This window comes from Burkholderia sp. Bp8998 (genome assembly GCF_003854235.1).
GTDB lineage: Bacteria > Pseudomonadota > Gammaproteobacteria > Burkholderiales > Burkholderiaceae > Burkholderia.
The window spans coordinates 1-57,671 of sequence record NZ_QTQF01000022.1 but is presented as its reverse complement, the minus strand read 5'-3'; the positions used below and the strand labels follow the sequence as shown (position 1 = coordinate 57,671).

47 protein-coding genes and 2 pseudogenes (1 of these 49 running past the window's edge) are annotated in these 57,671 nt (G+C 65.9%); 14 read left to right on the top strand and 35 right to left on the bottom strand.

The annotated features are described in order from the left end of the window. From DIE06_RS21750 to DIE06_RS21735, 4 genes are all read right to left on the bottom strand, one after another. On the bottom strand, positions 1–364 hold the 5' portion of the coding sequence (locus DIE06_RS21750) for an RNA polymerase sigma factor (RefSeq protein WP_124663113.1). 185 nt of this gene lie to the left of the window's left edge; only the first 364 of its 549 coding nucleotides appear in the window; it begins with the start codon at positions 362–364; the stop codon falls past the left edge of the window. Positions 365–566: 202 nt separating this feature from the next. Continuing rightward, the gene (locus DIE06_RS21745) at positions 567–1,412 is read right to left on the bottom strand and encodes a CPBP family intramembrane glutamic endopeptidase (RefSeq protein ID WP_124663112.1); all 846 of its coding nucleotides are present in this window, start codon (positions 1,410–1,412) and stop codon (positions 567–569) included. 57 nt (positions 1,413–1,469) lie between these two features. Next, complete coding sequence (locus DIE06_RS21740) at positions 1,470–1,886, bottom strand: organic hydroperoxide resistance protein (protein WP_124663111.1); 417 nt, start codon at positions 1,884–1,886, stop codon at positions 1,470–1,472. A 46-nt stretch (positions 1,887–1,932) separates the two neighbouring features. Then, a complete protein-coding gene (locus DIE06_RS21735; RefSeq protein WP_124663110.1) occupies positions 1,933–2,178 on the bottom strand; it encodes a DUF4148 domain-containing protein in 246 nt (81 codons plus the stop codon). Between the two features lie 325 nt (positions 2,179–2,503). Here DIE06_RS21735 and DIE06_RS21730 point away from each other — a divergent pair, with 325 nt between their 5' ends. Continuing rightward, entirely contained in the window at positions 2,504–2,950 is a 447-nt protein-coding gene (locus DIE06_RS21730) for a cupin domain-containing protein (protein WP_124663109.1), read from the top strand. Here DIE06_RS21730 and DIE06_RS39070 read toward each other — a convergent pair. Beyond that, a complete protein-coding gene (locus DIE06_RS39070; protein WP_260433719.1) occupies positions 2,923–3,228 on the bottom strand; it encodes a hypothetical protein in 306 nt (101 codons plus the stop codon). The two genes, DIE06_RS21730 and DIE06_RS39070, sit on opposite strands and share 28 nt — an antisense overlap. Between DIE06_RS39070 and DIE06_RS39065 the strand changes: the two are divergent. Both DIE06_RS39065 and DIE06_RS21725 read left to right on the top strand, forming a co-directional pair. Continuing rightward, positions 3,154–3,456: pseudogene (locus tag DIE06_RS39065) on the top strand (condensation protein); the annotation flags it as partial. The gene DIE06_RS39070 and the pseudogene DIE06_RS39065 sit on opposite strands and share 75 nt — an antisense overlap. Positions 3,457–3,459: 3 nt before the next feature. Further along, the gene (locus DIE06_RS21725) at positions 3,460–4,296 is read left to right on the top strand and encodes a phthiocerol/phthiodiolone dimycocerosyl transferase family protein (RefSeq protein WP_260433718.1); all 837 of its coding nucleotides are present in this window, start codon (positions 3,460–3,462) and stop codon (positions 4,294–4,296) included. A 92-nt stretch (positions 4,297–4,388) separates the two neighbouring features. On the opposite strand, the gene DIE06_RS21720 is transcribed toward DIE06_RS21725, so the two are convergent. The 4 genes from DIE06_RS21720 to DIE06_RS21705 form a co-directional block, all read right to left on the bottom strand. Continuing rightward, positions 4,389–5,582, bottom strand: coding sequence for an MFS transporter (locus tag DIE06_RS21720; protein WP_124663107.1), 1,194 nt, complete (start codon positions 5,580–5,582; stop codon positions 4,389–4,391). Between the two features lie 184 nt (positions 5,583–5,766). Continuing rightward, positions 5,767–6,189 (bottom strand): DUF3331 domain-containing protein, encoded by a 423-nt coding sequence (locus DIE06_RS21715; RefSeq protein WP_124663106.1) that lies wholly within the window; start codon positions 6,187–6,189, stop codon positions 5,767–5,769. Between the two features lie 22 nt (positions 6,190–6,211). Next, positions 6,212–7,060, bottom strand: coding sequence for an SDR family NAD(P)-dependent oxidoreductase (locus DIE06_RS21710; RefSeq protein WP_124663105.1), 849 nt, complete (start codon positions 7,058–7,060; stop codon positions 6,212–6,214). 253 nt (positions 7,061–7,313) lie between these two features. After that, positions 7,314–10,151, bottom strand: coding sequence for a hypothetical protein (locus tag DIE06_RS21705; protein WP_124663104.1), 2,838 nt, complete (start codon positions 10,149–10,151; stop codon positions 7,314–7,316). Positions 10,152–10,709: 558 nt separating this feature from the next. Between DIE06_RS21705 and DIE06_RS21700 the strand changes: the two genes are divergently transcribed. Beyond that, complete coding sequence (locus DIE06_RS21700) at positions 10,710–12,575, top strand: hypothetical protein (RefSeq protein WP_124663103.1); 1,866 nt, start codon at positions 10,710–10,712, stop codon at positions 12,573–12,575. A 206-nt stretch (positions 12,576–12,781) separates the two neighbouring features. Here DIE06_RS21700 and DIE06_RS21695 read toward each other — a convergent pair. Beyond that, a pseudogene (locus DIE06_RS21695) lies at positions 12,782–13,252 on the bottom strand (lytic transglycosylase domain-containing protein); the annotation flags it as partial. A gap of 332 nt (positions 13,253–13,584) precedes the next feature. On the opposite strand from DIE06_RS21695, the gene DIE06_RS21690 reads away from it, so the two are divergent. Both DIE06_RS21690 and DIE06_RS21685 read left to right on the top strand, forming a co-directional pair. Then, on the top strand, positions 13,585–14,373 hold the full coding sequence (locus tag DIE06_RS21690) for a DUF3455 domain-containing protein (protein WP_185733440.1): 789 nt from the start codon (positions 13,585–13,587) through the stop codon (positions 14,371–14,373). 659 nt (positions 14,374–15,032) lie between these two features. Beyond that, positions 15,033–15,770, top strand: a complete 738-nt coding sequence (locus tag DIE06_RS21685) for a response regulator transcription factor (RefSeq protein WP_124663179.1) — start codon at positions 15,033–15,035, stop codon at positions 15,768–15,770. A 97-nt stretch (positions 15,771–15,867) separates the two neighbouring features. Here the strand turns inward: DIE06_RS21685 and DIE06_RS21680 are convergent, their stop codons facing one another. From DIE06_RS21680 to DIE06_RS21665, 4 genes are all read right to left on the bottom strand, one after another. Further along, a complete protein-coding gene (locus DIE06_RS21680; protein ID WP_124663100.1) occupies positions 15,868–16,938 on the bottom strand; it encodes a sensor histidine kinase KdpD in 1,071 nt (356 codons plus the stop codon). A gap of 135 nt (positions 16,939–17,073) precedes the next feature. Then, positions 17,074–17,457, bottom strand: a complete 384-nt coding sequence (locus tag DIE06_RS21675) for a response regulator transcription factor (RefSeq protein WP_124663099.1) — start codon at positions 17,455–17,457, stop codon at positions 17,074–17,076. Between the two features lie 229 nt (positions 17,458–17,686). Beyond that, positions 17,687–18,331 carry a response regulator transcription factor gene (locus tag DIE06_RS21670; protein WP_012372787.1) on the bottom strand — a complete coding sequence of 215 codons (645 nt, stop codon included), beginning with the start codon at positions 18,329–18,331 and terminating at the stop codon, positions 17,687–17,689. A gap of 132 nt (positions 18,332–18,463) precedes the next feature. After that, positions 18,464–23,521 (bottom strand): trifunctional serine/threonine-protein kinase/ATP-binding protein/sensor histidine kinase, encoded by a 5,058-nt coding sequence (locus DIE06_RS21665; protein WP_124663098.1) that lies wholly within the window; start codon positions 23,519–23,521, stop codon positions 18,464–18,466. 546 nt (positions 23,522–24,067) lie between these two features. On the opposite strand from DIE06_RS21665, the gene DIE06_RS39575 reads away from it, so the two are divergent. The 3 genes from DIE06_RS39575 to DIE06_RS21655 all read left to right on the top strand — a co-directional run bounded on the left by DIE06_RS39575 (position 24,068) and on the right by DIE06_RS21655 (position 25,115). Beyond that, positions 24,068–24,304, top strand: a complete 237-nt coding sequence (locus DIE06_RS39575; RefSeq protein WP_124663097.1) for a DUF4148 domain-containing protein — start codon at positions 24,068–24,070, stop codon at positions 24,302–24,304. 108 nt (positions 24,305–24,412) lie between these two features. Then, positions 24,413–24,700, top strand: coding sequence for a hypothetical protein (locus tag DIE06_RS39570; RefSeq protein WP_409364509.1), 288 nt, complete (start codon positions 24,413–24,415; stop codon positions 24,698–24,700). Further along, on the top strand, positions 24,684–25,115 hold the full coding sequence (locus tag DIE06_RS21655) for a universal stress protein (RefSeq protein ID WP_124663096.1): 432 nt from the start codon (positions 24,684–24,686) through the stop codon (positions 25,113–25,115). Before DIE06_RS39570 ends, DIE06_RS21655 begins: the two co-directional genes overlap by 17 nt. Positions 25,116–25,180: 65 nt before the next feature. Here the strand turns inward: DIE06_RS21655 and DIE06_RS21650 are convergent, their stop codons facing one another. From DIE06_RS21650 to DIE06_RS21640, 3 genes are all read right to left on the bottom strand, one after another. Next, positions 25,181–25,621, bottom strand: coding sequence for a DUF3331 domain-containing protein (locus DIE06_RS21650; RefSeq protein WP_124663095.1), 441 nt, complete (start codon positions 25,619–25,621; stop codon positions 25,181–25,183). A 96-nt stretch (positions 25,622–25,717) separates the two neighbouring features. Then, positions 25,718–26,107 carry a BON domain-containing protein gene (locus DIE06_RS21645; protein WP_124663094.1) on the bottom strand — a complete coding sequence of 130 codons (390 nt, stop codon included), beginning with the start codon at positions 26,105–26,107 and terminating at the stop codon, positions 25,718–25,720. A gap of 238 nt (positions 26,108–26,345) precedes the next feature. Continuing rightward, a complete protein-coding gene (locus DIE06_RS21640) occupies positions 26,346–27,650 on the bottom strand; it encodes an ATP-binding protein (protein ID WP_260433674.1) in 1,305 nt (434 codons plus the stop codon). Between the two features lie 441 nt (positions 27,651–28,091). Between DIE06_RS21640 and DIE06_RS21635 the strand changes: the two genes are divergently transcribed. From DIE06_RS21635 to deoC, 5 genes are all read left to right on the top strand, one after another. Then, complete coding sequence (locus tag DIE06_RS21635; RefSeq protein ID WP_124613121.1) at positions 28,092–28,769, top strand: TetR family transcriptional regulator; 678 nt, start codon at positions 28,092–28,094, stop codon at positions 28,767–28,769. Positions 28,770–28,826: 57 nt separating this feature from the next. Then, complete coding sequence (locus DIE06_RS21630; protein WP_124663092.1) at positions 28,827–29,681, top strand: xanthine dehydrogenase family protein subunit M; 855 nt, start codon at positions 28,827–28,829, stop codon at positions 29,679–29,681. Further along, positions 29,662–32,484: a molybdopterin cofactor-binding domain-containing protein gene (locus DIE06_RS21625; RefSeq protein ID WP_124663091.1), complete on the top strand. Its 2,823-nt coding sequence runs from the start codon at positions 29,662–29,664 to the stop codon at positions 32,482–32,484. Before DIE06_RS21630 ends, DIE06_RS21625 begins: the two co-directional genes overlap by 20 nt. Positions 32,485–32,511: 27 nt before the next feature. Further along, the gene (locus tag DIE06_RS21620) at positions 32,512–33,789 is read left to right on the top strand and encodes an MFS transporter (RefSeq protein WP_124663090.1); all 1,278 of its coding nucleotides are present in this window, start codon (positions 32,512–32,514) and stop codon (positions 33,787–33,789) included. 107 nt (positions 33,790–33,896) lie between these two features. Next, entirely contained in the window at positions 33,897–34,577 is a 681-nt protein-coding gene (gene deoC, locus DIE06_RS21615) for a deoxyribose-phosphate aldolase (protein ID WP_124663089.1), read from the top strand. A gap of 146 nt (positions 34,578–34,723) precedes the next feature. Here the strand turns inward: deoC and DIE06_RS21610 are convergent, their stop codons facing one another. From DIE06_RS21610 to DIE06_RS21525, 18 genes are all read right to left on the bottom strand, one after another. Further along, entirely contained in the window at positions 34,724–38,245 is a 3,522-nt protein-coding gene (locus DIE06_RS21610; protein WP_124663088.1) for a pyruvate carboxylase, read from the bottom strand. A gap of 420 nt (positions 38,246–38,665) precedes the next feature. After that, positions 38,666–39,664, bottom strand: a complete 999-nt coding sequence (locus DIE06_RS21605; protein WP_124663087.1) for a LysR substrate-binding domain-containing protein — start codon at positions 39,662–39,664, stop codon at positions 38,666–38,668. Positions 39,665–39,952: 288 nt separating this feature from the next. Beyond that, entirely contained in the window at positions 39,953–41,446 is a 1,494-nt protein-coding gene (locus tag DIE06_RS21600; RefSeq protein ID WP_124663086.1) for an aldehyde dehydrogenase, read from the bottom strand. 16 nt (positions 41,447–41,462) lie between these two features. Beyond that, entirely contained in the window at positions 41,463–42,794 is a 1,332-nt protein-coding gene (locus tag DIE06_RS21595; protein WP_124663085.1) for an FAD-binding oxidoreductase, read from the bottom strand. A gap of 6 nt (positions 42,795–42,800) precedes the next feature. Then, on the bottom strand, positions 42,801–43,688 hold the full coding sequence (locus DIE06_RS21590) for a dihydrodipicolinate synthase family protein (RefSeq protein ID WP_124663084.1): 888 nt from the start codon (positions 43,686–43,688) through the stop codon (positions 42,801–42,803). A 160-nt stretch (positions 43,689–43,848) separates the two neighbouring features. Beyond that, the gene (glyA, locus tag DIE06_RS21585) at positions 43,849–45,144 is read right to left on the bottom strand and encodes a serine hydroxymethyltransferase (protein ID WP_124663083.1); all 1,296 of its coding nucleotides are present in this window, start codon (positions 45,142–45,144) and stop codon (positions 43,849–43,851) included. 165 nt (positions 45,145–45,309) lie between these two features. Next, on the bottom strand, positions 45,310–46,191 hold the full coding sequence (locus DIE06_RS21580) for a glycine betaine ABC transporter substrate-binding protein (RefSeq protein ID WP_124663082.1): 882 nt from the start codon (positions 46,189–46,191) through the stop codon (positions 45,310–45,312). Between the two features lie 154 nt (positions 46,192–46,345). Further along, entirely contained in the window at positions 46,346–47,233 is an 888-nt protein-coding gene (locus DIE06_RS21575) for a proline/glycine betaine ABC transporter permease (protein ID WP_124663081.1), read from the bottom strand. Continuing rightward, a complete protein-coding gene (locus tag DIE06_RS21570) occupies positions 47,230–48,519 on the bottom strand; it encodes a glycine betaine/L-proline ABC transporter ATP-binding protein (RefSeq protein ID WP_124663080.1) in 1,290 nt (429 codons plus the stop codon). Before DIE06_RS21570 ends, DIE06_RS21575 begins: the two co-directional genes overlap by 4 nt. 441 nt (positions 48,520–48,960) lie before the next feature. Then, positions 48,961–49,446, bottom strand: a complete 486-nt coding sequence (locus tag DIE06_RS21565) for a DUF1772 domain-containing protein (RefSeq protein WP_124663079.1) — start codon at positions 49,444–49,446, stop codon at positions 48,961–48,963. Continuing rightward, a complete protein-coding gene (locus DIE06_RS21560; RefSeq protein ID WP_124663078.1) occupies positions 49,443–49,631 on the bottom strand; it encodes a hypothetical protein in 189 nt (62 codons plus the stop codon). Before DIE06_RS21560 ends, DIE06_RS21565 begins: the two co-directional genes overlap by 4 nt. A 61-nt stretch (positions 49,632–49,692) precedes the next feature. After that, positions 49,693–52,479 (bottom strand): tetratricopeptide repeat protein, encoded by a 2,787-nt coding sequence (locus DIE06_RS21555; protein WP_185733439.1) that lies wholly within the window; start codon positions 52,477–52,479, stop codon positions 49,693–49,695. Positions 52,480–52,574: 95 nt separating this feature from the next. Next, positions 52,575–53,894 (bottom strand): hypothetical protein, encoded by a 1,320-nt coding sequence (locus DIE06_RS21550; RefSeq protein WP_124663076.1) that lies wholly within the window; start codon positions 53,892–53,894, stop codon positions 52,575–52,577. 324 nt (positions 53,895–54,218) lie between these two features. Further along, positions 54,219–54,683 carry a hypothetical protein gene (locus DIE06_RS21545; protein WP_124663075.1) on the bottom strand — a complete coding sequence of 155 codons (465 nt, stop codon included), beginning with the start codon at positions 54,681–54,683 and terminating at the stop codon, positions 54,219–54,221. A 39-nt stretch (positions 54,684–54,722) separates the two neighbouring features. Further along, positions 54,723–55,268 (bottom strand): hypothetical protein, encoded by a 546-nt coding sequence (locus DIE06_RS21540; RefSeq protein WP_124663074.1) that lies wholly within the window; start codon positions 55,266–55,268, stop codon positions 54,723–54,725. A gap of 156 nt (positions 55,269–55,424) precedes the next feature. After that, positions 55,425–56,276 (bottom strand): 3-hydroxybutyryl-CoA dehydrogenase, encoded by an 852-nt coding sequence (locus DIE06_RS21535; RefSeq protein ID WP_124663073.1) that lies wholly within the window; start codon positions 56,274–56,276, stop codon positions 55,425–55,427. Positions 56,277–56,314: 38 nt separating this feature from the next. Then, on the bottom strand, positions 56,315–57,508 hold the full coding sequence (bktB, locus tag DIE06_RS21530) for a beta-ketothiolase BktB (RefSeq protein WP_124663072.1): 1,194 nt from the start codon (positions 57,506–57,508) through the stop codon (positions 56,315–56,317). 49 nt (positions 57,509–57,557) lie between these two features. Further along, a partial coding sequence (locus DIE06_RS21525) for a 4Fe-4S dicluster domain-containing protein (protein WP_148092860.1) occupies positions 57,558–57,671 on the bottom strand: 114 nt, incomplete at its 5' end.

Below are 57,671 nucleotides of genomic sequence, written 5' to 3'. Positions count from 1 at the left end.
CGCGCTGCGCTTCGGGCAGCTGCTGCACCGCCCTGACGATCTGCGCATCCAGCGCCTGCTGCTCCAGGGTCGGCGCGGTGGGATCGGCGATGGTTTCGAGCAGGTCGTCGTCCCAGTCCATGCCCGAGCGCCGACGCACGCTGCGTGCGCGGAGTTCATTGAGCCAGGTGGATTGCACGATCGAGAACATCCAGCTGAGCGGCGCGGTTCCCGCTCGTAGCTGATGCGCTCGTTCGAGCGCACGGACGCACGCGCCCTGCACGAGATCCTCGGCGTCGTGCCGGTCGCCGGAGATTCGCAGCGCGAAGGCCCAGAGGCGCGGCAGCATCGCGGGGAGCATGGCGGACAGTTCGGCTGCGGTCATCTACGTCGATCCTCCCGCGGTGCAACCAAGCCGACGTTGACGAACTGCAGTATCTGACGTGTATCCATGGGTTTAGGCGAAATTAGGCGGGCAACACCCCTGCAGTCCACGTAAACAGCTGGACGGCGCAGATATTCCATCCGCCGTCGCGTATTACCCGAACTGCCGGATCACAGGTCCTCGTGCCAGAGCGCGCGTTCGCTCACGCACGGGCGATGAATGGATAGGTCAGCAACCCGAACTGCACCAGATTGACGCCGAAGTGCGCGAGCACGGCCGATTGCAGGCCGCCGGCGCTACTGGCGAGCCCGTAACCGATGCCGGACAGGCCGGCCAGCAGAACCAGCAGCGCACCGCCCTGGTAATGCGCAAGGCCGAACAGCACGGTGCCTGCGACAAGCGCCAGCCAGCCGGCATTCGGTTGCGCACGCATCAACCGCGTCGCGCCGGCCTGGACATAGCCGCGGAAAAACGCTTCTTCCGCGAACGCGACCAACAGCAGGTTGTCGAGCACCCACAGCCATGCGAAATGCGGCCACTTCGGCGCCCACGCAATCAACCCGGCCCACCAGGCAATCGAGAAGCAGACCGCCGATGTCGCCGCGCACGCGGCGATCGCCGCGATCACACGTGTCGACAGCGGCTTCTCCGGCAGAACCCATGGGTAGACCAGCACCAGCCAGAACGCGATCAGCGGCTTGTCGAAGTTCAGATACATCGTGTACGGCGCCGCATCCGGCGTCAGGCGTGCCGCATGAATCACCCTGAGATTGTCGAAACCCGGCAGCCAGTGCTGAAACAGTCCGACCGCAACGACGCAGAAGACGACGTTGCACACGACCTCGCCGGCGAACGGCAGATTCCGCTGCAACAGCACGCCGGTGCCGACCAGCAGTGCAATCGGCACGAGCGCGATCGGCTGCAACTGCCGCGACGCGAACGCGATCGCATAGCCGATGGCGAGCAGGCTCAGCGTGAGCCCGCGCGGCATCCTCGAGATCGCCGTCAGTGCGGCAAGAAAAATCGCACACCACGTCAATGCGGTCATTGCACCTTCCGGAGAGTTGCCAACGGCGCGTCGATCGCGTCGAGCGCCGCACGCGTATCAGACCACCGTGACGACCACGTCGATGTTGCCGCGCGTCGCCTTCGAATACGGACACGTCTGGTGCGCCGCATCGACCAGCGCCTGCGCGACATCGGCGTCGACGCCCGGCACGCTGACGTTCAGCCGTGCCTGCAGGAAGTACGCGCCGTCGTTCGTGGCCAGATCGATCTGCGCATCGACATGCGTGTCGCGCGGCAGCGAAACCTTCAGCTTTTGCGCGGCCAGGCCCATCGCGCCGATGAAGCAGGCCGACCAGCCCGCGGCCAGCAGCTGCTCGGGATTCGTGCCGGGCGCGGCCGAGCCGGGAGCGGAGAGCCTCACATCCAGGCGGCCGTCCGCGCTGTGCGCGGCGCCGTCGCGGCCGCCGGTGGTGCGAACTTCGCCGGTGTACAGAATTTTCGTTTCGTGGTTCATGGTCGGTACCGAGTTGAACAGGATGGATGAATGGCGAGGCCGGCGATCAACTGCCGCGGTAGAGCTGTTCGAGCGCCGCGAGCTGGCCGTCTTTCTCCGCCTGCACCAGTTCCGCGCGAACCTGGGCGCGCGTCTTGCCCTTCGGCGCCTTGCCGCCCGTCGCCCATTGGCTCGCCTGCCCGACGGTCTGGTCGTTGATGCTCGTGTCGACGGCGCTGCTTGCAAAAGCGGAAGTGGTGGCTGCAACGGCGGCGCACGCCGCGAAAACCAAAGCGATCGTCTTTACTTTCATGTCGTTCTCCTGGATAAATTCGGCTGTTGCGAATCTGTCGAGGCGCTCGGCGGTCGCTGATCTCGCGAAGCCGTCTCGAGCACCCTGATCGGACTCGATCGGTGAGATCCATTAAATCCAGACGACGTATCTGACGTGTGTCCCGACAAATGGCTTTTGCAAGGCCATGTATCCAGACCGGTTTCATACACATTGAGAAACAAAACTGCCGTCTCGTTTTCGGTCGATCGCCAAACAAAGCCGGGTTTTTCCGACAAAATGGCGCCGCGACAGCGCGTTCACCCTTGACGTCGCTGCCACGAAAAAACCAAAGGAGAGATAGCCGATGTCCCGATACGCCCTCGCAGCGCTGCTGCTGTTCAGCGTGATGACCTCCGTCGACGCGCACGCCGAAACGATCAAGCCGATCAAGGCGTCGAAGTCCGACCTTGCCGGTGCGATATTCAATCGCGCCGACGCCGTGAAAAAAGACGAAGCCGGCGAAACAAGCGCGGACGTCGCGACGTTCACGTCGACCGACAACGCTTACCAGACCGGCGTCTATCGATCCGGGCCGTCGCATGAGGAAATCAAGGGGCCGCGCGGGCTGCCGTACAACGAGTTCCTGTACTTCCTTTCAGGCAGCGTGAAGCTGACGTCGTCGGACGGTTCGGTGATGCTCGTGAAGACCGGCGAGGCCGTCACGCTTCCGAAGGGATGGACGGGGCATTTCGACACGCCGGGCTATACGAAGCTCTATGTGACCTACAACCCCGACGACAGAAAAAAATAATCCGGCACATGTCGATCAATCCGGCCATGGCGGAATAGCGCACCCTCCTCGATTGTTCTGTTGAGGCAGACCATCACTTCGGGAGTCAGACGGTGCGGAATCAATCGCAGGAAATCGAGAACAATCAGCGGCTCATGCGGGCGCTCGGGAGCACGGAACATCTGTTCTGGCTGCTCGACCAGAATCGGCCGACGCATTTCGCGATGGTCGCGGAGATCGACCGGCGCTTTGCGCCGGACGCATGGCACGCGGCGTTTCAGGCGCTGCAGCACAGGCATCCGCTGCTATCGACCTGCATCGCCGTCGACGCGCAACAGCGTTCAGGCTTCTATCGCGTGACTGACGCCGCGGTGCCGTTGCGCGTGCTCGATCAAGACCCGACTGCGTGGCAGGCGGAAGCGGCCCGCGAAATCGCCACGCGCTTCGTCGGGTCCGCGGCGCCGCTGCTGCGCGCGACCTTGCTGCAAGGCGAATGCAGCTCGACGCTGATTCTGGTCGCACATCATTCCGTGGTCGACGGCATGGGCAGTGCATCGCTGATCGACGATCTGTTGCGCATCCTGTCGGGCGAGCGACCGGCACCGTTGCCGTTGGTGCCGTCGCTGGAGACCGTGCTCGAGACCGATCTGAACCACGCCGCCGTCTTGCCGGCCCCCTCGCCGGCACCCGCGCCCAAGCCATTTCGCCCGGATGCCGCGCAAGCGCCGCACGTCGACGCCCTTGCGCTTTCTGCCGACGTCACCCGCCGGCTCGTGGTCCGCGCGCGTGCCGAGCACACCACCGTGCACGGCGCGATTGCCGCGGCCGTTCACGAAGCCGGCCGGCGTCTGTCCAGCGCGTGGACCGAACGCGCGTTGAGGACCGTCACGCCGATCGACCTGCGCGATCTTTCCGACGACGCGCGTGCCGCCGCCGGCGTCTACATCACGCAGACCATCACGGTCGACGATCACCCGCGCGGTACGGATATATGGACCGCCGCCCGCAAGATCAAACAGGATCTTGCACCGTCGCAAGCGCGCGCGAGCGTGGCGGCGGAACTGAAGTCGCTTGATGCCGTGATGTCCGCGCGGCCGAGCGTCGAGCATGCGGCCGGGTTTCTATCGGCCGTGCTCGCCTTCGACGTCATGGTGTCGAATCTGGGCAATCAGCCGATTGCTTCCCAGTACGAAGGCGTGTCGCTCAAGGCGCTGTGGGGTCCCATCGTGACGTCGGGCTTCGCCGACGACCAGATCATCGGCGCGTGCACGATCGATGGCGTGCTACGTCTCACGCATACGAGCCATGGCGCGATACGCGGACTGCTCGAAGAGGTCCGCGCGATTCTCCAGGAAGCCGTGAGCTGACCGTCGGGAGCTGCTCGCCTCGTGTTCGCTCGACGCCGACCATCGTCGCGCGTCGCAGCGGCAGACGGATTCCGGAACGCCGGCGCGTGCGTTCAGCACGCCACCGGCAATACCCGCTTGCGGTGCTCGACGATCGACAGAAGCAGTGCCGCCAGCCCGCATGCGGCGATCAGGATCAACAGCATCGTCTTGCCCATGCTGACCAGCACCATGCTGCCTAGCGCGGGGAATCCGAATGCGCCGACGAAGTACGACGCCACGAACCACGTCAGCACGGCGTGCCGGTGCCGCGCATCGGCACTGTTGACGGCCTGCGCCTGCACGATCGGATAGACGAGGCCATACCCGGTGCCGAGCAGCACGGCGCTGGCCGAATGAAGCAGCGCGTTGTGCGGCACGGCGAACGTCACGGCGACGCTCAGGATCATGAAGCCGAGCAGGATCTGCGTCGTCGCGCTGACGCGGATCTGAATCACGACCGCACCGAGCAGCCCCCGGATGACGACCACCGTGGCGGAATACAGACCGAAAAACGTTCCGGCCTTCACGCCGGGGCCCTGCGCCATCGACATCTGGAACGTCATCAGGCCCGAGAAGACGCTCGAGCCGAGTGCGATGATCGCGATCGGATAGATCGCAGGCGTGCGGACGATCGCGCCCATCTCGCGTACCCACCGATCCCGCGCCGGCGGCGCAACGGCGTGCGACGCCGGCGAGAGGCGGCCGAAACATTCCAGCATCACCGCAGCCGTCGCGCACAGCGCGCCGACCGTGCAGAACACCGCACCGGTCGTCCAGTGCCAATTGCGTATCGCGAGTGCCGCAACGGCCGGACCGCCGCCGACGCCGGCCATCTGAAACGACCCGAACCGCAGGAACCAGCGCTCACGTTCGATATCCGCCGTGCGCTCCGCGATCATCATCGGCGCCGCGAGGCAGAACCCGCCCCAACCGATGCCGACCAGCAATCCGGGCACGACGCTCAGCGAGCCGGTGCGCGCGATCAACGCGAAGCCGACGACGCCCGCGCCGACGACCAGCGCCGCCAGAGCGGTCGCCCGCGCGGCGCCGATCCGGTGCGCGCACCACGCGACCAGCGGCAGGCCGAGCAGCGCACCGATCATCGCTTCGGCCAGTGCGGCCCCCGTGTCGATGTCGCTTCCGCCCGCCACACGGAAATGCATCGACAGCAGAAATGTCGCGCCGTAGCCGCATGCCGTCAGCAGCGCGCCGAGCAGCACGAACGCGGCGACGCGCGGCGACATCGTGCGTGGATCGGCCATCATGCTTCCCCTTGTTTCAAGATTCCGGTCGATTCGGGCGGCGGCGCGACAAGCTCGCCGCCCCAGGCCATCGCAACATGATCCGCACAATCCGCAATCGAAGAAATGAACTGTTCCGATGATGCGCCGCATACGTTCGTATAGGCGCAGACGACAGCCCACATCCCCACGCGTGCGCGCGACGCGCTCAAGTATCGGCGAGCGACAGATCGGGACGCTGCGCGACGGTTGCGGCGAGGATCGTGAGCTCCCGACTGACCGGAACGCGCGTCTCGCCGGCATGAGGGCGAAACACCGGGTCGCCGCGGCCGATGCAACGACCGGTCAGCGCACAGACCGCCGCGCCGTCGGCAAACCCTCTGCTCCAGATCTGCTCAGTAGACTTGCCCAGGCACGCGTCACTCCACGAGACGCTGATCGCGCTGGCCGAAATCCGCCTGACGATCACGACGTTGACGGGCCGCCGCGCCATGCGCGAACCCGCGCTCGCGCGGCGCGGCCGGTGCCCGACGGGCCACTTCTTCGTGCACGCGTGGAGCTGCTCGGCGGACGGATCGAGCACGTTCAGCAGCACCCGCGCGACGATATTGTCTTCGGACGGCGTGGTCATCGGCGGTCTCCGGCAGCCGGCTTCATTCGGCCTGCGCCGGCGGAAACGAAACCGATTCGCTCAATTCGCGCCATTGTGCGTCCTCCTCCGCACGGAACCTTGCCGCCGCGCCGGCTACCGCGACCGCGTCGCTGCCCATCAGCAATCGCAAAGGCGCTGTCGGCGATCCGGCGATGCCGAGCAGCGCCCGGGCAATCCGCGCGGGATCGCCGGGTTGCGCGCCGTCGATGCTGCGCAAGCGTGCCGCTACCGGTTCGATGATCGGCTTGTACGCGTCGCTGATCGGCGGAATGGTCATCGATGAACCGGCCCACCGGGTCCGCATCGATCCCGGCTCGACGATCGTGACCCGGATGCCGAAATCGCGGACCTCCTTCGCCAATACTTCGGAGAACCCGCCCACCGCCCACTTGGCTGCCTGATAGGCGGCGAGCCCGGGGCCGCCGACTCTTCCGCCCACCGACGAGATCTGAATGATGTGGCCGGCCCGTTGCCGACGCATGAACGGCAGTGCCGCACGCGTGACGTTGCACACGCCGAAGAAGTTGACCTCGATCTGCTCGTGCAGCGCCTGGTCGGTGATGTCTTCGATCGACGCCAGATCGGCGTAGCCCGCGTTGTTCACCAGCACGTCGAGACGGCCGAATTGCTCCACCGCCAGGCTGACGGCGCCGCGCGCCGCGTCCGGATCGGTGATATCCAGCGGGATCGCCAGAATCCGGTCGCCATAGGCGTCCGCCAGGCTGGCCAGACGCGTCACGTCCCTCGCCGTTGCCGCCAGTTTGTGGCCGGCGGAAAGCACCGTGTCGGCAAGCTGAAGACCCAGGCCGCCGGAGCAGCCCGTGATGAACCAAACTTTGCTGTCATGCATTGTCGTACTCCCGGTCATTTGCGATCGACGTCCGGCCCCGCACACGGTTCTGAAAACGGGGGATTGCCGTGCGTCCGCAGGATCGCGGACTCGCCGAACCCGACGTCATGCGTCATTGGGAGGCCGCCATGTATCTCGTGTATGTCCGTCGCGTATCGGAATGTATCTGGCGATACCGTGAGTACGACGCGGTGATCGCGCTATCGATGACGGACCTTCACAAACGAACACGATCATTGGATAACGACACATTTCATGTGCGTTGTCGAACGGCGCTCACGGACGACCGCCGGCGAGACGGCTCGCCCGTATGCGGATGCATCATCTCGGCGGGTCTCGCGAGCCCCGGCGCACCGGTCGTGCGCGCCATTTCGCTGACGGACTTCAGCACGCCTGCCATCAGCGCGACGCTGTCGTCGGACCTGTACGCGTCAGGACCGCCGACCTTGCTCTGCGGCTCGTTCTTGAAATGGCACGCTTCCGGACGCGTCGCATCGGCCGAGCGATAGTGCACATGCAGCGGCACGGTCGTGACGTGCGCCTGGCGTGGTTCGTGCGTCCCGGGATCGAGATAGGTAATCTCCTGCCGGTCGCGCAGCGTGATGACGTATTCGTCGAAATAGTCATCGTGCGTACGGGGGACGCCATTCGGCGCGATACCCGACAGCTTCCTCCGGTGGACCGTCTTGTGCACCGAAACCAGGCTGTCGCTCGCGTGCTTCTGGAGCCAAAGGAACCGTTCACGCGTCGGGTTCTGCGCGAACTGCTTCAGGTTGCGGCGCTTCTGCTCGACGGCTGCCCGTTCGCGCAGGCCTTCGATTTCCTTCGATAATTCCGCGATGTGCTTTTGCAACGCCGCGCGAACGTCATCTGCCCTCTTCCGCGCGTCCTTGACCGACTCCGCGCTTGCGCCGAGATCGACGAGCGTGTCGACCAGTCGATCGGTCTCCGCGATCCGGTCCAGCGCTGCCTTGCGTCCGGCACGCAGCGCGTTTGCCGCGCCCATGAACTTGCCGTAAACACCGTTGCCGCTCAACAGATGCAAGCCGTTCGACGCGGCTTCCGTTTCCGCCTGCGCTTGCAGCGCCCCCGCCCTTTCACGCACGCCATCCAGTTGATAGGGATGTTCATACAGCGTGGCGAACGAATTCGTCTCGTCGCGAAGCCGCACGGCACGGTCGCGTTCATCGGCGTCCGTTCTGAGTTGCTGCCATCGATTGCGGTCGGCGCGCGCCTTGCGCTGCCGGTTCGTCAATTTGGGGCGGCCACTGGCGGCGGGCCCGGTCGCCGGCGTGTCATCCCAGTCGATGTCCTGAGCCGTCGCTTTCCCCGGCGCCGCTACCTCCAATCCCTTCAGATGCGTATTCACGTACTCGCGTACCGCGTCATCGTGGGGCACGCGCTGGATCACGATTCCGCGTCGGCGGCTGGCGGTCTGCTCGGTGGCCAGATTCTTCACCTCTTCGGAAACGGCGATACTCCATTGCAAATCGCGTCGGATTCGCGACACCGCAACCTGCAGCCGATCGTACGCGCGCTCGGCCTCCCCGTGATTGACGAGCCGAGCCTTCGGGTCGCTTGCGCCGTTCCTCACGCTGCTGCGCAACCACGCCAGATCGGTTTCGATCTCGTCGCAATGCTGCGCAACCGCGTCGAGCACGGGTTGCCGTAGCGCATCGCGCTGATCGAGATAAACATTCACATCGCCATTCGGAAACGCGTTCGCGCAATGCTCGACGTTGTGCTGCAATGCGGCGACGCGTTCCCACATGTTGCGCGACACTTCCGTGAACGCTTCGCGCGCATTCGGTTCATGCACACCGGAATCGACGACAGCGCCGAACTCGCGTGTGTGCTCGAACAAGCTGAGCGCCTCGTTGTCGATGCGCACGCTCGCGTCGAGCAGGTCGCAGTGTTTAATAAGTACACTGGAATCGTCGACGCCGGGCTTGCCGCGCAGTCCGTCGATCCATCGAAGGTCTTCATCCACACGTCGCGCGAAGTCGTCGTACTGATTGCACGCTTGATTCAATTCATGCAACAGCGTGCTCAGTTGCGCGGCTTGCGGGTCGTCGAACGACACTCGCTGCGCTGCTTCGGGACCGGCATCCGGGTGCATCTGGCGCCGAAGCCTGTCGAAACCGAGGCGGAGTGTCTCAAAACAAGCGTGGAGCAGTGTCTCGTGCACCATGTTGACAAGACCCTGCGTCATCAACAGATCAGGCAGATGGCTCTTCACGGCGACTTCAAGCGTTTGCTTCCAGCTCGCCTCGAGATCGCGCGGTTCGCCTGCCTTCGACTCCCGGTCGGGTGTCTTTTCTTTACGCAACTCCGGCAGGTCGCGGCCAATGCAGTCGAACAGCTTGTCGAATGCGGCGCATGTCTGGTTCATGTTTCTGTCGAGCTTGCCAGCGATCTTCTCGAGCTCGCGAGCGGGCGTACGGCATTGCGCCGTCCCATCGCGCATTCCGATGTGCGATTCCAACAGCCGGCGCGTATCCACGATTTTCTCGATGGATTTGAGCACACTCCGATAGCCGTCGCCGAACGTGGTCAGTTCTCGATTCAAAAGGCTCAGAGGGTCGGGCTGAGAGCTATGCAGCCGCCGCCCGTCGGCAAGACGCTCGGCCTTCCTTGAAGCAGCTATCTTCACGCCAAGATCGGCCCCACTTCCTTTGACGATTTGCACCGCCTCCGCGGCAGCGCGAAAGTGCGTGAGCACCCCCTCGGTGCGGTCGAAAATCTGGTTGACGTCAAACGGAATACTTAGAAATTTAGTCTGCGCGCCGCGGATTCCATTGACGCGCAGCCAGAGCAGCGGCGCCGCCTTTTTCCGGATGGCGTTTTTTTCTTTCCGGATGGCGTCTTTTTCGTCCGACTCCGGCTGCGCTGCCTGTCTTGTCTGCGGCACAGTGACGTGCACCGGCCCCGCAACGCCCGCCCGCGATGCGGACGGACGCGCAGGCGCCGACGAAAGGCCCGCGAGCGACGCCTGGCGGGAGGCCGCGCGGATCGGTGATGTGGGCGGTGTGTTGGCATCAGGCGGCTCAAACACGAAATCTGTGTGACCGGCGGGCGAGATACTGCTCATGAATGACCTTCGAACGCGACGAGGAAATGTTCCTCGATTGTGACGGTCAACGCGTTCCCGATTCTGCCGCCGATGCGAACATCGGTTCAGGGTGGCGAAGCGCGGGTGTCCGCGCGACCATGAGCCGCCGTCCGACAGCGCGCATCCGGCACCGGCATCGATCTGCAAGCACAGCTTCCATCGGAGGCTCGCCCATTCACCTCGCGAATGCTTTCGCAATTTCGATGCGCACATCGTGCTGCGCGAGCAATCGAACGATGTACCGCCGATCATCGAGCTTCCGTGCTTTATCGACAACGAAAGCAGATACTCATGCGAACCACGAGCCTATGTATTACCGGCGTGCCAGACTCTCCGGCGGACCCGGCCGGCCCGACCGACGCCGGCGCATCGTCCAACTCGACGGAAACGATGCGATCTCGGGCGACCACCTCCCCTCGCCTGACCGCACTCCAAGCGATAAACCGGAGCGACCACTCCCCGGCAGCCGGATCGCCGGAGAATCGCCGGAGAAGTCGGGCACCGTCATCGAATAGCAGGGCATCGACGACGTCCTCGATGCACATCTCCCACGAAGCGATCGCGCTTGAACCGAATGCTGTCGAGCTGCGGGCCGTCGGAGCTCATCCGCCTGCGTCAATCGGCGTGCGCGACGCGCGGGCCATGCTAGCGGGACTGGAAAAGGTGACGCACCGGCTCACCGCCTCGCTGGCCAAAGCCGCCGATGTTCACCGCAGGGCCACCGATGAACTGCGCGGCCCGGGCCCCGATTGCCTGACGGAGGAGAACCGTCAAAAGATCGACGACGCCCAGAAATTCATCGCGGCCGCGGGGCCGGTGAAGTCATTGGTCGAGCATCTGGTTGACGACCTCGAATCGCAGTTGGCCGCCGCATCGACCCAGATCGATGCCGGTGCGTCGTCGAAGGTCAGCAGAACCCAGCGCGGCATTGCACTCGCGGAAATAGTCGGGGCGATCGCGGCCAAGAATGCGGCATGGTACGCGCTGCCCGGACTCATTCCGGCGACCCATGTACGCTTCGACAACGTCGGGGAAGTGACGAAGCTGGTGACATCCCGATCGGCGCTTGCGCTGCTCTTCGCTGCCTTAACGGAATATCCACTTGCGACCGACGGGCAGCGACGATTCAAGGATGCCGGCGGTCAGATAAACCAGTTGCAGGGATTTGCACAGGCACTCGACCAGGCGTTCGCGCTCGCGATCCTGTTCGGCATCAACAAGGCTACCGGGCAGGCGCCCCCTCCGGGCTATCAAGTTGCCGGATTTTCACTGAGCGCCGCAGGCGCCGCGTTTCAAACCGGTGCGTTGAACGGCTTGATCATTCGCATGCTTCGGCCCGTTTTCGACACGCTGTCGAAAAAATCGGCACGGCCCGGCGACGATCGATCTTCCTTCCTCCCAACCCATACTTCGCGAGCGAATCCAGCGCCGGCGGAACAGTCAGGAATACGGCATCCCGAGCCATCTCTGAACACCTGGCTCGACACCGTCCCTGCCCAGGATTTCGTCGAGATGAACGCCGATCTGGACAATGCCTGCGCTTCCATCGCCCGATTGCACGAGGCCATCTTTCCTCGCGAACATGAAGTGCTTCCAGGCGACATGCTTCCCGCCTCGCCCGCGGCCGATTATGGAACGCGCGTCGAGCGGTTCAGCGGCAATCTCGCGGCAATACAGAACGCCGTTCGTGAGTTCCGCAACGATCTCCCCGACGATGACGAACGCCTGACCCGAATCGACGCGGCACTCGCGCATGCGCAGGACGCGGAGCGCACGATAGCGGAATTGCGTGAAAGCGCCACGCCGAGAAGAACGGCGTTCTTTGCCGCGATGGCGATCCTGAGCACGGTCGGGTCCGTGCTCGGCGCCATCGGCCCTTCCGTTCAAAATGCATGGCTCTCGGACATCAACCATCGCGCCGCGATCTTCGGCGTCACGTCTTCGGTATTACAAGCGTTCGCCAATCTCGGGCAATTCCTCGGCGGCGCCAAACCGGGCGACGGGCGCCTCGCACGTTTCCTGAAGATCGGCCTGGAGAACGACCAATATCCCTACCGCGCGTGGACCAAAAACTGGCTGCGATCGGTCAGGTTTCTGCTGGGCGAATTCCCGTTGCTTCAGCTTTCCACCACGTTTTCCGAAATGGCCAATAAAGAAGCGGGCAAGTTGCCTCAGGCACCCGTGCAAGGCACCCCGTCTGCCTATACGATCCGCAACGTGCAGGAGGCCTTTCGGGCCATTTTCAGCCTCGCCTTCACGGCGTTGGCGCTTGGCGAAAAAGCGAACTGGAACCACTATATGGGCCTCGGCATCGCCGCGCTCGGGGCGATCGTACCGACTGTGATCGAGTATGCCGGTACCGGGCCGCGCACCGGCCCGGCGCTTTCGCCCGGCAACGGCTAGTGCATCGGCAGGTCGCGCATGACAGCAACGTGGAGCGGCGTGGCGCGTCCTCGCCGCTATCTGCGCGACTGCCCCAACTCGAGATCGGCCTGCATCGCCAGCAGCTCGAGTTCCGAACGGGCATCGACGGCCGGTCGGTGCCGATCGTTCACGTGACGGGCAACGACCGTCGACTGCTCCGGCTCCGTGGCGGAAGCGACGATCGGTCGGGCCTCCGGCTGCTGCGCGGTGCGGATGCCCGACCGATCGTCGGGAAGCATCTTCCAGCGCCGCAAAATGCCACTTATGCGGCGCGCATAATCGTCGCGCAGGGACGGCGTAGCCGAGTGATACGCGCCGACCGCGGCCCAGGTATTGCCATATTTGTCGACCTGGCGCCGCAGCAGCCAGGCCGCGACGTACACGCTCTTGCACGGGGACATGAGCGCCTCTCTTCCGATGCCGAAGCGCGAAAGCGGCGACAGATGAATCGAATTGATCTGCATCATTCCATAGTCGACCGACCCGTTTGCATTGACGTGCATCGCATCGGCACGGTTGTGCGACTCCTGCCACGCAATGGCGCGCAGGATGAGCGGATTGACATGCTGATACGCGGCGGCATGATCGAAGCAGTCGGCGCGCGCAAACTGCGCCGCACCTGCACTGCAAATCAAGACGAGGCACCGCAGCCCGATGCTCGGTACTTTCATGGACGAGTAACGTAAGACCATCGACGAGTGAGATGCGATCCGCGAATCCGGCAGCCATGCTCAGCCGGTCGCGATCGCCCTGGAGTCGCATCGTACGTCCCGCGCGCCAACACGACACCCGGCGTCCCGAAGCAATGCATCGACCGGCGAATCCCTAAACCGGGCACGGCAAATCGACCGAGGCGATTCGTATTGCAACCGAAGCGCTTTGCCGGCAAGCGAACCGTCGGTGGTTATTTGGCGCGCTCGGCCGTGCCGCGATTTTTCCGTCGAATATGATTTGCGCTCCTCATCCAATTCATCGCGAGGCGTTCGTTATGGTGCGTAATATCGCGGCCAGTCGGCAAACGGCAGTCATGCAGCAATTACGCGCGCTTTTCCTGAATGGCGACGCGACCACCGGCTGCGTGAGGTGGCGCGCACCAGGATGGCGCATGCTGTCGGCGGGGATCGTCATGATCGCCGCGTGCGCCGCTCCGCCGCTTCCGCCGATGAATCGCGACTTGCCCGAGTCGCTGAGGGTGCCGCCCGACGACGTGCTGGAAGACATCCTGACGGCCGGCGGAGAGGTCGTGTATAGGTGCGATCGTGGCGACCAGGGCTTGAACTGGGTGTATCGCGGTGTTCAGTCGACGCTCGTCGATTCAACCGGGGAGAGTGTGGGCACCGCGTTGCCGGGCGGCTATTTTTCGAGTTATGACGGCAGCTATGTCGTGAGTCGCCCGGACGCCGAGGCGGCGGTGAGCCCGGACAGCCTGCCATGGGCCCGGCTCGTCGCCCGGTTCAACGGGGGAGACAAGGTCTTCGAGACCCGGTTCGCGCGAACCGGGCTCATCCTGCGGGTGCAGACGAAAGGCGGCTTGCCGCCCGGCTGGCCCTGCGTGCTCGCGGGCTCCGTGTTGAATGTCCCCTACTCGGCCACGTACCTGATGTATCGGTCTCCGTCCGTGCCGGCGCCTGCGATCCCTCTACCGTCAGCGAGCGTGACCGGCGCGCCCGAACGTGCCGTGATTCCCGGCAGTCTGAATCCGCAACCCGGCGATTTCGTCAAGCTGCCCAGGAACGCGGCACTGCCGGACGGCGCACTGCCGCTGCCCGATCATTGAATCGCGGGCGGGTGCTCGACCGATGTCGGCTTCGTGCGGAAAGCACATAGTGGCCGGCATATTCGAATCGAATAAATATAAATAATTTTGCAATGCATTTTTTGTGAATATTCCGCCGCGCGACGACGATACATGCACCCACGCCTTTTCCCCGGAATACGCAAAACAAGCGAACGATAGCCCGTGAATCGACAGGTTTTTTGTATCGCTCTGTATCCGCGACGGATACGGAAAGGATTGGATACATTGACAGCCCGTCGGGCAATTTTCGCGATCTGATCCTGTTGTAGGATGCCTCAACGACATCACTCACATCGGACGGCATCGCGCATGCGACGGAATTCGCGGCAAACGGGCAACCGCTGTATGTCAGGAAAGGTAGCGTCCGCAACGACCGGCTCGTGCCGGCTCGCACGCGGCAGCCTGTCCCGCAGCAGCCGTCGAGCGATGCTGCCGCGATGGAATTTTTGCGCCAGCACGATTGTTCTCCGTATGTGCGATGGCGAGACGGGTGTCGAGGCGCCGAATTCAGGTCGATGGAACTTGAGCGCGGCGATTGCCGGCACGCGCCTCCTTACCGCGGCCGACGCTGCTTTCGCGCAGCCGGAAATGGAGCAAGCGCGGCCGTCAAAGGCTGTGCTGGTCAAGAGAGAGTCATGATGGGCAAGCAAGTACGAATCGTTCTCGTGGAAGACGACGTGATCCAGCGATCGCTGCTGGCGTCGTGGCTGAAGACCGAGGGCTATCATGTGAGCGCCTTCGGCAACGGTCTCGATGCGCGAAACTACTTGTCGGATCACTGGGCCGACCTGATGATTTTCGACTGGGATCTGCCCGGCATCGGCGGCGACAGGCTGTTGACGTGGGTCCGTGGACGGGCGAGCCCGTCGGTGCCGGTGATTTTCCAGACGATCCATTCGAATGAAGAGGATATCGTCCGGATTCTCGACACCGGCGCCGACGATTTCCTCGTCAAGCCGTTCGACCGACGGGTGCTGCTCGCGCGGATCCGTGCGCTCCTGCGCCGTTCTCGCGCGTCGGCCAATGAAAGCAGGCAGATGATCGTCGGGCGACATTTGCTCGACCGCACGAACCTCAGCATCGTCGCGGACGGCATCGCGCACGCGCTCGGCACCAAGGAATTCGAACTGCTGTGGCACCTGGCATCGCATCTGGGAACCGCCGTCCAGCGGCAGGATCTGCATTCGGTGGTGTGGGGCTGGGACGGCGGGGCCACGAGCCGGTCGGTCGACATGTATGTCAGCCGGCTGCGTGCGAGCCTGCGATCGATCGGTATGGAATGGTCGATCCAGTCGGTCTACGCGAAAGGTTATCGGCTCCATGTGAGCGAATGCCGGCAGGATGTCGCCGACGAGCTCACCGACGAGAGCGTCTAGGCAAGCGCGGCCGAACGCATCGGCCGCAAGCACGGTTCGGAAAACGGAAGTCGAGGCAATGCCGGCACGCCGCGGCGCCGGCATCGCCTGCCTGCCGTCACGCGACAGCGAGCGGCAACGTCACGCGCGCTTCGAGGCCGCCGGTGCTGCGATTGTTCAGCTGCAGCTCGCCCTGCATCGCTTGCGTGAGCCGCCGTGCGATCGCGAGCCCCAATCCGGATCCCGGCGCACGCGCCGCTGTCTGCGGCGCCCGATACCACGGCGTGAATACCGCTTCCATCTCCGCCGGCACGATGCCCGGCCCCGAATCCACCACCGCAAGTATCACGCGCCGGGCATCGACGCGAACGCACAGGCGGACATCGCGACCGTAACGCAGCGCGTTGTCGATCAGATTGACGAGCACGCGCCGCAGTGCATGCGGAAACGTCACGAGCGGACAGTCCAGCCGTCCGTCCAGCACGACGGCCAGCCCCGCGTCGCGGTAGTTGTCGACCAGCGAGCCGAGCAACTCATCCACGTCGACGCTGCGCGGCGGCTCCGCCACGCTGCACTGAAGCCGTGCGCAGGCAAGGCTCGCATCGATCAGTTCTCCCATCTCGGCAAGGTCGCGCTCCATCGCTTCGCGCAACGCGCGATCTTCCAGCATGCCGCTACGCAGCATCACGCGCGTCAGCGGCGTGCGCAGATCATGCGCATAAGCCGCGAGCACATGCAGCAGTTCCGTTACGCGATCCGCATGCTGGTGATGCGCGCCGTTGATCGCGGCGGCCAGTCGCGCGATCGACGGCGTGCCGCGCTCGACCAGCGAACGAGGCAGTTCTTCCAGCCCATGGTCCTCGAGTGCCGCGGCGAGTTGCCGGATTGCCGCGTCCAGTCGCAGCGCACGCAGCCACAGCACCGCCGCCACCAGCGCGAGCATCGCGCACGTCAGGCTCGCCATCAGAAGATCGCGGTCGACGGCGGGAAGCAATGCATTCGCGAGCAGATCGCGAGCGTCGTACAGCGCCGCCGCGACGAACAGCACGCCAGCGACGACGAACAGTCGGGCCGGACACGCGACGAGACCACGTGCATGCTCGCGACATGCGCGGCTGAAGGTGCGTATGGAGCGCATGAGCCGAGCCTCGAACCAGGCTCCGGGCGATAAGGTAGGAATGTTGGCCATCTTCGTTCTCCTGTCGCCGTCGCGGCGGACGGTACAGGGAAGATGAAAACATGCGTGCAGGGGTTCGCACCATCAAACAAGCGGCCATCTACCCCCTACGAAGGTTTAGGTCGCCGTTGCGGTGCAGGCCGGCAATCAGCCGTATCCGAGCGCACGCGCGAGCCAGCCTTCGAGCTCATGTGCGTCGATCGGTTTCTCGAGGAGACACAGCGCGGTGCTGGCCCGCGCTCGCTCGGTCGTGCGGACGCTGACGAACGCCGTGACCAGCACGGTCGGAATGCGCAGGCCGCGTGCTTCCATCCGGGCCAGCACTTCGAGGCCATCCATCTCGGGCATCTGGAGGTCGCAGATCAGGCAACCCGTGCGCGACACCACGTCGGACGCCAGGAATGCCGGCCCCGACGCGAATTCGCGCGCCTCTCCGCCCAGCGAACGCACGAAACTTCCCGCGGCGGCGCGCACGAAGGGATCGTCGTCGACAATGGACACGAGATCGGAGGCTGTGAGTGAAAAAGGCATCCCTGCTTAATGACGAGGGGGACGGACCGGGCCCGTCCCGAGCACTGTTACCCAAGTTGCCAGCATACCGTCACGCCGCGGCATCGTCATCATACCTACGTATGGGTAGGCTCGGCGTGCATGCATGGGCCGGTCGATGAAGGATCCGGGTAAACGAGCGGCGCGCGCGCCTTTTGGAAGCGGCGCGCGCGATGCACGGCGCCGATGATTGTCCGCGCCCGCCCCGCCGCTAGCGCGACGGCACGTTGATGCCGAGCGCAGTCATCTTGCGCACGAGTTCGGCCACCGAGCGGCACTTCATTTTTCGCATCGCCTGGCTGCGATGAATCTTGGCCGTGATCTCGGCGATGCCCATGTTGCCCGCGACCTGCTTGTTCATCAGGCCCGTCGCGACGTGTTGGAGCACCTCGCATTCGCGCGGTGTGAGCGATTCCCAACACGCGCGCAGATCGAGCAGCGAGTGATCGTCCTGCAGCCGTTTCGCATCGCGCTCGAGCGCCGCGATCACCGCATCGATCATGTCCTGGTCGCGAAACGGTTTCGTCAGGAAATCCATCGCGCCGGCTTTCATCGCCTTCACCGTCATCGCGATATCGCCGTGCGCGGTGATGAAGATGATCGGCATCTGCGGCCCGCCGCTCTCGGCCAGCGACGTCTGAAACGCGATGCCGCTCTGCCCGCGCAGCCTCACGTCCAGCACGAGGCACGACGGCCCCGCGCCCTTCGGTGCCGCGAGAAACTCTTCCGTCGACGCAAAGGCGCGAACCTCCAGGTCGATCGATCGCAGCAGGCTGATCAGCGCGGCACGCACGAATTCGTCGTCGTCGACGACGTAGACGGTGCGGCTGTTCCGATCAGGTGTCGCGTGGGGCATTCTGGTTTCCGGCATCGATATTCGTTGATGAATTTTCAGGAGTCACCGCTCAGCGGCTCAAACACAACAACGCGAAGAACCTGTCCGCCACCTGCGCGCTGCGCGCCGCGCATCGCGCCGACGGACGACACATCATGGATCGACCCGCGGCAGCATCACGGTGGCGCGCGTACCGGCACCTTCTCGCGGCGACAGCGTCAACGTGCCGCCGTGAGCGTCCACGATCGAATGCGAAATGGCGAGGCCCATGCCCATCCCGTTCTCCTTGGTCGTGAAAAGCGGTTCGAGCAGCCGGTCCGCGATATCGGGTGCAATGCCGCTGCCCGAATCCTCCACGCTCACGCACACGCTGTCAACGCCATACGCTTCGCACGCAAGCGAAAGACGACGCGCCGTCTCGAGCTCGGCCATCGATTCGGCGCCGTTCGTCAGCAGGTTGATCACGACCTGCTGGAGCTGGATACGGTCGCCGTATACGTAGACGGGGCCCTCGTGACTGCGCAGCTCCAGCACCACGTCCAGCGTGTCGAGCTGCCGCGCGACGAGCGCCGCGGCCTCGCGCACGGCCTCGGCGAGGTCGACCGTCGCAAACTGCGGCGCGGCCTTGCGTGCCTTCGCGCGGAGCGCCTGGATGATGCTCTTGGCCCGCGCCGCGCTCCGGTTGATGTGCTCGAGCATTGCCCGCGCTTCGCCGAGGTCGGGCGGTTCCCGGTTCAGCCAGCGCAACCCGGCGCTCGCCGACGTGTCGACGGCGGCGATCGGCTGTCCGATCTCGTGGACGATCGACGCGACGAGCTCGCCCATCGCGGTCAGCCGGCTGGCGCGCTCGAGGCCGGCCAGTGCGGCACGCAACTGTTCCTCGGCATGCGCGCGCTGGCGGTTCTGCTCGAGCAGCTCCTCGTAGAGCCGCGCATTCTCGAGCGCAAAAGCGGCCTGCGACGCGATCACCTCCACCAGCGCGGCCTTGGCCGCGGTAAACATCCGCGCCGCCAGATTGTTTTCCATATACAGCACGCCGACGAGCGTCGCATAACGCATCAGCGGCACGCACATCACCGAACGCGGGCGTCGACGGCGAACGTAGGCATCCTGACCATGAACCGGCGACTCCGATGCATCGTCGATCACCACGCCTTCCTGCGTTCGCGCGACCGCCTGCAGGACCGAGACGGGCAGCACGCTCGCCGTCAACGACACGGCCTCCTGCGTCACGACGATCGTGCCGTCGATCACGTCCGCGCGCGCCGGTACATGCCAGACACCCTCGCGCAGCACCGCGAGCGCGCCATGCTCGGCGCCGGCGCTTTCGAGCGTCGTGCGCAACAGCGTTTCCACGAGACGCGCCGGCACGATGTCGCTCGCCAGCGCGTTCGACACGCGCAGCACCGCGTTCACGTCCAGTGCGTGCATCCGGCTCCCGACCGGATTGGCGGCTCCGGCATCGAATACATCGGGATGCGCGGCCTGCAACTCGCGCACCTTCGCGAGCGCCCCCCAACGCTGCCATGCGCTCAGCGCGTGGCGCAAATACGCGTGCGCGGCAATCGTGTCGCGACCGGCATGGAATCGCGCCGCATACTCGGCGGCCAGCGCCTCGACCTGCGTAAAGCCATGCCTGCCCGCGTGCACCACGGCGCGCGCATAGGCTTCCGCCGCGTCCAGCTGCAGCCCGTTCACGCGCGCGTGCTCGGCGCGCACCAGCTCGCGTCGCGCGACGAAGTTCTCCGGGCATGCGCGCGCCCAGACGTCGAGCTGCTCGACATGGCGCTGCAGCGCAGCCTCGTCGGACGCATCGCGGCCGGGCAGCGCAAGTAGCGCGAGCGCGCCGTAGAACGGCAGATCGGCCCGCTCGGCAAACGAACGCGCCGCATGCTCGCAAGCTTCGGCGTGGCGACGCGCGTCGAGCGCGTCCGGAAGATCGCCGAACAACAGTGCAGCTTGCAGCCTGTAGACCCAATACGCGAGATCGACCAGGGTCGGCGGCCGGCCCTCAGGCGGGGCCAACAGGTCGCGATCGTCGCTCTCGCCTTCCTGTAATTGCTTCAGCAGCATCTGCTGCGCGAGCAGCGCATCGATCACGAGCTGGAAATTCGCATCGCGCGCGATCGCGAGCCCGTGCGTCACCGTATCGCGCACGTCACCGAGAAATTCGCCGGCGAACAGCATGCCGGTCGCCTCGTTGCGCTTGCAATAGAGCGCGAACGTATGATCGCAGCACTCGACCGTGATCTCGAATGCCCGCGAGATATACGCGCGGGCCGAGCGCGCCGGCAACACCCACGGCACCACGATCGTGCCGTGCGCCATGTATACGCGGCCGCGATACCGATCGAGCCCGCGCTCGTCGACCAGATGCAGCGCGAGCTCGCCGAATGCCAGCGACGCGGCGTAATCGCCGTAACGTACGCCGAAGATCTGGTTCATGCAGACGTAGACGTCGGCCGATGCATCGGAATGGCCGTGCTCGATCGCCAGATTCACCGCGCGCAGCAGAATCATGTCGACCAAATCCTGGTCGGAATAGAGTGCCGGCGGGATCAGGTCGGCAAAGATGTCGACGATCGCGCGCTGCAGCGGATCGGCGATGATCGGCAGGTCGCGCAGCGCGTCGATCCCGTTGCGATCCAGCCAGCCGCGCAGGCGCAGGTATTCGCGATGCACGTCCGCGCTGTCCGGATGGGGCGGGATATCGATGCCGGCGCGCTTCAGGAACGCAAGGCCGACACCGAGCGCGAGATCGAAGCGGCCCAGCGCCGTGTACAACGCCGCGCGCAGGCGCGTGAGATCCGCGCCGAACGTGCCGTCGCCGGCTACGCGCTCCAGCTCGGCGAGGCGCGCTTCGGCCGCTTCGAGCGCACCGGTCATGAACTCGGCCTCGCCGCACAGCATGCGCGCATCGAGCCCGTCGTCGCTGGTGTCCCGTTCGCCGAGGAAATCGACCGCCGCGCGAAAGAAGCCGAGCGCGGAATGATGTGCGGTGGCGGCCCGCGCTTGCCGTCCGGCCTCCAGGTTCACGCGCGCGAACGCGCGGCGCTGCGCGGGTGTCGCGGCCATCGTGCCGGCGAGGTTCGCCTGCGCGGCCAGCACGAACGTGTCGGCGCAGGCCTCGCCGGCCGCCAGCAAACGGCACGCGATCGCATGATGCAGCGGCGCGCGCTCGTCCTCCGGAATCGACACATACGCGGCCTCGCGAATGCGATCGTGCCAGAACGTCCAGTCGTCGCCGTCGCGCTGGACACTGCCGGCATCGAGCGCCGCCTGCAGCCCGTCGATCGCATCGGGCTCGCTCAGGCCGGCCGCCGTGGCCAGCAGGCGCGTCGATGCACGCTGGCCGATGCAGGCCAGCAGACGCAGCATGAATCGTGCGGCGTCCGGCAGCAGCTCGAACTGCCGCGCCAGCATCATCGCGACATCATCGCCGCCGCGATGCGCGGCGATGCGCGCCATGTTCCAGCGCCACAGGCCGGCGCCCGCGTCGTAATCGAGCATGCCTTCGTCGGCCAGCAGGCGCAGCAGATGATGCACGAAGAACGGATTGCGGCCGGTTCTCTGCCCGATCAGGTCGGACAACGGCCGCAGCGCATCGGTGTCCTGATGCAGCGCATGGGCGATCAGCTCGGTCGTCGCGCGCTCGTTCAGCGGCCCGAGCTCCACCGTCAATGCATCGGGAACATCGGCCAGCGGGCCGGCCCGCAACGGGTGACCCGCATCGATCTCATTGCCGCGATAGGCGCCGACGAGCAACAACGCAGTGTCGCTGTGTTGCTGCACCAGCCGCTCCAGCACTTGTATCGTGCCCGCATCGGCCCATTGCAGATCGTCGAGCAACAGCGCGAGCGGACGCTCCGGCGTCGCGAAACACGCGATCAACCGGGCGATCGCTTGCAGCACGCGCTCGCGCTCCAGCCCGGGCGACAGTTCGGATTGCTCCGGCGGCCCCGCTTGCGGGCCCAGCACCGCCGAGAGCGCCGGCAGGAATCGCGCGAGCGTGCGTCCGACGGGCGCCACGGCCGTTCCGATTCGCGCGCGCCACCTGTCGAATTCGTCGTCCGCGCAACCCAGCACGAATTGCAGCAGCGGCGCCACCGCCTCGGCAAGCATCGCATACGGCGTGCCGCGGCGCCCTTCCTCGCCCTTGCTGGTGGCCACGAGCAGCGCGCCGTCGTGCCGGATGCGCGCGACGGCCTCCAGCAGCAGCGTCGACTTGCCGATGCCCGAGTAGCCGGAAACCCATGCGACGCGCATCTCGCCACCGGCGGCGACGGCACGGTACTGCGCGCGCAACGCATCGATCTCCGGTTCGCGGCCCACCACGTGATCGGCGTGCTGCAGACGCTGCAGCGCCGCATGAACATCGAGCGCGAACATCGGAATGCGACCGTCGCGGCGCAGGCACTGCTCGCATCGCTGCAGGTCGGCGACGAGCCCCGCGGCTGTGCGGTAACGCTGCTCCGGCGCCTTTTCGAGCAACTTCACGACGATCCGCGAAATCTGCTCGGGTACATGGGGAACGAGTTCGTGAGGGGCGCGCGCCGAATGCGTGGCATGCGCGTGCACGAGCCCGGCCGCATCGGTCGCATCGAACGGCGGCGCACCGGTCAACTGCTCGTAGAGAATGCAGCCGAGCGAATAAAGATCGGCGCGCGCGTCGACACGCAGGTTCATGCGCGCGCCGAGTTCGGGCGCCGTATAGACGAAATCCGTGTCGTCCCACTCGAGAGCGGTGTCGCGCAACGGGTCGGTCGCATCGGGGCCGATCGCATGGCCGAAGCCCGTCACGAACGCACGATCGTCGTCATCCACGAGGAAGCGATGCGGCGCAAGCGCGCGATGCACGATACCGGCCGCATGCATCTCGCCCAGCGCGGTCGCGAGCGCAATCGCGCGCCGCAGAAACGCGGACAAACGGTGCTGCGGGACAGCTTCAACGGCGAGCGGCATGCCGCCCGGATCGGCCAGGACGAGCACGGCGCCGCCACCGTGCGACACGATGGCTTGCGGCACGGCGGACCAGCGTTCGTGCAGCGCCGAGCGCAACACATATTCGCGTTGCAGCGCCGCGACCGCGGACGGCGCCGCCGCGCCGCGCCCGGCGACCAGAACCGGCGGCGCATGGTCGTCGATCGCGCGGTGCAGCCGTGGCGGGCCGGAGCTCAATTCGATAAAGCGGCGTGTCGACAGTTCGATCATGCGAATGCAGTAAGGAAACGGTGGCGTTCATCAGCTCGAACGCCGCTGGCACGGCGGCGTGGAGCACGGCATGCGACACCCGTGCCACCGGCCACGTGTTGCGGCGGAATGCCGGGTTGTATCCGTTCGTTCGAACCCGCGGTCGTGACGCAGGCCGCGGGGCGCACTCGATGTCGCTCGTGCGGTGTCGCACCTCACCGGCCGCCTCGCCTTATTCCAGGTACCCGTGATAACACGCGAACCCGCCGATTATTCCAGCCCGATATCGTCAATGCAACAACGCGCGCCGGCGAATGCCTGCGCGTTGTCGAAGCGCATTCGCGTCGCGTCATGATCGGCGCTTTCGTATCCGGATGTATCGCGTGTCCGCGTCGATACATGACATTGCAAAACGCCGCGCCGCGGACACATGCGGGATACCTTCGCGGCGCTCAATACAGATGCGGCGGATTCTGACGACATTCGCGACGCGGCCGGTGCATCCGGCTCCCGCGCTCGCCAGATACCGTGCATACCATTCGATCGACTCACCTTCCGGATTCCGACATGAAGACCTCAAGGATCACCTTCGCGCTCGTCGCGTTTGCTACCGCAGCCAGCGCCCATGCAGCGGCCCCCGTCGATTCGTTGACGGCGGATCAAGATGCCGTCGCCACGACCCAACGGGCACCGGCCATCGCGATGCCGACGGGAAAGACACGTACCGAAGTGCGTCAGGAGCTCGCTCGCGCGCGCCAGAGCGGCGAGCTCGACGCGCTCAGGAAACTCTATTCCGGTCATTGAAGCACCGACGTTTTCCGGAGGTCCGGCACGGGCAGGCGCAATGCTCGCCGGCTCGTGCGCGTGCTTCATCGGCCTGCCGCGCATCCGCGTGCGGGCGAAGCCACGAAGATGCCGGGATTCCTCGGCACCGCTCGTGCGGCCGACGCGTCGCGCGACGTGCAGCGGGAGACGGGACATCGCGTCCACGTCGCGCGCCTGCCGGTGCGAACCGGCCGCGACACGATCGCCGGCGCGGAGGATCGCATCGGAATAAACGATTGCCATCGCGTGTTCAGTGTTAGCAGTCGCGCCCGCTTCCGCGCACGTACCCGCAACCGGTGCCCGTCACGGGCAATCTCATTCCCCGCCGCCAATATCGAAGATGTCATCGCTGTCCAGAATGCTGCTCGTCTATGACGGATCCCACGAAGCCAACGCCGCGCTCGCACGATGTGCGTCGCTGTCCCGCGCATTGTCGGCCACGGTCGACGTCGTCGCCATCGTCGACAATGTCACCGCCAACGCACGGTCGGCCGGACTGCTCAGCGAGCTCGCCCATCAGCGGCTGGCGGAATCCGCCCATCGCGATCTTCAACGAGCGATCGACAACCTGATGGACCACGGCATCGCCGCGCGCGGCCATGTCCGCTTCGGACGCGCGGCCGATGCCATCGCCGCGCATGCGTCGACAGCCTGCGTGGACATGATCGTCGTCGGATATCGCGCGCCCACCGGGTTCGCTCGCTGGTGGCGCGAGTCTCCCGTTCACTTCGATCTGGCCGAGCGCGTTCCGGGTGCGGCGCTTGTCGTCGTCACGGTCGCGTCGACCTAGCGCCGCAGCGCATCGATACGCGCGGACGACGCGCGATCGCGTTCGTCCGCGGTTCGCCGCCCCGCCTAATTCGCGTCGACCGCATCGATGCACGGCTGAACGGTCGCGGCAAGAATCATCCGCTGCCGGTTGCCGGGCAGACAGACATCGCTCCCGCGCGGACGGAACACCGGATCGCCGCGTTGGATCGCGCGCCCCGTCAGTGCACAGATCGACGGCACGCGCGCGCGGCTCCTGCACCAGATTTGCTCCGCATACCGCCCTGAACAGGAGTCGCTCCACGAAACAGTGATCATGGACAACGACAGGCGCTCCATCACGGCTATCCTGGTAGGCGGCTCGCTGCGCGCACGCGCATCGTCCTCGTTCCATTGACGCAGCCCGACGCGTCGCGCCTTGTATCGCGTGCGCTGCGCTCGCAAGCACACGCTGCGCTGTTCCTGCGACGGATCCAGGACATTGATCAACGTGCGAGCCACGATGTCCGCTTCATGCAGCATCCCCATCACCACTTCTCCCAATCAATCGGATCGATCATGTGAAAGCGGACGCACGAATCACCGACACCCTGTCATTCGGCCCCGCGATGCGCGCGCCCTCGCTCAGGCGCCGCCTTTCTCACGCAGCATCAGTTCGCTTTTCACCGACTTGACGCCGCGGATCTTCCGGGCCGACTCGACCGCGAGATGATCTTCGTCTTCGGTTTGCACCTGGCCGGCCAGCGTCACCTGTCCGGTCGCGGCATTGGCGAAAACCGTGATCGCTTGCCCTTGCAGCCCCTTCGTCCGCGACAGCGTCCTCTGAATCGACCGCGAGAACGTGCGGTTGGCCGCACGCGTGGCCTTCTTCGTCTGGGCGGATGTCGGGGTGGACGTCACCGCGGCATCCGTGCTCGCCGCATTGGCACTTTCGTCGGCAAATGCCTGCAGTTGCAGGCCGGCGAGCAGGACGGCCGCCAGGCCGCCATTCAGGATGACTTGTCGAATTTTCATGATGGGTTCCTTGGGTTGCTGGTATCGAATGGCACGCAGGTTCCGGCCACATCGCGAAGCCGACTCGACCACCTGTCGCCCGAGTCGTCACCGATGCGATTCGTGTACCGGTGGAACCAGAATAAGGCGCTGCGTCAACGGCATCCATAGCATCTGTAGCTAGCTGCACAACCCGTCAGGATAGATGGCCGCATACGTTCGTATAGGCTGCGGACATGGCTGCACGCGTCGCCGCGCATCACGCCGCCTGAGGCGCGGCCGATGCACCGTCAATCGAAAAACGCGGGAGCATCACCATTGCGCGCGTGCCGCCTTCCGCGCGCGGCGTCAGTGCCAGTTGACCATCGTGCGCATCCACGATCGACTTGCAGATGGAAAGGCCCATGCCCATCCCGTGCGGCTTCGTGGTGAACAGCGGTTCGAAGATGCGTTGCGCCAACCGCGGATCGATGCCGTCGCCGCTATCGTCGATCCGGATATGCAAGCCCTCCTGAACGGCTTCGCACGCCAGCACGAGTACGCGGCGCTCCTCGGGGATGCCCAGCATCGCTTCCGCGCCGTTCATCAGCAGGCCGATGACGGCCTGCTGCAGTTGAATGCGTTCGCCGCGCATCGGCATCGGGGACGCGAACTCGTCGACGCGCAAGCGCACCCTCATCGCATCCAGCGTGCTTGCCATGATCTCGGCCGCCTCGGAAAGCGCCTCGGCGAGATCGAACGTTGCAAAGGCGGGAGCCTCGTGCCATGCGTTGGCGCGCAGTGCGCGGATGATGGTGCGCGCGCGCCCGGCGCACGCGCAGATATGGGCGAACATCTCGCGCGCGGCGTCGAGGTTCGGCGTGCCGCGATCGAGCCACTTCAGCCCCGCGCGCGCGGACGTATCGATGGCCGTGATCGGTTGCGCGACCTCATGCACGATCGAAGCGGCCAGCTCGCCGTACGCCTTCAAGCGATCCGCACAATCCGCGTCGGACGGCGTGTCGCCGATCCTTGCCGCGATGCTGTTCGCGCGGGCCTGCCGGGCAGCAAGCTCATCGTGCAGACGCAGGTTCTCCAGAACGAACCCGGCATGCAGCGCAAGGATCTCGACCAACGCGGCGTTCGTCGACGTGAAAATGCCCGGCAAGTCCCCGTGTTCGAGATACAGCGCACCCATCAATGCACCATTGCAGCGTATCGGCACGCACATCACCGAGCGCGGCTTGCGACGGCGCACATAGTCGTCGGTCCGCCAATGGTCGGCGGCGCAGGCATCGCCCAGCACGAGCCCGTCGCACAAATGCACGGCAGCGGCCATGATCGGCACCGGCAACCGATCGGCCGGCAGCCGCTCGACGTGCGACCGATGCGCCGCCGTCGCGCTGACGGCCCCCTCCCAGCCGCCGTCGCGCATCACCGCGATCACGCCCCAAGTCGCCGCCGTGCGCTGTATCGCTGCCTCGAGCAATTTCCCGACGCGCGTCGCGGGCGCGACCTCGTCCGCCATCGTGTGGGAAAGCTGGCGCAACACCTGCACGTCCAGTGCGAGAAGCGATTGAGACATGAGTTCCTCGATGACCGGGGTCATTTCAGGGCCGCTCGGGCCGGAGAGCGATTTCCAGGTAGTCCGCGCAGCGAAAGCGCTGCAGGAATCGTCGAGTTCGTGGTTCATTCGTCTATCTCCTGCGTACCGGGTTGCGGCCTCTGCCAACCTGAAATCAACGTTTCATGTAGTGAGTACTCCACAAACGAATGTTAGCAGCACTTTCTCGAAATAAAAATATGAAGATAGCGATATTTCGTTCGCCATGGTGCGGGCTCCGCCGTGCAGTGCGAATGCAAACCATTGAATCTACGGTGAATTTATGTCATGTTGCGGACGCGAGAAGAGTTCCGTAGAATTGCGAGTTCATGTAGCGTTCCCTGTACGAAAGTTTGCGGGAACGCCGCCAGTGCAGTTTTTTTCAGGCGGCATGGCCGGGTTGGCGGCCGCCATAGGAACGGTATGGCTCAAGCAGCAAAAGGCAAGGCAGTGCGTGGAACCGGTGTCCGGGAGGCGGCTGCGCAGGAAACCCGCGACAAGATCCTGCACGCGGCGACCAAGGTCTTCGCGCGCTACGGCTACGAAGGCGGCAGCGTCGAAAGGATTTCGCGGCTGGCGAAGTCGTACGACCGGATGATCTATTACTACTACGGGAGCAAGGAAGGGCTGTTCGTTGCGGTGCTCGAAGGCATCTACCGACGGATGGACGAGGCGGAGCTCAAAATGGCGCCCGATGCTTCGAACCCCGTGGAAGCGCTCAAGTCCGTGATTCGCTTCAAGCTGGACTATTATTGGCGCAATCCGGATTTCATCACGCTGCTCAACACGGAGAACCTGCACAAGGGCAAGCACCTGTCCAAGCTCGAGCGCCGGGGCGAGTACTCGTCGCATGCGGTTGAGATCATCGCGAAGATTCTCGAGAACGGCGTCGCACAAGGCCTGTTTCGCACGGGCCTCCGGGCGCGCGACGTTTTCCTGCTGATCATCTCAACCGCGTATTTTTATACGTCGAACCTGTATACGTTGTCCGCGTTCCTCGGGGAGGAGCTGAATGCGCCGGATGCCGTGCGCCATTGGGAGACGTTCGTGATCGACAGCGTGCTGCGGGTGGTCCGCAAGGACGCGTCGATCGATGCTTGAGCGTGTGCCGGCGCCGCTGTCGACCCTCGTGACCATCAAGATGCAGGCTCCGTTGCGATGAACTATCTTCGCGCCCACACCATCGACGAAGTGCTCGGCCGGCTGGCAACACAGCCGTGGCCGCGCATCGTTTGCGGGGCCACCGACGCCTTCGCCGATATCGGCCTCGTGCCCGCCCGCTCGGCCTGGGTCGATATCAGCCGCATCGATGCGTTGCGCGCCATCGAGCAGCACGACGACGTGATCCGCATCGGCGCGGCGAGCACCTGGGAAGCCATCGCCCGGACGGCATGGCTGCCGGTGGCGCTGACGGCGGCCGCCGCTTGCGTCGGCCCCCGGCAGATTCGCGTCCAGGGCACGATCGGCGGCAACGTGTGCCATGCGTCGCCGGTGGCGGACGGCATCCCCGCGCTGCTGGCGCTCGACGCCCGGGTCGAGCTGGCGAGCCTGCGCGGCGTGCGCCGCTTGCCGTTGGCCGAATTCCTGCTAGGCAACGGCCGGACCGCGCTGCACGCGGACGAACTGCTGGTCGCCGTGCTGTTTGCACCACCACACACGCACGACCGGACGTCGTTCATCAAATGCACGAATCGCGACGGCTCGGCGATCGCCGTCGTTTCGTCCGCCGCGCAATTGCGCGTGGGTGCGGACGGCACGGCCGACGCGGTCGCCGTTGCGATCGGCGGCGCATCCGACGTGGCGCGCCGGATGCGGGCGCTCGAGGCGGCACTCGCGGGCCGGCGGCTCGACGAACTGGCCGGCGTAATCGCGGCGGCGCCGCTTGCCGAGCTGTCTCCGGTCGACGACTGCCGGGCGACCGCGTCGCATCGCATTCATCTCGCGCGGCTGGCGGTCACGCGCGCTTTCACATGCTGCATCGAGGAGAACGCACGTGGCGCATCCACTGCCTGATCAGCTGGCCGACGTTCGCGAAACCATCGCGGGCGGCAGCACGCCGGTTTCGCCGGAGCCAGACTGGTTCGAGCTCAACGGCACGCGGCGAAGCCTGCCGGCCGACCACTCGCAGCGGCTCATCGACCATCTGCGCGCGGACCTGCGCCAGTTCGGCACCAAGGAAGGTTGTCGCCAGGGCGATTGCGGCAGCTGCACGGTGATCGTCGACGGCGACGCGCGCTACGCGTGCCTGATTCCGGTCGGCCAGGTCGCGGGGCGCCGTGTCGTCACCATCGAAGGCCTCGCCGAAGGCACCCGCTGCGGCGGCCGCCTGCAGCACGCGTTCCTCGCCCATCAGGCAGTGCAGTGCGGCTTCTGCACGCCCGGCATGCTGACGGCCGCGGCGGCGGCGATCGACGCCGGCGAGGTGACCGACCGCGCCAGCGCGCGGGCCGCGATCGACGGCGTGCTGTGCCGCTGCACCGGTTATCAGAAGATCGTCGACGCCGTGACCGAGGTGGGATGCGGCGCCGCCGCGCGATGCGTGACGCCTGCGCCGTCCGAAGGGCCGTCCGTCGGCGTACCGCTGACGCGGCTCGACGGTCCGGAAAAGGTCGATGGAACCCAGCGTTTCGGCGCCGACGGCTATCCGGCCGACAGCCTGTTCCTGCGCGCGGTCCGCAATCCGCATCACCGCGCGCGTTTCGCGTTCGGCGACCTCGACGCATTCGTGCGCGCCCATCCGGGCGTGCACCGTGTCCTCACCCACGCCGATGTGCCCGGCATGAATCTGCACGGTGTCGCGACACCGTACGCGGATCAGCCCGTCCTTCCGGAGATGGAGGCGCGCCACCATCTCGAGGCGGTCGCGCTGGTGGTTGGCGAGCGCGCCGCCATCGCGGCGCTCGACTTCGACTGCTTTCCGGTGAGCTGGGAACCGCTGACGCCGGTGCTCGCGATCGCCGATGCGGTGCTGGACGACAGTCCGCAGCTGCACGCCGATCGTCCCGGCAACGTGCTGATCGAGGGGCGCGTGCGCCGTGGCGACCCGGAGCGCGCGATACAAGACGCCCGTCACGTCGTGAGTGCGACGTTCGAATCCAGTTTCGTCGAGCATGCGTATCTCGAGCCCGAGGCCGGCTGGGCGCGTCGCGTGGGCGACACCGTCGAGATCTATTCGTCGACGCAGGCGCCGCATCCGCATCGCGGCGATCTCGCCCGCATTCTCGCCGTCCCGCCGGAGCAGGTACGCGTCGTGGCGACCGCCGTCGGCGGCGGCTTCGGCGGCAAGCTCGACATGACCGTCCAGCCGCTGCTCGCGATCGCGGCCTGGCATCTCGACCGGCCCGTCGCGATGGCGTTCTCGCGCGAGGAATCGATGGCCACGTCGACCAAGCGCCATCCAGGCCACATGACGTCCAGCATGGCCGCCGATGCCGATGGCCGGCTCCGCGCGGTGACGTTCGAAGGCGACTTCAATACCGGTGCGTTCGCGTCCTGGGGGACGGCCGTCGCGAATCGCGTGCCGGTGCATGCCGGCGGCCCGTACGTGATTCCCCACTACTCGGCACGGGCGCGGGCGATTCATACGCACGTCACGCCCGCGGGCGCGTTCCGCGGCTTCGGCGTGCCGCAGACGACGATGTCGCAGGAACAGCTGATCGACGAGCTGGCGTTCACGGCCGGCATCGATCCGCTCGAGTTCCGCGCGATGAACGCGCTGCGGCCCGGCGACACGCTGCCGACGGGGCAAGTCCTCGACGACAGCGTGGGCCTTGTCGCGTGCCTCGATGCGCTACGCCCGGCATGGCATGACGCGCATGCGCGGATCACGACACTGAATGCGGCGTCGCCGGGCCACCTGCGCCATGGCGTCGGCGTCGCAGCGTTCTTCTACGGTTGCGGCAACACTGCATTGCCGAACCCGTCGACCGTGCGCTTCGGCATCCGGCCCGACGGCGCGATCGTCCTGCACCAGGGTGCGGTGGACGCCGGGCAAGGCGCGAACACCGTCATTCCGCAGATCGCGGCGGATGCACTGGGCGTGCCGGTCGATCGACTGCGATTCGTCGGCCCGGACACCGCGCTGTCGCCGGATTGCGGCCGCACGTCGGCGTCGCGCCAGACCTTCATCACCGGTCGAGCCGCCTTCCTGGCCGGCACGACGCTGCGCCACCGGCTGCTCGGCTTCGCCGGCGCGGCACCCGACGCGCGGATTTCGGTCGATACGCGCGGCATTGCCGTCGACGGCAACCCGCTGGATCTGCGCACGCTGCCGGTCGATGCACACGGTTACGTCATCGCGGCCGAAGAAAGTTTCGACCCGCCGACCACGTCGCTCGATGCGTCGGGGCAAGGCGCACCCTATGCAACCTACGCGTTCGGCGCGCAGATGGCCGAGGTCGCGGTGGACTGCGAGAGCGGGCGCGTCCGGGTCCTCAAGGTCGTGGCCGTGCACGACGTCGGCAGGATGGTCAATCCGACGCTGCTCGAAGGACAGGTCGAAGGCGCGGTGGCGCAAGGCATCGGCATGGCGCTGATGGAGAAGTACCACCCCGGCCAGCACAACAATCTGCATGACTACGTGATTCCGACGGTGCACGACATGCCCGACGTGCGGTCGATCTTCATCGAGGCGCCGACGGCCATCGGCCCGTACGGCGCGAAAGGCATCGGCGAGCCGGCGCTGGTTCCCACGGCTGCGGCCATCCTGAATGCGATCCGTCACGCGACCGGCGTACGCATCCGCGAAGCCCCGGCCACGCCGGATGTCGTGCGTCGCGCGCTCGCGCCCCGTCAACCGCCTTCCGGGCTTCGATAGCGCCATTCCCACTTCGCGAATAAGACCATGACGCCAACGACAAATACCGAGGAAGTCTCGCAGCGACCCGTACTCCGCTCGTCGTGGTACGGGGCGCTCGATCCCGCCGGAAAACGGGCGTTCAAGGCGGCGTTCGCCGGCTGGGCGACCGATGCGTTCGATTTCATGGTGTTCAGCTTCGTGCTGGCTTCGCTGATCGACCTGTGGGGCCTCGATCGCGGCAAGGCCGGGCTGCTGAGCACCGTGACACTGATTTTCTCGTCGGTGGGCGGCTGGATTGCCGGCATCCTGGCGGATCGATACGGACGGGTCAAGGTGTTGCAGGGGACCATCCTGTGGTTCTCGGTCTGCACGCTGGCGATCGGCTTCGCTCAGAACTTCGAGCAGATCTTCGTGCTGCGCGCGCTGCAAGGGCTCGGCTTCGGCGGCGAATGGGCCGTGGGCGCCGTGCTGATCGGCGAGATCGTCGCACCCGCCCATCGCGGCAAGGCGGTCGGCCTCGTGCAGAGCGGCTGGGCCATCGGCTGGGGCTGCGCGGCGATTCTCTACAGCATTGCGTTTTCGATCCTGCCCGAGTCGCTCGCATGGCGCAGCCTGTTCTGGGTCGGCATCGTGCCCGCCCTGCTCGTGCTGTACGTACGCAAGCACGTGCCGGAACCGGACGTATTCGTGCGGACGGACGCCGCCCGAAAACAAGGCGCACGCCAGCCGCCGGTGTGGGCCATCTTCTCGCGTTCGCAGGCGCGGCGCACGGTTCTGGCCGCGCTGCTGTGCACCGGCATCCAGGGCGGCTTCTATGCGATGTCCACGTGGCTGCCGGCCTTCCTCAAGATCGAGCGACACCTGTCCGTGCTCGACACCAGCGCTTATCTGTTCGTGATCATCGTCGGGTCGTTTTGCGGCTACGTGGTCGGCGCCTACCTGTCCGACCTGTGGGGACGCCGCCGCAACTTCATGCTGTTTTCGGCACTGTCCCTCGTGTCGGTGTGCCTGTACCTGACGCTTCCGCTGTCGAACGCGCAGATGCTGTGGCTCGGCTTCCCGCTGGGCTTCTCGTCATGCGGGATCTTCAGCGGCGTCGGCGCCTACCTGACGGAACTGTATCCGTCGAACTTCCGCGCGAATGCGCAAAGCTTCACCTACAACTTCGGTCGCGGTATCGGCGCGCTGTTCCCGAGTCTCGTCGGATTGCTGAGTCATTCGCTCGGCCTCGCGCTGGCGATCGCGATCTTTTCCGGCGCGGCCTATGGCGTTGTGCTGCTGGCGGTTCTGCTGTTGCCCGAGACGAAGGCCACATCGCTGTGAATGCCGGCGCGCGCGCCCGGCCGGCACCGCGTATTGGTAACGAACCGAGGTGAACACATCAACTTTCCGTGTACCGTTCCGGCACACGATCCGTGGAGCCCCGACACATGCCGCTTTCCAACGCCCAGCTCGCCCGAACCATCGATCACACGCTGCTCGCGCCCGACGCGAGCGACGCGCAGATCCGCGAACTCTGCCGCCAGGCGGCCGAGCATCGCTTTTACTCGGTCTGCGTGAATTCGGCGAACGTGCCGCTCGCCGCGCGCGAGCTGGCCGACACCGGCGTGCTCGCCTGTGCGGTGGTCGGCTTCCCGCTCGGGGCGGGCCTGTCCGCCGCGAAGGCGTTCGAGGCGTCGGCCGCGATCGCGGCGGGCGCGCGCGAGATCGACATGGTGATCAACCTCGGCGCGCTGAAGAGCGGCCGCGCCGACGACGTGAAGGCCGATATCGACGCCGTGCACCGCGCATGCGGCACGGTGCCGCTCAAGGTGATCCTCGAAACGGGGTTGCTGACCGACGACGAGAAGGTGCGCGTGTGCGAGATGTGCCGCGACCTCGGCGTCGCGTTCGTGAAGACGTCGACCGGCTTCGGACACGGCGGCGCGACGCTCGCGGACGTCGCGCTGATGCGCCGCACCGTCGGTCCCGTGCTCGGCGTGAAGGCATCGGGCGGCGTGCGCGACCGCGCAGCCGCGCTCGCGATGCTCGCGGCCGGCGCGACGCGGCTCGGCACGAGCTCGGGCGTGGCGATCGTCAGCGACCAGGGCGGCGGCGACGCGGCGTACTGACCGGGCGGCGGGCCGGCTGCCTGCGCGTCCGCGGATAACGACCTGCGGGCAGCCGTCTCCGAGCCAGTCGGCACGCCACCCGGGCGGGCGGCGTGCCGGTTGCGATTCCCTGCCCGGTCAGCCCGGACGACCGATCGCGGCACCACTCATTGCATCGGGTCTTTCAACTCGATCAGCAGATCCTTGGCCGCGACGCGCTCACCCGGCTTCACATGCACGGCCGCGATCTCGCAGTCGCGCTCCGCCGCGATGTGGGTTTCCATCTTCATCGCCTCGAGCGCGATCAGCGTCGTGCCGGCCGTCACGCGCTGCCCCGGCTGCACCGCCACCGTCACCACCGAGCCCGGCATCGGTGCGGCCACATGCAGCGGATTGCCCGGATTGGCGCGCTGCAGCCCATGGCGCTCCTTGCCCGCGTGCACGACCGTCTTCTGCTCGACCAGCGCGGAACGCGACTGGCCGTTCAGCTCGAACAGCACCTTCACGATGCCGTCCTGCGCATCGGCGTGCTGGCCCTGAAGCGACACGAGCAGCGTCTTGCCCGGCTCGATGTCGATCGCCACCTCCTCCTGCGGCTGCAGGCCGTACAGGAACGCCGACGTCGGCACGACCGACGTGTCGCTGTACGCGCGAACGTGCGCGTAGTAGTCGACCGTCTGCTTCGGATACATCAGGTAGGACACCAGTTGCCGATCGTCGAGCGGCTGCTCGCAAGCGGCCTCGGCCTGCTTGCGTGCCGCATCGAGGTCGACCGGCGGAATCTGGTCACCGGGACGATACGGCGCCGGCGGCTCGCTCTTGAGCACCTTGCGCGACAGGTCCGCCGGGAAGCCATCGGGCGGGAAGCCCAGCTCGCCCTTGAACAGCGACACGACCGATTCCGGGAACGCGATGTCCTTGTCCGGGTTGCGCACGTCGTCCACGCCGAGGTCGTTCGCGACCATCATCAGCGCCATGTCGCCGACCACCTTCGACGTCGGCGTGACCTTCACGATGTCGCCGAACAGGCGGTTCACATCCGCGTACGCGCGCGACACTTCGGTCCAGCGATGATCGATGCCCAGCGAGCGCGCCTGCTCGCGCAGGTTCGTGTACTGGCCGCCGGGCATCTCGTGACGATAGACGTCGGCCGTGCCCGCGCGGATCTCCGATTCGAACGGCGCGTAATAACGGCGCACGCCTTCCCAGTACATCGATGCTTCGTGCAGGCGGTCCTGATCCAGCCCCGGATCGCGTTCGCTGCCGGCCAGCGCCGCCGCGATGCTCGACAGGTTCGGCTGCGACGTGAGCCCGCTCATCGCGTCGAGCGCGCCGTCCACCGCGTCGCAGCCCGCACCGACCGCCGCGAGCACCGACGCCGCGGCGATCCCGCTCGTGTCGTGCGTATGGAAATGCACGGGCAGCCCGGTTTCCTCCTTGAGCGCCTTCACGAGCGTCGCGACCGCCTGCGGGCGGCAGATGCCGGCCATGTCCTTGATACCGAGCACGTGCACGCCGGCCTTCTGCAGCTCGCGCGCGATGCCGACGTAATACTTGAGGTCGTACTTCGAGCGCGACGTGTCGAACAGGTCGCCGGTGTAGCAGATCGCGCCTTCGCACAGCATTCCGCTCTCGCCGACCGCGTCGATCGCCACGCGCATGTTGCGCACCCAGTTCAGCGAATCGAACACGCGGAACACGTCGACGCCGGCGCTCGCGGCCTGCTGCACGAAGAAGCGCACGACGTTGTCCGCGTAGTTCGTGTAACCGACCGCGTTCGAGCCACGCAGCAGCATCTGGAACAGGATGTTCGGCACGCGTTCGCGCAGCAGCGCGAGCCGCTCCCACGGGTCTTCCTTCAGGAAGCGCAGCGCGACGTCGAAGGTCGCACCGCCCCAGCATTCGAGCGAGAACAGCTGCGACAGCTCGCGCGCATAGAACGGCGCGATCGGCAACATGTCGGCCGTGCGCATGCGCGTCGCGAACAGCGACTGGTGCGCGTCGCGCATCGTCGTGTCGGTCAGCAGCACCTGCTTCTGGTCGAGCATCCACTGCGAGAACTTCTCCGGCCCGAGTTCGCGCAAGCGGTCGCGTGTGCCGGCTGCGATCGCCGCCGTCGTATCGATCTTCGGGAGCACCGGCCTCGGCAGCGGCAGTACCGGCAGCGTGCGGCCGTCCATCTCGGCGTTGCCGTTCACGTTCAGCTCGCCGAGATAGCGCAGCAGCTTCGTCGCGCGATCGCCGCGCTTCGCGAATGCGAGCAGCTCCGGCGTCTTGTCGATGAAACGCGTCGTGACGTCGCCCGCGATGAAGGACGGGTGGTTGATCACGTTCTCGAGGAACTGCAGGTTCGACGTGACGCCGCGAATCCGGAACTCGCGCAATGCGCGATCCATCCGGTGAATCGATTCGGCCGCCGTCGGCGCCCAGGTCGTCACCTTGACCAGCAGCGAGTCGTAGTACGGCGTGATCACCGCGCCGCCATAGGCGGTGCCCGCGTCGAGCCGCACGCCGAAGCCCGCCGCGCTGCGATACGCGGTGAGCCGCCCGTAATCGGGCAGGAAGTCGTTCTCCGGATCCTCGGTCGTGATCCGGCATTGCAGCGCGTTGCCGTTCAGCGGAATCGCCTGCTGTTCCGGCACGCCGGCCGCACGTTCGACGAGCGTGCCCGCGCCATCGATGACATCGTCGGCCAGACCAATCCGCCCGCCTTCCGTGATGCGGATCTGCGCCTTCACGATGTCGATCCCGGTGATCATCTCGGTCACCGTGTGCTCGACCTGGATGCGCGGGTTCACCTCGATGAAGTAGAACTGGCCGGTGTCGGCATCCATCAGGAATTCGACGGTGCCCGCATGCGTATAGCCAACGGCGCGCATCAGGCGCAGCGCGGATTCGCACAGCGCTTGCCGGCCGTCGTGATCGAGATACGGCGCCGGTGCGCGTTCGACCACCTTCTGGTTGCGCCGCTGCACCGTGCAGTCGCGCTCGTACAGATGCACGACCGTGCCGTGCAGATCCCCGAGCACCTGCACCTCGACGTGGCGCGCATTGCGCACGAGCTTCTCGACGTACACCTCGTCGTTGCCGAACGCGGCCAGCGCCTCGCGGCGCGCGACGGGCAGCAGCGTTTCGAGGTCCTGAGCGCTTTCCAGTACGCGCATCCCGCGTCCGCCGCCGCCCCAGCTCGCCTTCAGCATCAGCGGATAACCGACTTCGGCGGCCAGCGCCTTGCATGCAGCGAGATCGTCCGGCAGCGGCGCGGTCGCGGGCATCACCGGCACGCCCGCGGCAATCGCCGCGTTGCGCGCGGCCACCTTGTTGCCGAGCGTGCGCATCACGTCCGGCGACGGGCCGATCCAGCGAATGCCGGCGTCGATCACGGCCTGCGCGAAGTCCGGGTTCTCGGACAGGAAGCCGTAGCCGGGGTGAATCGCGTCGACCTTCGCCTGCCGCGCGACGCGCAGAATGTCGTCGATGTCGAGATACGCGGCGAGCGGCTTCTTGCCCTCGCCGATCAGGTAGCTTTCGTCCGCCTTGAAGCGATGCAGCGCGAGACGGTCTTCCTTCGAATACACCGCCACCGTACGCATGTTCAGTTCGGCGGCGGCACGCATCACGCGAATCGAGATTTCCGAGCGGTTCGCGATCAGGATGGACTGGATGGGGGTAGGCGTCACGGCGGCCATGGATAGTGAAGGGTTGAATGGAATTCGTCGATGCGCCGTCCTCCACCCGGTTGCTTCACTGGGCGGCGTGCGAATCCTCGCGTCGGTCGAGCGCAGTTGCATCGTCCCGGCTTTCGCCAGTCAACATGTTCGTCATATCGCCCGACTGTGGCTATAACCGTCGCGACGACGAATGGTATTCAGCCGACCAACCGGAAATAAGGGACCGGCTCGCCGGCCGGGCGTCGGTCCGGTTCATTTCATCCGGAAAGACCGGCCAAACGAGCGAACACCGGGCATGTCGTTCCGTCGACGCAAAAAGCAGGCCACCTCGCATATCGAACGGACGGCGTTGATGGATGAGCTCCCGACGCGCGACCCGGCCCCATCTCGGCTCAGAGATGGAATCGAAGTTTCAATTCTGAAATCCGGCGAGGGTGGTCAATCGACCTCGACGCCCGCATCGAGCCAGCCGCGCATCATCACGCCGACCTCGTCGCTCAGCCATTGACGGAACAGCCGGTATTCCGGGCGCGGCTGCGCATTCCGGTGCGTGATCAGATAGTGATGGCGATCGCGAAACACCAGCACGTCCTGCACCGGCCGCATCAGGATGCCCTGGTCGATCTGCCGGTGCACGAGGTGGTGCCAGCCCAGCAGCGTGCCCTCGCCGGACTCGGCCTGCGCGACGAGCAGCCGGTAGTCGTTGCTTTCCAGATGCTTGTTCTCGGTCAGCGTGTCGGTGCCGTCGCTCTGCTGGAACCAGTTGCGCCACACGCGCCAGTCGACGTGCTCGCAGACCTGCGCGCGGCCTAGCATCGACAGGTTCAGGGTCGGGCGCGACAGCAGGTCCAGCGGCTTCAGCGACCGCCCATGAAAATGACGTTGGTGAAACGACGGGCTGCACACCGGATACACGATGTCGTGAAACAGCGGCTCGACTTCGAACTCGGGCTCGCGCGGCGGGTTCTTCGTGATGATGACGTCGGGCTCGATGAGCCCGTCGAGTTCCATGAAGTGCTCGGTGACGATCACGTGCAGCCGGATATCCGGAAACTGCTCGCGAAACGCCGGCAACCGCGACGACAGCCAGAGCGCCGAGAACGTGTGCGACACGCAGATCATCAGCGCGTGCCGGTCGGTGCGGCGCACGGCCTCCGCCGCCTCGGCGATGTTCATGATCGACAGATACGACGCGTTGTAGAGAATCCGCCCCGCGTCCGTCAGCGCGATATGCCGGCCGGTCCGCTCGAACAGCGCGACGTCGAGCGAATCCTCGAGTTCCTTGATCTGCCGGCTGATCGCGGCCTGCGTCACGCATAGCACCTCGGCCGCCTGGGTGAAGCTCTCGTAGCGCGCCGCCGTCACGAAACACCGCAGCGCGCGCAGCGACGGCATCTGCGCGAGGAGCCGATCGGCAAACAATTGCTTCTTCAACATGGCTTTCACTCTCAAAACGGAGGTCGGACGCTGGGTCGACGAACCCGTCGACGACAGTCCCGCCGGCTGCCCGCGGGCAGTTGCATCGCAAACCTTTCAATTGTCCGAATAGGGCAGCTTGCGAGTCGGCCTGGCGGCTGGCAACGGCGGCGCGATGACGCTATTGTCGATCGATTGTGCACTGCATCGCCAGTGTCGGAAGCGATGATGGGGACTGCAAGACGAACGGCGGATCGGCATGACCGTCGGCGGTGCGGGCCGGGCGCGTGGCTCGTCCGGCGCGCGCCCTCAGTCGAGCTTCAGCCAGGTGGTCTTCAGCTCGCAATATTGATCGTGCGCGTAGACGGACTTGTCGCGCCCGCCGAAGCCCGACTGCTTGAAGCCGCCGAACGGCGTCGACAGGTCGCCTTCGCCGAAGCAGTTCACCGTGACCGTCCCGGCGCGAATCCGCGCGGCGACCTTGTGCGCGCTGTTCACGTTGTCGGTCCACAGCGACGCGGCCAGCCCGTAGCACGTGTCGTTCGCGATCCGCACCGCGTCGTCGACGTCGTCGAATTCGATGAAGCACACGACCGGCCCGAACACCTCGTCGCGCGCGATGCTCATCTCCGGCGTAACATGATCGAAGATCGTCGGCTCGACGAACCAGCCGCCCGTCTCCGCGAGGATCGCGTGCCCGCCGCACACCACGCGCGCGCCTTCCGCCTTCGCCTTCTCGATATGGCCGAGCACCTTCTCGTAGTGCTTCTGCTCGATCAGCGCACCGAGCTTCACGTCCGGGTCGAGCGGATCGCCGGTCTTCCACCCTGCGAGCACGGCCTGGACCTTCTCCAGCAGTTCCGCCTTGCGGCTCGCCGGCACGAGGATCCGCGAGCCGGCGCTGCAGTTCTCGCCCATGTTCCAGAACGCGGCCGCGACGGCCTGCTCGGCCACCGCATCGAGGTTCGCGACGTCCGGCAGGATCACCTGCGGGTTCTTGCCGCCGCACTCGAGCACGACGCGCTTCAGGTTCGTATCGGCCGAATAGTGCAGGAAGCGCTTGCCGGTCGCGGTCGAGCCGGTGAACGCGACGAGATCGACGTCCGGATGGCGGCCGATCGCCTCGCCGGCCTCGGCGCCGAACCCGGTGACGACGCTGAACACGCCCGGCGGCACGCCGGCCTCGAGCGCGAGATCGGCGATCCGCAGCGTCGACAGCGACGTCTGTTCGGCCGGCTTCACGACCACGCTGTTGCCTACCGACAGCGCGGGGCCGATCTTCCAGGCGAGCATCAGCGCCGGAAAATTCCACGGCAGCACGGCGCCGACGACGCCGATCGGCTCGCGCGTGATCATGCCGACGACGCCCGCACCGGACGGCGACAACGCGTCGTAGCGCTTGTCGGTCACCTCCGCATGCCAGCGAATGCACGCGGCCGACTCGGGAATGTCGAGGCCCAGGCATTCGCCGATCGGCTTGCCGGCTTCCAGCGCCTCCAGCAGCGCGAGTTCCTCCGCATGCTCGTCGATCAGTTGCGCGACGCGCAGCAGCACCGCCTTGCGGTGCGCAGGCGCGGCCTTCGACCAGACGCCCGATTCGAACGCGTCGCGCGCGGCCGCGACCGCCCGCTCGACGTCACGCTCGTTGCATCGCGCGACCTCGGCGAGCACCTTGCCCGATGCGGGGTTGAATGTGGCGAACGTCTCGCCCGACGCCGCCGCGCTGCGTTGCCCCGCGATGAACGCGCGACCGTCGAGCGACAACGCATTCGCCTTCTGTTTCCAATCCTGATGGGTCGTCATGTCGTTTCCTCAGTAATCAAAGCTCGGCACCGGCCGAGAACTCCTTGGCCCAGATCGTCGCCGACACGGCCAGGTCGACGATCGGCCGAATCGGCAGCGGCCGCGGATGCGGCTGCTTCAGCAACTGCTGCACGAGGCTGTTCGATTCGCCGAGCGCGTATTCCGCGATCAGCTTGCCGGAGGACGAGCCGCGGCTCAGGCCGAGGCCGTTGCAGCCGATCGCCTGGTAGAGGCCGTCGTCGCGCCTGCCGAACAGCGCACCGTTGTTGGCGGACAGGCACAGCGGCCCGCCCCACGTATATTCCAGCTCGACGCCGCCGAGCATCGGGAAGCGGCGCTCGAACGAGCGCTGATGCAGCTGCCGCGACTTCGCGAGATCGGCCTGCGACACCTGCACGTCCGGCCGGAACGCGAAATGGTTGCGCACGCAAATGCGATCGGTGATCAGGCGCCGCACCGTCGTGCCCATCGGGTCGGCCGGAATCAGCGACCACGAGCGCGTGCCGCCGAGTTTCGCCACTTCGTCGGCGTTCATCGGCCGCGTGAGCGACGCGAACGTATAGACCGGCAGCAGGCCGTTCGAATGCATGCCGAAGGTCGCCGCGTATGCGTTCGTGCAGAGGATCACCTGCTTCGCGGCGATCGTGCCGCCCGCGAAATGCAGCACGCGCGTGTCGCCGCGAGGTTCGATCCGCGTCACCGGGCTGAGCTCGAACACCGTCACGTTCGCCGGTTGCGTCGCCGCCAGGCCGCGCATCAGCGCGGCCGGCTGCACCGTGCTGCAGCCGGGCGTGAACAGCGCCCCCGTGTAGAAGTCGGTGCCGGTCACGGCCTTGATCGCGGCCTGGTCGAGCCATTCGAACGCTTCGCCGATGCGGGTCAGGCCGTCGGCGAAATGCGCGAGCGCGGCGGCGCCCTTCTTGTTCACCGACGCGTGGAATTTGCCGTCGTCGCGCCAGTCGCAGTCGATGCCGAAGCGCCGCACGATGTCACGCACGTAGTCGATGCCGTGCCGCTGAAACCGCACGTCGGCACGATCCTCGTCGATGCTGCGCGAGTAGCTTTCGCTGCTGATGTCGTGCGGCAGGTCGACGAAGAATCCGGAATTGCGCCCGGCCGTCGTGCGGCCGATCCGGTCGGCCTCCACGAGCGCGATCGACGCGTCGGGTGCGAGCTCCGCCAGCCGGCGCGCCGCGCACAGCCCGGTGATGCCGCCGCCCACGACCACCCAGTCGAACCGGCTGTCGGACGTGACGGTTCGGGCTTCCTGCGCGGGCGGCAGGCTCTCCCACCATCCGTTCATCCCGTCCGGTGCCGGAAACCGCGCGAACTCCAGGTTCGAGCCCATGACGAATTACCGGCCGTCGCGCAGCAGCGGCTTCACGAGCTTCGCGAACGCGTCACGCTCGTCGCCCGACAGCGCGCCGAGCGGTGCGCGCGCGACCCCGACCGGCAAGCCGGCCAGCTCGCAGCCGTAGCGCACGTACTGAATGAACTTGCCGCTGCGCTCGAGCAGTTCGAGCACCGGCAGCAGTTGCGCCATCAGCGTGCGGCCGGCCGCGAAATCGCCGCGCTTCACGCACGCGTCGAGCAGGTCCGTGTGCGCTTCCGGCAGGAAGTTCGACGCGCCGGCGACCCAGCTGCGCGCGCCCCATGCGAAGAACTCGAGCGCCTGGTCGTCCATCCCGCAGCTCAGCACGAGCCGGCCGCTGAAATGCGTCGACAGATGATGCAGATGCGCGATATCGCCGGTGCTTTCCTTCATCGCGACGAAGTTCTTGCGCTCGAGCAGCGTCTCGAGAATGTCGTCGCCGATTGCCGTGCCCGTGCGGGCCGGGAAGTTGTACAGCATGATCGGCATGTCGAGCGCGTCGTCGACCGCGAGCAGATGCGCGAGCAATTCCTGCTGGGTCGGCTGCGCGTAGTACGGCGCGGCAACCAGCAACGCGTTCAGTCCCGCGCGCTTCGCCTCGCGGCCGAGGCGCAGCACTTCCTTCGTCGTCGTCGCGTTGATGCCCGCGGTCAGGAACGTCTTGCCGCCGGCCGCTGCCGCGACCGTATCGAACGTGCGCACGCGCTCGTCGAAGCTCAATGCGTAGTATTCGCCCGTCGTCCCGCCGATGCCCAGACCGGACACCCGGCCCGCGAGATCGGCCGCATGGCGGCCCAGCAGTGCATGATCGATTTCGCCGTCCGCGTCGAACGGGGTGACCAGCGGTGTGTGTACGCCCTCGAAGCTCATTTAGATTCCTCAATCAAGTGGTTGCACCAGGTTCCCGCGGTCTGGCGGGAAACCGGCAATTCGACAAAACATCGTCGGCGCGTCGCGGCAGTCGCGCCGCCACGCCGATCGATTCGCTACGTGATCCGAACGATGTTCCGGGTCCGGACCGATGCCGGAATCAGGCGAACGCCTCCGCATGCGCATAAATGGGAAACTGACTGCACAGGTCGCGCACGCGGGTCCGCACCGACCGCTCGACCGCTTCGTCGCCGCCCGGTTCGCGCTTGAGCGCCGCCAGGACTTCGAGAATCATGTCCCCGATCTGCTCGAACTGCGCGGGTCCGAAGCCACGCGTGGTGCCGGCCGGCGTGCCGAGCCGAATGCCGGACGTGACCGTCGGGTTTTCCGTATCGAACGGAATCCCGTTCTTGTTGCAGGTGATGCCGGCGCGCTCCAGCGCCTTCTCGGCCTGCGTGCCGGTGATGCATCGCGAACGCAGGTCGACCAGCAGCAGATGGTTGTCCGTGCCGCCCGTGACGAGCGACAGGCCACCGGCCGTCAGCACGCTCGCGAGGGTCTGCGCGTTGCGCAATACCTGATCGATATAGCGGGTGAACTCCGGGCGCAGCGCCTCGGCGAACGCCACCGCCTTGCCGGCGACGACATGCATCAGCGGGCCGCCCTGCAGCCCCGGAAATACCGCCGAATTGATCTGCTTCGCGATCTCGGCATGGTTCGTCAGGATGAAGCCGCCGCGCGGGCCGCGCAGCGTCTTGTGCGTGGTGGACGTCACGACGTCGGCGAACGGCACCGGGTTCTGATGCCGGCCGGCCGCGACGATGCCGGCGATGTGCGCCATGTCGACCATCAGCTTCGCGTCGACGCTGTCCGCGATCTCGCGGAACGCGGCGAAGTCGAGCGCGCGCGGATACGCCGAGTAGCCGGCAATGATCAGCTTCGGGCGATGCCGCTCGGCGAGCCGGCGCACATCGTCGTAATCGATGCGCAGCGTGTCCGGGCTCACGCCGTACTGCACCGCGTTGAACCACTTCCCCGACAGCGCGGGCCGCGCGCCGTGCGTGAGATGGCCGCCCGCATCGAGGGACATGCCCATCACCGTGTCGCCCGGCTTGACGAGCGCGAGCATCACCGCGCCGTTGGCCTGCGCGCCCGAGTGCGGCTGGACGTTCGCGTGGCTCGCGTCGAACAGCGCGCACGCGCGATCGATCGCGAGCGCCTCGATGCGGTCGACATGGTCGCAACCGCCGTAGTACCGCCGGGACGGATAGCCTTCCGCGTACTTGTTCGTCAGCACCGTGCCCTGTGCTTCCAGCACCGCCGCCGACGCGATGTTCTCGGACGCGATCAGTTCGATCTGGCTCTGCTGGCGACGCAGTTCCAGCGCGATTTCCGATGCGATCACCGGATCCCGGCTCTGGAGCGTTTCGGAAAAAAAGCGGGCATTCTCGTTCACTTGGTGACTCCGCGACGCGATTCGTGACGTGCTGCATGAACTTCATGTACCGCACATTGCAAGGCCGGCGCCATCGTCGTGGCCCCGGCCGTCGGCATCGGGCGGTACGCCCCGTCGGCTTGCGCGGACGACGCCGATCGCGTCGTCCGCGTCACCGCCGCTGCCTTACTGCTGCAACCAGGCCTTCAGCTTGTCCGGGTGCGCATCGACGAACTTCTTCGCGGCCGTCGCGTAGTCGTTCGTGCTGTTGCCTTCGAACTCGATCGCCTCGACGTCGGCCAAGGTCAGCTTCAGGTGCTTGAAGAACACGTCGGCGCGCGGGAACTTGCCGGCGAACTTCTTCGATGCGAACGCGTGGATCTGCTCTTCACCGCCCAGCGTGCCCTTCGGATCCTTCAGGTAGCGCATCTGCCACTTCTGGAACAGCCAGTGCGGGCTCCATACCGTCGCGACGATCCACTGCTTCGACTGGTATGCACGGGACACGCTCGCCAGCATGCCGGCCTCGCTCGATGCCTGGAGGTTGTAGCCGTCCAGGCTGTAGGCCTTGATGGTCTTCTCGGACGCCTGCATCAGGCCGCCGCCCGGCTCGATGCCCTGGACCGTGCCGTTCAGCTTGCTCTTGACTTCCGGCTTGTTCAGGTCGGCGATCGACGACAGTTCCGATTCCGGAACGTAGGTCGGGACCGCCCAGCCGTTCCGGCCGCCGGTGTAGATGATGCCGACGTCATCCAGGTCGTTCTTGTACTTCGCGAAGTACGTCGCATGCGTGACAGGCAGCCAGCCGCCGACCATGATGTCGAGATCGCCGCGCGCGACGCCCTGGTACTGGATGCCGATGTCGGCCTGGACGAACTGCACCGGCTGCTTCAGTTGCGTCTCCAGCACGTACTTGGCGACGTTGGCCACCGCGAGCACGTCGGCCCAGTTGGTCACCGCGATCTTGACCGGCTCGGCCGCCGACGCCGCTCCCACACCTGCGCTGCAGGCAACCACCGTCGACACCGCAAGTTTCGCCAGAAGCGACTTGAACGTATGGGTATTCATCTAGTACTCCTTGTTAATCACGCGAGGTCTTTCAAGGATGAGGAACGCCTTCGATCGGCGTTTCTGGTCTCCACGCACTGCTACACCGGTTACGCCGCGGCACCGTGGCCGCGGCGCTTCATCTTCCGTCAACTGCCTGCGACCGCCATTTCGGTCAGGTTCGTGCCGCGCCACGCGGGCCGGCCTTGCCTGCACGCGCCACCGGCCGCGCCTTCTTTTTCTTCGCCTTCACGCCGAAGCTCTCCGTCAACCGATCCAGCACGATCGCGAGCAGCACGACGCCCAGCCCGCCTTCGAAGCCGATCCCGATGTCGAGGCGCTGGATGCCGCTCAGCACGTACTCGCCGAGGCCGCCCGCACCGATCATCGACGCGACCACCACCATCGACAACGCCATCATGATCGTCTGGTTCACGCCGGCCATGATCGACGGCAGCGCGTTCGGCAGCTGGATCTTCCACAGGAGCTGCCAGTCGGTGCTGCCGAACGAGCGGCCGGCCTCGATCAGTTCCTCGCGGACCTGCCGGATGCCGAGCGTCGTCAGCCGCACGACGGGCGGCATCGCGAACACGATCGTCGCGATCACCGCCGGCACGCGTCCGAGGCCGAACAGGATCACGGCCGGGATCAGGTACACGAACGCGGGCATCGTCTGCATGAAGTCGAGCAGCGAGCGCAGGATCATGCCGATCCGGTTGTTGCGCGCCCCCCAGATCCCCAGCGGGACACCGATCACCAGGCTGAAGAATGTCGCCGCGGTGACGAGCGCGAGGGTCGAGACCGTCTGCGCCCACAGGCCCATGTAGTGAATGACGAGCAGCGCGAGGCCGACGAAGACCGAGAACACGATGCCGCGACGCCACAGCGCGAGTCCGACCAGGATCACGACCATCGCGATGAACGGCACGGCGGCGAGGCCGTCCTCGAGCAGCTTCACGACCGCGCCGAGCCCCGCCGAGAAGGTGTCGAAGCCACCGCGGAAATGCAGAAACAGAAAGTTGACGAAATGTTCCGCGAACTTCCCGATCACCGACGAATTCATGCTGCCCTCCGTTGCATCATCTGCTTGAGTATCGTCCGGCAGGACACGACGCCCGCCAGTTGTCCCGCCGCGTCCGTCACCGGCACGTCGTGCTCCTGGGTCAGCGCGATCGACGCGAGCTGGTGAAGATCCGTATCGATCGACACCGCGTTGACGTCCTCGATGAATGCCTCGCGGATCGGCCGCGTACCGGACCGGTGCAGCGTGGCGGCCGTGACGCAGCCCAGATAATGGCCGGCCTCGTCGCACACGTAACCGCATTCCGCGCCGCTGTCGATCAGTTGGTTCAGGTAGCGGTCGGACGGCGTGCCGGCGTCGCACCGAAGCAGCCCGCGCTCGACCTGCGTCATCATGCTGGATGCCTTCAGGAAGCGCGACACGTCGACGTTGCGGAAGAAGTCCTGCACGTACGCATCCGCCGGCGTCTGGATCAGTTCGGCCGGCGTGCCGACCTGGATCAGGCAGCCGTCCTTCATGATGCCGATGCGGCCGCCGATCTTCACCGCTTCCTCGATGTCGTGGGAAATGAACACGATCGTGCGCTGCTCTTCCTTCTGCAGGCGCAGCAGTTCGTTCTGCATTTCGAAGCGGATCAGCGGATCGAGCGCGGAGAATGCCTCGTCCATCAGCAGCACCGACGGATTCACCGCCAGCGCGCGGGCCAGCCCCACGCGCTGCTGCATGCCGCCGGACAACTCGCTCGGCAGCAGCTTCTCGTATGAACCCAGGCCGACGCGCTCCAGCGCGGCACGCGCAACTTCGTAGCGCTGCGTCTTCTTGATCCCCGCGACCTCGAGCCCGTACGCGATGTTGTCGATCACGGTGCGGTTCGGCAGCAGTGCGAACGACTGGAACACCATCGCCATCTTCTGGCGCCGAACGTCGCGCAATTCCGGCGTCGACATCGGTGCGATGTCGCGGCCTTCGAGCACCACCTGCCCGGCCGTCGGTTCGATCAGGCGGTTGAGCAGTCGCACCAGCGTCGATTTGCCGGAGCCCGACAGGCCCATGATCACGAAGATCTCGCCGGCCCGCACGCTCAGGCTCACGTCGTCGACCGCCACCATGTTGCCCGTTTCGGCGAAGATCTCGTTGCGCCCGATGCCGCGCTTCATCATCTCGATTGCACGCTCGGGCTTCGGACCGAAAATCTTCGACAGGTGCTTGACGGTCAGGATGTCGGTTCCGGTCGCGGTACTCGACCGGGCGATCGACGGCGCACCGTCGGTGTGGATTGCTCCGGGGGGAAGCACGTCGCCCGGTGCAAACGTCAGATTTGGGGCCATTCTGTCATCCCGACTAACTGGTAACGGAAACCGCGAACTTCGCACGTGTCGCCATCGACTGCCCGCTTGCTGCCGAGGTCGATGCCGCTCTCGCTTGGTTGACGGCGCTGATTCAGTGATTGCAGCGTATCAATCCAATTTCGTCGCTCCAGATACATTTTCTGTGCGCTTTTCCATACCTTTGGTAATGCATCGAAAACGTGCGGAAAAGCACTTGTGGCGCGGAATGGTGCGAAGGACGCGAAAGCCAGCACCGGCGCGGCTATGCGGGATGTGGCGGAGATTGCGCCGATGCGGCGAGCGGGGTGCGTGGAAGGCCGCGCCAGGGGAAATTCCGGACGGAGGGACGCAAGGGAAACTACCGATGAGACGGGCAATCGATGGCACGAACGGCCGTCGAACCGACTCTCGGACACGGAGAGCCGGCATTCGACGAGGTCACTACCGCGCCGCAACCCCCGCGATGAACGACACGCAGGCCGCCGCCGATGCCACCGCGCGCACGTGATTCCACCGCGTCCAGTCGTGCACGTAACGCGCCCACTGCGCCGCGCCCTGCGCGGTGGCCGGATCCGCGGCGGCGAGCGCATCGTTGAGCGGCACGTTGACGGCCATCGTCACCGCGAACATCCCGAACAGATAGAACACGCCGCCCGCAAGCGCCGCCATCGCACCCGGCTGGTCGCGATCGAGCAGCGCGATCGCGATCAGCGCGAGCGCCATCAGCGTCGTGCCGAGGAACAGCGGCATGAACGGCGAACGCACGATGTCGACGTTGATCGCATTCATCGCCGCGACGCCCGCCTGCGGCGGGATCCGCGCAAGCGACGTCATCACGAAGGTCGAGAACGCGAAATAGACGCCGGCCATCAGCCCGCAGCCGATCGCCGAACCCCATAGCAACGCGGAAGTCAGGAACGCGATCATGATCGTGCGCTCCGCGCGCCGGCCGCGGCCGTCCTGCCCGAGCCGCCGACGATGACGATGGGATATGCCGGCATGTGCATCTCCTTCTCTCTCATGAACAGCAGACCGAGCGGTACGCCGATCAGCCACCAGACTTTCCACAAGCGTTCTTCCCCGTTCCATGCGTTCCTGAAGGTATTTTTCATGTGGGTCGTCATCGATTCGTGCGTCCGGATGCGTCATCGCGCGAGCCGCATCCGGCCGTACTCAATGTAGTGTCGTGTTCAGGTTCCCGGCGATATCGGCGGCACGCTGTTTTTCCGCGTCATCCAGGCGCCGGGCGACTCTCGCCTCGACGAGCGCCGCGGCGGCACCGTATTGCCGGAAACCGGCTACCGCATCGAAGCTCGCGCGCGAACGCTCGATCCATGCCACGCCGAGTGCCCGGTCTCTCGGCAGGCCGTTTCCAGTCAGGAACCGGATACCGACCGCATACTGCATGAACGGATCGCCGAGCAACGCCTCGTTCAGGCTCGACAGGCCTTCCCATTGGCGATTGGCCGCCGCGGCCGCATTGACCGGCGGATCGCTCCACAACGTGGCGACCGGATCGGCCGGTACCAGCCAGCGCTTCTCGCCGGCCGAGAGTCCCGCCTCCGTTCCCGGTGCAACGCTGCGCAGCGCCAGCGCGATCTCGGAGACCGCCGAGCCCCGTCGCGCGGCGCGGTGATGCAGGTCCAGGGCCGTGGTCTCGTTCAGCGTCACGCCGTCGCCCGTTTCGTACATCAGTGCAAGATCGCTTTCCGCCCATTGCGAACCGGCTGCGACCGCGCTTTCGAGCCACGTCGATGCGGCTTTCGGATCGCGCGCGACGCCTCGTCCGCGCAGATAAGCAATCCCCACCATCCGCTTCGCCTCGACGCTCGACGGCGCGGCACGGCGTGCCCATGCGAAAGCCTCGTAGTCGTCGGTGCGTCCGCCGAGGCCGGTCGACAGGTGCCACGCGAGCGAACCCTGTGCCGACACGTTGCCCTGCTCCGCGGCGCGGCGAAACCAGTACATCGCCGCATCGAAGTCCGCCGGTACACCCTCTCCGAGATCGTAGGCATCGCCGAGGGTCGACTGATACGTCGCTTCGCCGCGATCCGCGAGCTTCCATTGCCAGTACACCCGCTCGTCGGCCGTCACGAAGCCGCTGTCGGCCGACGCGAGGATGCGCATCGCGCCGACCTGGTTGCCGGCAGCAGCCGCGCGGCACCAGCGCGCGGCATCGGCCGGATTACGCAGCGTGCCATTGCCGTCCAGATACATCGAGCACAGCATCGCTTGCGACCCGGCATCGCCCAGCGTCGCGCCGCGTGTGAACCAGTCGAATGCGATCGCCGGCCGCGTGCGCCAATAGGCCGAGCCCAGCGCCGAATACGCGGCGGGCACCTTGCGGTTCGCAAGATCCTCCAGCCATTGAAGCCCGGTCCTCCCCGCGAACGACGTATGGTGCTCGTTCAGGTAGAAGCCGATCGATACGCCGGCAGCGTGATCGCCGGCGTCGGCGGCCTGCGTCAGGTAGCGCAGGCCCGCCTGTTCGTCGCGCGGCACGCCGGCGGTACCCGCCAGATATTGATAGCCGACCCAGCGCGCCGCCTCGGCGTTGCCGTGATCCGCGGCAAACCGGAACCACTGCATCGCCTGCGTCCGGTCGACGCGCGTGCCTTCTCCGCGCCAGGCCATCCCGGCGGCCATCAGCGCGGCCGCTCCGTCGCCGCGATCCGCACCGCGCTTCGCCAGCCGAAACGCCTTGTTCATGTCCACCGGCTCATCGTCGCCGCGCACCGCGTAACGGGCCAGGTTGGCCGCCGCGGCGCCATTGCCCTGCGCGTCGGCCTTTTCGAACCACGGTCTGGCGGCGGCCGGATTCCGCTGCGTCCCCAGGCCGTTCTGCAGCATCGCGCCGAGATCGTTCTGGGCCACGGCCAGGCCCGCATCCGCCGCCCCCTGCATCCATCCCAGTGCCGCCTCCTGGTCGACCGGGCCGCCCCGCCCGAACAGATAGAGGTTCGCCAATGCGTAACGCGCTCGCGCATCGCCGGCGAGCGCCGCCTTCCGGTACCAGTCGCGCGCCTTCGCGGCGTCGCGCGGCACGCCCGTCCCGCTGTTGTACAGATCGCCGAGCCTGCGCTGCGCGTAGGGCGAGCCGGCAAGGGCCGCGGCCGACATCAGGCTGAAGCCGCGACGCGCGTCCTGCCGCATGCCGATGCCCGCAAGATAAAGACTGGCCAGCACCGCCTGCGCTTCGGTATGGTTCTGGTCCGCCGCGGCGCGCAGCCACTTCGCCCCCTCGCCGACGTCGCGCGGCACCCCGTCGCCCCGGACGAGCATCAGGCCCAGAATGAACTGCCCGTTCGGCTCGCCGCCCGCCGCCGCGCGCGACAACCATGCCGCCGCGACAACCGGATCACGCGCGACCCCACGGCCGGCCAACGCGAATTTCCCCGCGTTGGTCGCGCCCGCCGGCGATCCGCCCTCGGCGGCCGTCACGAAGTAGCGATAGGCCGCAACATCGTCGGCAGGTTGGCCGTCGCCGTCGGCGCTCATCCCGCCGAGCTGGTTCGCCGACGCCGCGTCGCCGTCGCGCGCCGCCGACACGAACCATGCATGCGCCGCCGCCAGGTCGCGCGGCTGCGCGACACCGTCGTAGTAGAGGTAGCCCAGTGCGCGCTTGGCCACGGTCGACCCGTCGCTCGCCGCCGATTCGAGGATCGTCATCCCGCGCCGCGGGTCAGGACGAGCCGCGTAGCCATGCAGCACCATCTGCCCGTAGATCGCGCGGGCCGTGAGGTTGCCGGCCTCGGCGTCCTGCCTGCACAAACTGCGGATCCGTGCGGGTTTGTCCTTGAGCGGAATGCTGCCGAATCGCGCGTTCAATGCGAGCGAGCATGGCGTCGTGTCGTCGAGGACCGGAACGGACACACCACGATGAATGGGCGGCATCGCGACAAACGGCGACTCGGGCTGCGGCGCGGCGGCGCTGCCGGACCCGGCGGTCAGCCCCGCCATCAGCGCAGCGGCTCCGATCGACCATTTCAAGGTGGGGCCGACGACGCCGTGCCGCCGGCGGGCGACCATGCGCCGCCGAAGTTCACCCGTCCACCTCATGGCTTCACGATCGTGACGTTCTTGATGACGACGTCGGTTCGGCCGTCTTCGTCGTCGATCGACTTGCTCAGTTCGATCCGGTAGTCGACCAGCCATGCGGATCGAACGCGAACCGTCTTCCCGTCCTTGTGGACCTCGCTGCAGTCCAGGTTGATCGCATTGCCCGTCAATGTGCCGAAGATCGACGATGCCGGCTCCGTCTTGCCGATTTCGCAGCGACGGGTCCGCTGACCGTCGGTCGACGGTTGCGGCACCGCAATCTCGACACGCTTGCCTGCCGTCATCGGCTCGTTCGCCAGCGCGATCGCCGCCGCGTCCTTTTGGATGCGAAGCATCGAGGCGTGGCGAGGTGCGCTGACGCTCTGACTCATCAGGTCCGCCAGCCCGTACCCCATGTCGAAATACGACCAGTGCGGGTTCCCCGATGCGTCTTTCGTGGTCATCAGCTCAATGACCACGCCGTTATTGCGTCGATTGACGTAGGTGTCGACATACGGCCCCGAGTCCTTCAGCGTCGTCTTGTTCACCCATTCGCCGTCCACGACCAGACGGGCATACGGGAGCGGCCGGCTGCCGTCGGGCGGCAACTGGCTGCGAAGCGGGTCCGGCAAGCGGCGCTCGTCGAATACGTCATCCAGATACGCGGACGGATCCGCAAGCACCGTCTCGGCCGCCGACTTGCCATCGGCGATCAGCTTGAAAAGTTCATAGGTTGCGCGGCGCTGCTCCGGCTCCGGCAGCTTTTCGAGCGCGTCGACGGCAAACTGAATCAGCGCACACGTGGTCGGCCTCGCTTGCTCCAGCAGCGATGGCGGCACGTCGATCGCATCGATGCGCGCGTCGACGTCGAGCAATTCGGCAACGGTGTAATGCTCGTCGTCGCCGGGCGACGGGCCATTGCGCGCGCCGATCAGATCCATCAACGCGAAGATGGTGCGCAGCATCTTCGGTGACGAAGTCTTCGCCAATGACACCAGACCGCGACCGGTCAGCTTCGACATCTCGCAACCGTCGTGCGATTCGCCCGCGATGTCCTTCATCAGTTGAAGGAACCGCAGCCGGTCGGCCGGGGACAACGTCATTTCCGTGCCCATGGTCGATTTGCCGCGCAGGCTGGTCAGTCTTGCGAGATAGCCAGGATTCTGCGCGACCTGCGTGAACCAGGCGACCATGATCTGTCCGTTTTCCGAATCGGGATCCACGCCGGCTTGCACGACGAATGCGCGCGCCCGTTCAGTGATTTGCGCCGGCGTCAGGTTGATCGCCGGGTTCGCCGACGGCGCGGACGACGCCGGCTCGGCCGGGGCGCTCTGCACGCCCAATCCATATGCCGTTGCGGTTGCAACGGACAACACCACCCCGAAAAGGCCTGTCTTTATTTTCATTGTGTCGAAATTCGATTACGTTGATCAGCCGACCGCGATTGTGCCGCAGGCATTCGACCGGGTCACGAGACGCCCACCTCCGGAACGGTGCTCATGCGTCGGTCGGCCGCAGCTTCGCGGTTCGCGATCATGTTGTCAATGGCGTTCTCTTTCATCGGCAATCGCGCGCGGATCAAGTCGCCCCCCGGCGCGCCAAATTACAAATCAGGCTATCTCGTGTTCCAACGACGGTCAGCAACGCTGCTCACAGCATTACTACGTCGTGAGCCTTCCGCGCGACAGCTTGCCGGATTGACCTTCACTTTTCTGCGGACCATTCGTCGCATCCAGTGGCGCGACCGAAACGAACTGAATCATCAGGCACAGAATCACGCCAAGGAGCTGAGCTATCCGAAATGCAGAAAAGAATGCGCCATCGGCGGGTATGAAAAATCGCACTGCCCCAATGCGTGGCACCATGCCGACTGCATAACTCGATTCGGATACAGGCCCCCTCAGCGCCCCCGGTGTTCCGAGCACAAACAGGGCAAATAGCAACGAACCCAACAGAGCAGCACCGATATGCAGTGCGATCATCCAGTGTGGCTGCACCAATGTTGTCGGCGACACTCCATCAGCACAATTGAGATAGGCAGACAGGCCCGTGCAGCCGACGCTGAAGAGCACCAAAAAGATCGAAGATTTGCGCGCCACTTTTCGGACCCCTGCCTCGTCGGGCAAACCTGGTGTCGTCGCCCTCCTGATCAGGCAACTCGCCACCTACCCCTGATCGCTCTCGCATTCCGCATCAAACTGCGCCACATCGCGTGTTACACGCTGGTAGTCATAGTGATCGGCATCGATCACGCAAGCGCAACAATTTGGAGCGCTGGCTTCGCCGTACGTAAGAGCAAGTCCCGGTTCAACACGTCCGCGAATCTTTCCTTCCAAGCCCGACATCACGTTCAGGTATCCACCGCTCGTGACGTTCCCGCCGAGCGTCGTGTTGCCTGCGACGGACGGCTGGAACGGAATCGGCGCGCGCGGGTCGACGATCGGCGCGGCGTGTGCGGTCTGATCCATCAGAAGCACGGCCGGACCGAAATACATCGCGACCGTCATGATCCAGGCGGTCGCCTTGACCCAAAGCGCCGGCGCTTCGCTCTTCAACGAAGCACGGTCGAAAATAATCCCCGATCTGGCCGTTTCCCGTTGAACGTGCCGCTTTTTCGATTTCGCGCATGACGCGGCGCATGTTTGGTCTCTCTCGGTATTTGCTGCCAATGATTGCACAGACGAAATCGCGAGATGATCAAGAATTGTCACGACGTGCAATTGGCACATCGCCGATAATTACATCCTGCTTTCGGATTGAGCTGTTATAGCGCTCCAGACAAAAAACGCGGACGACAAGCCGACACCGGACACAACCTCCGGCGCGGCTCGTCATCCGCGTTGACGCCCTGACGTACCTGCAGTATGTCAGCTGTAGTCGTACACCCCGCGCCCCGTCTTCCTCCCGAGCCTTCCTGCCGACACCATCTCGCGCAGCAGCGGGCACGCGCGATACTTCGTGTCGCCGAAGTCCTTCAGGAACACGTCCATCACCGCGAGGCACACGTCGAGCCCGACGAGATCGGCCAGCGCGAGCGGCCCGATCGGATGGTTCGCGCCGAGCTTCATCCCCGCATCGATCTCCTCGGCCGACGCGATGCCTTCGGCCAGCACGAAGAACGCTTCGTTGATCATCGGCACGAGGATCCGGTTCACGACGAAGCCCGGCGCGTTGCGCACGCCGATCGGCGACTTGTCGAAGCGCTCGGTCAGCGCGCGCACCGCCGACGCGGTCGCGTCGCTCGTCTGCAGCCCGCGGATGATCTCGACGAGCGGCATCAGCGGCACCGGGTTGAAGAAGTGCATGCCGACGAACCGCGACGGATCGGCGAGCAGCGCGGCGAGCGACGTGATCGAGATCGACGACGTGTTGGTCGCGATGATCGCGTCGGGCCGCGCGACCGACTCGATCTGCTTCAGGATGCGGCTCTTCAGCTCGACGTTCTCGGTCGCGGCTTCGATCACGATGTCGACCGCGGCGAGCTTCGCGTAATCGGTCGACGTCGTGATGCGCGCCAGCGCGGCGTCGCGCGCGGCGGCGGCGAGCTTGTCCTTCGATACGAGCCGCTCGAGGCTGCCCTTCAGTGCGGCGACGCCCTTGTCGAGCGCCGCATCGCTGACGTCGATCATCACGACGTTGAGTCCTGCAACGGCGGCGGTTTGCGCGATGCCGTTGCCCATGGTTCCGGCGCCCACGACGCCGACGGTTTCGATAGCCATGACGATTCCTGTGTATTCGGGTGTTGAACGGTCGATTATCAGATGTTCTCGAAGATCGCCGCAATGCCCTGGCCGCCGCCGATACACATCGTCACGAGCGCGTAACGCCCGCCGATGCGCTTCAGCTCGTACAGCGCCTTGACCGTGATCAACGCGCCCGTCGCGCCGATCGGGTGGCCGAGCGAAATGCCCGAGCCGTTCGGGTTGACCTTGGCCGGATCGAGGCCGAGTTCCTGCGTGACCGCGCATGCCTGCGCGGCGAACGCCTCGTTCGCCTCGATCACGTCGAGATCGGTGATCTTCAGGCCCGCGCGCTCGAGCGCCTTCTGCGTGGCCGGCACCGGGCCGATGCCCATGTACGCCGGATCGACGCCCGCGTGCGCGTACGCGACGAGACGCGCGAGCGGCTTCACGCCCTGCGCGCGCGCGGCATCCGCGCTCATCATCAGCACCGCGGCGGCCGCGTCGTTGATCCCCGACGCATTGCCGGCCGTCACCGTGCCGTCTTCCTTCACGAACACCGGCTTGAGCTTCGAGAAGTCGTCCGGGCCCGCGTCGTGACGCACGTGCTCGTCGGTGTCGAACGCGACCTCGCCCTTCTTCGTGCGGATCGAGATCGGCAGGATCTGGTCCTTGAAGCGCCCTTCCGCGATCGCGCGCGCCGCGCGACGATGCGATTCGAGCGCCAGCGCATCCTGCGCGTCACGCGAAATGCCGTATTTCTTCGCGACGTTCTCGGCGGTCACGCCCATGTGGATCGTCTGGAACGGGTCGTGCAGCGCGCCGAGCATCATGTCGACGAGCTTGGCGTCGCCCATGCGCTGGCCGAAGCGCGCGGCCGGCACGGTATACGGCGCGCGGCTCATGTTCTCCGAACCGCCGCCGATCGCGACATCGGCATCGCCGAGCATGATCGTCTGCGCGGCCGACACGATCGCCTGCAGGCCCGAGCCGCACAGGCGGTTCACGGTCAGCGCCGGCGTGTGCTGCGCGACGCCGCCGTTGATCGCCGCGACGCGCGCGAGATACATGTCCTTCGGCTCGGTGTTCACGACGTGGCCGAACACGACATGCCCGACCGCGTCGCCCGACACGTTCGCGCGCGACAGCACTTCGCTCACGACCTTCGCACCGAGATCGGTCGGCGAGAAATCCTTCAGGCTCCCGCCGAAATCGCCGATCGCGGTACGGACACCGCTCACCACCACGACTTCCTTCGCTGCATTGCTCATCGTCTCACTCCGGTTCGTTCGCGCCCGCGGGCGCGGGGATGCGTTTGCGTTACATGTTCGGGTAATTCGGCCCGCCACCGCCTTCCGGCGTGACCCACACGATGTTCTGCGTCGGGTCCTTGATGTCGCAGGTCTTGCAGTGCACGCAGTTCTGCGCGTTGAT

What these genes read in the sequence shown, in the direction of transcription:
- bktB (WP_124663072.1), bottom strand. Translation starts at nt 57,508, where the DNA reads ATGAGCAATGCAGCGAAGGAAGTCGTGGTGGTGAGCGGTGTCCGTACC.
- DIE06_RS21620 (WP_124663090.1), top strand. Translation starts at nt 32,512, where the DNA reads ATGACGCCAACGACAAATACCGAGGAAGTCTCGCAGCGACCCGTACTC.
- DIE06_RS21730 (WP_124663109.1), top strand. Translation starts at nt 2,504, where the DNA reads ATGTCCCGATACGCCCTCGCAGCGCTGCTGCTGTTCAGCGTGATGACC.
- DIE06_RS21575 (WP_124663081.1), bottom strand. Translation starts at nt 47,233, where the DNA reads ATGAATTCGTCGGTGATCGGGAAGTTCGCGGAACATTTCGTCAACTTT.
- DIE06_RS21715 (WP_124663106.1), bottom strand. Translation starts at nt 6,189, where the DNA reads ATGACCACGCCGTCCGAAGACAATATCGTCGCGCGGGTGCTGCTGAAC.
- DIE06_RS21685 (WP_124663179.1), top strand. Translation starts at nt 15,033, where the DNA reads ATGGGCAAGCAAGTACGAATCGTTCTCGTGGAAGACGACGTGATCCAG.
- DIE06_RS21740 (WP_124663111.1), bottom strand. Translation starts at nt 1,886, where the DNA reads ATGAACCACGAAACGAAAATTCTGTACACCGGCGAAGTTCGCACCACC.
- DIE06_RS21700 (WP_124663103.1), top strand. Translation starts at nt 10,710, where the DNA reads ATGCACATCTCCCACGAAGCGATCGCGCTTGAACCGAATGCTGTCGAG.
- DIE06_RS21610 (WP_124663088.1), bottom strand. Translation starts at nt 38,245, where the DNA reads ATGGCCGCCGTGACGCCTACCCCCATCCAGTCCATCCTGATCGCGAAC.
- DIE06_RS21645 (WP_124663094.1), bottom strand. Translation starts at nt 26,107, where the DNA reads ATGAAAATTCGACAAGTCATCCTGAATGGCGGCCTGGCGGCCGTCCTG.
- DIE06_RS21555 (WP_185733439.1), bottom strand. Translation starts at nt 52,479, where the DNA reads ATGGCGGGGCTGACCGCCGGGTCCGGCAGCGCCGCCGCGCCGCAGCCC.
- DIE06_RS21535 (WP_124663073.1), bottom strand. Translation starts at nt 56,276, where the DNA reads ATGGCTATCGAAACCGTCGGCGTCGTGGGCGCCGGAACCATGGGCAAC.
- DIE06_RS21570 (WP_124663080.1), bottom strand. Translation starts at nt 48,519, where the DNA reads ATGGCCCCAAATCTGACGTTTGCACCGGGCGACGTGCTTCCCCCCGGA.
- DIE06_RS39570 (WP_409364509.1), top strand. Translation starts at nt 24,413, where the DNA reads ATGCCGGGATTCCTCGGCACCGCTCGTGCGGCCGACGCGTCGCGCGAC.
- DIE06_RS21720 (WP_124663107.1), bottom strand. Translation starts at nt 5,582, where the DNA reads ATGATGGCCGATCCACGCACGATGTCGCCGCGCGTCGCCGCGTTCGTG.
- DIE06_RS21710 (WP_124663105.1), bottom strand. Translation starts at nt 7,060, where the DNA reads ATGCATGACAGCAAAGTTTGGTTCATCACGGGCTGCTCCGGCGGCCTG.
- DIE06_RS21590 (WP_124663084.1), bottom strand. Translation starts at nt 43,688, where the DNA reads ATGAGCTTCGAGGGCGTACACACACCGCTGGTCACCCCGTTCGACGCG.
- DIE06_RS21630 (WP_124663092.1), top strand. Translation starts at nt 28,827, where the DNA reads ATGAACTATCTTCGCGCCCACACCATCGACGAAGTGCTCGGCCGGCTG.
- DIE06_RS21680 (WP_124663100.1), bottom strand. Translation starts at nt 16,938, where the DNA reads ATGGCCAACATTCCTACCTTATCGCCCGGAGCCTGGTTCGAGGCTCGG.
- DIE06_RS21705 (WP_124663104.1), bottom strand. Translation starts at nt 10,151, where the DNA reads ATGAGCAGTATCTCGCCCGCCGGTCACACAGATTTCGTGTTTGAGCCG.
- DIE06_RS21605 (WP_124663087.1), bottom strand. Translation starts at nt 39,664, where the DNA reads ATGTTGAAGAAGCAATTGTTTGCCGATCGGCTCCTCGCGCAGATGCCG.
- DIE06_RS21735 (WP_124663110.1), bottom strand. Translation starts at nt 2,178, where the DNA reads ATGAAAGTAAAGACGATCGCTTTGGTTTTCGCGGCGTGCGCCGCCGTT.
- DIE06_RS21640 (WP_260433674.1), bottom strand. Translation starts at nt 27,650, where the DNA reads ATGTCTCAATCGCTTCTCGCACTGGACGTGCAGGTGTTGCGCCAGCTT.
- DIE06_RS21560 (WP_124663078.1), bottom strand. Translation starts at nt 49,631, where the DNA reads ATGAAAAATACCTTCAGGAACGCATGGAACGGGGAAGAACGCTTGTGG.
- DIE06_RS21665 (WP_124663098.1), bottom strand. Translation starts at nt 23,521, where the DNA reads ATGATCGAACTGTCGACACGCCGCTTTATCGAATTGAGCTCCGGCCCG.
- DIE06_RS39575 (WP_124663097.1), top strand. Translation starts at nt 24,068, where the DNA reads ATGAAGACCTCAAGGATCACCTTCGCGCTCGTCGCGTTTGCTACCGCA.
- DIE06_RS21600 (WP_124663086.1), bottom strand. Translation starts at nt 41,446, where the DNA reads ATGACGACCCATCAGGATTGGAAACAGAAGGCGAATGCGTTGTCGCTC.
- DIE06_RS21670 (WP_012372787.1), bottom strand. Translation starts at nt 18,331, where the DNA reads ATGCCCCACGCGACACCTGATCGGAACAGCCGCACCGTCTACGTCGTC.
- DIE06_RS21565 (WP_124663079.1), bottom strand. Translation starts at nt 49,446, where the DNA reads ATGATCGCGTTCCTGACTTCCGCGTTGCTATGGGGTTCGGCGATCGGC.
- DIE06_RS21655 (WP_124663096.1), top strand. Translation starts at nt 24,684, where the DNA reads ATGCTGCTCGTCTATGACGGATCCCACGAAGCCAACGCCGCGCTCGCA.
- DIE06_RS21635 (WP_124613121.1), top strand. Translation starts at nt 28,092, where the DNA reads ATGGCTCAAGCAGCAAAAGGCAAGGCAGTGCGTGGAACCGGTGTCCGG.
- DIE06_RS39070 (WP_260433719.1), bottom strand. Translation starts at nt 3,228, where the DNA reads ATGCCTGTGCTGCAGCGCCTGAAACGCCGCGTGCCATGCGTCCGGCGC.
- DIE06_RS21580 (WP_124663082.1), bottom strand. Translation starts at nt 46,191, where the DNA reads ATGAATACCCATACGTTCAAGTCGCTTCTGGCGAAACTTGCGGTGTCG.
- DIE06_RS21650 (WP_124663095.1), bottom strand. Translation starts at nt 25,621, where the DNA reads ATGGGGATGCTGCATGAAGCGGACATCGTGGCTCGCACGTTGATCAAT.
- DIE06_RS21595 (WP_124663085.1), bottom strand. Translation starts at nt 42,794, where the DNA reads ATGGGCTCGAACCTGGAGTTCGCGCGGTTTCCGGCACCGGACGGGATG.
- deoC (WP_124663089.1), top strand. Translation starts at nt 33,897, where the DNA reads ATGCCGCTTTCCAACGCCCAGCTCGCCCGAACCATCGATCACACGCTG.
- DIE06_RS21690 (WP_185733440.1), top strand. Translation starts at nt 13,585, where the DNA reads ATGGTGCGTAATATCGCGGCCAGTCGGCAAACGGCAGTCATGCAGCAA.
- DIE06_RS21675 (WP_124663099.1), bottom strand. Translation starts at nt 17,457, where the DNA reads ATGCCTTTTTCACTCACAGCCTCCGATCTCGTGTCCATTGTCGACGAC.
- DIE06_RS21745 (WP_124663112.1), bottom strand. Translation starts at nt 1,412, where the DNA reads ATGACCGCATTGACGTGGTGTGCGATTTTTCTTGCCGCACTGACGGCG.